Genomic DNA, 53,457 nt, shown 5'->3' with positions numbered 1-53,457 from the left:
CTGGTCGAAGGCATGCGCATCGTCGGCGAGGATTTTCGCGACGGCATCCTGTTCGTGCCGGAAGTGCTGTTGTCGGCCAACGCGATGAAGGCGGGCATGTTCATCCTGCGTCCGCTGCTTGTCGCCACCGGCGCGCCGAAGCAGGGCAAGATGGTGATCGGCACGGTCAAGGGCGACATCCACGACATCGGCAAGAACCTTGTCGGCATGATGATGGAGGGCGCCGGCTTCGACGTCATCGACCTCGGCATCAACAATGCGGTGGAAAAATATCTCGACGCCATCGAACAGCACCAGCCTGACATCATCGGCATGTCGGCGCTGCTGACGACGACCATGCCCTACATGAAGGTCGTCATCGACACGATGAAGGAAAAGGGCATCCGCGACGACTACGTCGTGCTGGTCGGCGGCGCACCGCTCAACGAGGAATTCGGCAAAGCCGTCGGCGCCGACGCCTATTGCCGCGACGCAGCCGTGGCAGTCGAGACCGCCAAGGATTTTATGAAGCGCAAGCACAACGTCCGCGCTTCGGCCTGAACTGACGAGGAGAACACAAGAGCATAACTACGGAGCCCGTACTTATGCTCTTGCAGACGAGGCGCCGCGTAGCGCCGGCATGTCAAGACTTCAACAAGCAACAGCGACCCGCGTAACGGCTTGAAGTGCCTATTCAGACTCTTTCGCCTCTTCCTTTTTCAGGATCGGCGTGTCGGCGGTTGTATTCGCGACGCTTGCGACTTTGGTTTGCTGATGTACGCTTGCAGCTTTGGTTTGCTGATCTACGGAAGCCGTCGTTTTGTTGTGGCCGACACATTCCGCTGCGGCGCCGGATACCGATAGGCCCAGAGCGGCGACAACCAAGAGAGCGGTCTTCATTCTATGCTCCTAGCTTCGTTGTTGAGGTACAGGGAAAGACTACCGGCATGTCCCGCATTGGAAAAGTCAACTTTTTGTGCCTGCCCCAGCGAACCCCCACCTGACGAAACAATTGCAATAGGCGGACACCACTGCCGCTTCGACCTCACTTCGGCGAATTCGGCATGGACCATAAACCGAGCCAAGCCTTGCAACGCGGCTTTGTTGCTCCCATATATTACAAGGGCTTAACGTGCATCGCTTGAACTTCCTCGACAGCGGTGCGCCTTGTTGATATCCGCGGGATCAGGGATTTTGGACCGTATCCTCGACCGCGTTGGCTGTCGATTTGACATCCCTGCCGACACCGCGGACGGTGTTGGCGCAGGCCGAAAGAGCCAGGGCGCAAGCGAGGATGGCGATCGGCGCAATGCGTAGCGGTTTCATGAATGGTATCTCCCTCAACAGATAGATTCGTGGGACAGCAACGAAAATCGGTTAGACTGGTTCCATGAGCATTGCGCGAAAACTACAACCCGATCAAGGTGACAGGCTGCTTGTCATCGCCTGCGGGATGATTGCGCGCGAAGTTCTGGCCGTTAAGGAGCAGCTGGGGCTCGACCATCTCGACCTGACCTGCCTGCCGGCGGAGTTCCATTTCTACCCGGACCGCATCGCGCCGGCCATGGACAAGGCAATCGAGAAGGCCAAGGCGGACGGCTACACCAATATTTTCGTCGGCTATGCCGATTGCGGCACCGGCGGCCTGCTCGACCGCGTCTGCGAGAAGCATGGGGTCGAGCGCATGGCCGGTCCGCATTGCTTTGCCTTCTACCAGGGCATGGAAGCCTATGCGAAAATCGCCGACGACGACATGATGTCGTTCTACATGACCGATTTCCTGTGCCGGCAGTTCGATGCCTTCTTCATGAAGCCGCTCGGCCTCGACAGGCATCCGGAGCTGATCAAGGACTATTTCGGCAATTACGAGAAGCTAGTCTATATCGCCCAGACCGACGATCCTGAACTCGACAAGGTCGCCGAGAAAGCCGCGAAAATGCTCGGCCTCGCCTATGAGCGCCGTTCCACCGGCTATGGCGACCTGACGACGGAGCTGGCCAGCGCCGCGGCACACGGCTGACGTTCGATCAGGCGCGGTCTTCTTCCACTGCAAGCCCGGCAAGCACAGCGGCAAAGCGCGTCTTGCAGACGAAGCCCAGCCTGTCCCGCGCCCGCGACGCGTCGTAGACACGGTCGATCGAGGAAAACATCGTCCAGCCTTTTCGCGCATAAAGCGCCGGAAACTCCGGAAAATAACGCGCCACGACTGGCGGCGCGTCAGCTATCAATGCCTCGCAATCATCAGGCCGGAACGGCGTTGGCGCCGAGATGATGAAGACGTCGAAGCCTAGCTGTGGAGCCTTCTCCAGCGCCGCGACATGGGCCTCGGCGGCATCTTCCACGGTTAGACGACGGAACAACAGCTCATTGGCCTTGGTGTTGGCGTCCGACTGGTCGATCGCATGCGCCATGTCGTCTGCTTCGGGAAAGAACCGGGCGGTGCGCAGCACGATCGCCGGCAGTCCGGACTGGATGTGATAGAGGCGGCAAAGATGTTCGGCCGAGAGCTTGGTTACGCCGTAGATGTTGCGCGGCTCGGGCGAGATCTCTTCCGTCAGCCAGGCGGCCTTGCGCGCACCGCCGGTGAGGCCGGCACGTATGGCTTTCGAGATCATCAGCGAGGTTGTCGACGTGAAGACGAAGCGCTGAACGCCCGATAACACCGCCGCGTCGAGCAGGTTGAGCGTGCCGCGCACATTCGTCTCGATGAAATCCTCATTGCGGTGGTGTTCGATATCAGGCTTGTGCAGTGCGCCGCTGTGGACGATCGCCTCGATGCGGTTCCCCTGACCGTCCGCATCACCAGATCACGGTCGGCGACCGAGCCTATCACCTACGTTTGCGGCGACGGGACCGGATCCAGTCCGATGACGTCATGGCCAAGCGCCCGCAGGCGCGGCGCGAGCGCGCTGCCCAGCCAGCCTGACGACCCCGTAAGCAAGATCCGCATCGGCAAAACCACGAGTTTAAGCTGGCCGCTGTTAAGCACGGATGACAGGCCACCGCGAACGGGTAAGTTGTATGCCAAACGAGAAAACAGGCTGTTCCAGCCGTCGACCGGGAAACGCACCGATGATCGCTCGCCTCTTGATTGCCGCAAGCGTTTTCTGCTTCGCCCTGCCCGCGCTCGCCGATGGCGAGGTGCGGAAGCTGATCACGCCCGCGGACAAGGTGCGGCTGGGCAAATATGATGAGACGCGCAAGGCAGCCCTTGATGAAGCCAAGGCCGGCGAAGCCGCAGAGGTCAAGCAGCTCGACGCCTTGCTGGCAAAACCGCTGGTCGCGTTTTCCAACAAGGACCTGACCGGCAACTGGCAATGCCGTACCATCAAGGCCGGCGGACTGAGCCCGCTCGTCATCTATGGCTGGTTCAAGTGCAAGGTGAGCGACGATGGTTCGGGCTGGATGCTGGAAAAACTCACCGGTTCGCAGCGCACCAGGGGCCGTTTCTTCGACGACGGCGAAAAGCGCGCAATCTATCTCGGCTCCTTCTTTGTCAACAACAATCCCGCAAAGCCCTATGGCAGCGGCCCGCAAAGCGACCAGGTCGGCTATGCCTTTCGCAACAGCGCCAACGAATGGCGCATCGAGTTCCCGGCCCCCTATCACGAATCGAAGCTCGACATCCTTGAGCTCAGGCGCTGAGCCCGCTGTCCTGAGGCCGATCATCAGGGTTAACCCGGCGGTCCAAGCGAACCCACGCGCTGGTGGTGAAGTCCTGACGCTTGGTACCCACGTAGAAGGACGCGAGACGACCCCCTTGCAGCCGTCCACGTCAATCGCGACGAACGGCTCGATTGAGCGGATAACAGACCTCAAGTGTACGTTTGCGGCGCAATCGTAACAATCGACCCGTGTGGACCTTCGTCACGAAAGGCACCAATGTCCGGTTCGGGGTCGCTCGCCCTTCGCCATACGCAACACGAACGTCATGTGGTTGGCCAATTCCAGTCGTACAATTTAGCCTACGAATTGTGAGTACCGCCGACCTAGCGAGGACGGCGATGTCGGATGTGGAGAGGTGCCATGTTGAGGGGCGCGTGCCTGTGCGGCAGTGTCAGCGTCGAGGTCACAGGTCCAATTGAACATCAGCCTGAAGCTTGCCATTGCAGGATGTGTCGGAGGCAATCTGGCCACGTCCTCGCTGCTGTGAATGTCCGGCGCGACGCGCTCTCAGTCGGGGGTGAACAGCACGTCCGATGGTTCCAATCATCCGACAAAGTCGAACGTGGCTTCTGTTCTGAGTGCGGCTCGACGTTGTTCTGGAAGCCGACGATTGAAGGCTACCAGTTCACAGCGGTCGCGATGGGTCTATTCGATGGCCCGACCGGCTTGCATCTCTCCAAACACACATTTGTCGGGGATAAGGGCGACTACTACGAGATCCCAGACGGTCTACCGCAGAGCGACAGCTACTGACCGCGCTTTTTTCTGGGTGAGTGATGGCCGAAATCGGCCGCCTCCGGTCGTTCAATGCCTCCGGTGAACGACCGCTCAGTCCGCACGCCGGTCCTTCGCAAGGCGTTTAGCGGGCGGCAGTTAACCGCCCATCGCTGCGATTCGATTTGGGTATCAGCCGTCAGATTTTCACGACTAGCACTATGTCTTTGCGGGCGCCGCGCCGCGGCCTGCCTTGAAAACAATGGTGCCATCCGACGATCTGGTTCCATCGCTGGACCGGCGCAAAAACCGGCGTCTGGCAACGAGCGCCGATTTACCGGACAGCGCCCTGGCGATAAGCTTGGCACTTATGAGCGAAATCGACCACCGCACCATCATCGCCAGCCTTTCGGTCGAGGATCGTCGCGACCTCACCGCCAAACTGGACAGGCCTGGCATTGTCCGGCTGGCCGTTCACGGCGGGCTTGTTGTCGTGCTGGGTGCGCTGATCGCCGCCCGCATTCCGTTCTGGCCGGTTCTCGTGCTGCCGCAGGGAATCCTGGTCGTCTTTTTCTTCACGCTGTTGCACGAGACGATCCACGAAACCGCCTTCAGGACGCCGTGGCTCAATCGCGCCATCGCCACTGTCACCGGCTTCCTGATCCTGCTGCCGCCGGCATGGTTCCGTTATTTCCATTTCGCGCACCACCGTCACACGCACGATCCGGACAATGACCCCGAACTGATGGCTCCGAAACCGGAGACCATCGGCCAGTATGTGCGCTATCTCTCCGGAATCCCCTATTGGAGCGGCATGGCGCGCGTGATCGTCGTCAACGCCGCCGGCCGCAACCGCGACGGCTTCGTGCCGGACAAGGGCCGCGACAAGGTGATTTCGCAAGCGCGTTGGTTTCTGATCGCCTATGCGATGCTGCTGGCAGCCTCCCTGGCCGTGCAGTCAGCGCTGCTGTTGTGGGTCTGGATTGTGCCGGTGCTCGTCGGTCAGCCGTTTTTGCGGGCCTATCTGCTGGCCGAGCACGCGCTCTGCCCGCATGTCGCCAACATGCTCGAAAACACCCGCACCACCTTTACCACAAGGCTGGTACGCTTCGTGGCGTGGAACATGCCTTACCACTCCGAGCACCATGCTTATCCGGCCGTTCCCTTTCACTGCCTGCCGCGTTTCCACCAAATTGTCGCCGAACATCTGCGCACGACCGAGCGAGGCTATGTCCGCTTCCACAGGAAGCTTGTCGGCAGCTTCGATCGTCGCGCCGGCTGATCAAAACCAGGCCAAGCATCGAATATTTTCGCGTTTCCGTTGCGGCTGCCAATTGCGTCGCTTTTGAATGCGCGCGCGTCGTCCCATAACAAGCAGCCCGACAGCGCTTCCGGCAATGCTCGCACTCACTACAGCGCCGCGCGTCCCATTGGACGCGCAATGGACGCTGTAGCACTTTAAGTCGGCGCATGATCCTTTCCAAAATCGATGCCGATTTTCGGGTCATGCGCGAGGAGTAGGAAATTCATGGCCGATCTGATCGTCGTCTACTGGCGCGACATCCCCGCCCAGGTCATCGTCAAGAAGGGCCGGCAGAACGCCAAGCGCGAACTGCCGCTGCGTTTCACCGAGGCGATCGACATGTGCGCGATGCGCACCGGCGCCGGCGGCACCGACGACTACCTTGCCGAATGGCGCAAGGCCGACCCCGTGTCGGTCAGCGACGATCTTGAAGGCGAGGCGGAAAAAGCCTTTCAGGACATCGACGCGAAATACGACCGCGAGCGGCTGGTCGCTCTGGTCAAGGCGGGCGGAAAAGAAGATGTCTGAAAAGACCCCGGCGATTACCCAGGCCACTCTGGTCAAGAAGGCAGCGCCGAAATCCGACTACAAGCCGGCCGACGTGTCGCCGCAGCGGCGCGTGCAGCGCTCCTTCGCTGTCAGGCTGTGGTCCGTCCGCCACTCGCGACTGCTCGAATGGTTCTACGCCAGGTTCTCCGACATGTTTTTGCTCCTCCATCCGCTGTGGAAGCGCATCGGTTACGGCCGCGTCGAAGGTCCGATCAAATTCGTCGAAAAACGCGTCAAGGGTTTTATGTTCGACTGCCGCATGTGCGGCCAGTGCGTCCTTTCTTCTACCGGCATGTCGTGCCCGATGAATTGCCCCAAGCAATTGCGCAACGGCCCTTGCGGCGGTGTGCGCGCCAACGGCAATTGCGAGGTCGAGCCTGATATGCCGTGCGTCTGGGTCAAGGCCTGGGAAGGTTCACGCAATATGGCGCATGGCGACAAGATCCTCGACGTGCAGAAGCCGGTCGACCAGTCGCTGCGCGAGACCTCGGCATGGCTGCGGGTGACCGCACAGGCCGCCGCCGCCCGCGAAGCCGCGCGCAACGTTCCAAAACCTGGGGCACCGGCATGATCGGCCGCCAGCCCGACGAGAACCCGGCCGGCATCCATCTGCCGCTCGACCCCCTGCCCGGCCACACCTCGCGCGGCCGGCTGGAGCGCGTCCTGAGGCGCGGCGAATTCGCGGTGACCACCGAGCTCAACCCGCCGGACAGCGCCGATCCGGAAGACGTCTACAACCGCGCCAAAATCTTCGACGGCTGGGTCGACGCCATCAACGCCGTCGACGCCTCGGGCGCCAACTGCCACATGTCGTCGGTCGGCATCTGTGCGCTGCTGACCCGTATGGGTTATGCCCCGATCATGCAGATCGCCTGCCGCGACAGGAACCGCATCGCCATCCAGGGCGACGTACTGGGCGGGGCGGCGATGGGCGTCGCCAACATGCTGTGCCTGACCGGCGACGGCGTGCAGGCCGGCGACCAGCCAGGCGCCAAGCCGGTATTCGATCTCGACTGCATGTCACTGCTGGAAACCTGCCGCATCATGCGCGACAATGGCAAGTTCCTGTCCGGCCGCAAGCTGACGACGCCGCCGCAGCTTTTCCTCGGCGCGGCGATCAACCCTTTCGCGCCGCCGATCGATTTCCGCCCCTACCGGCTGGGCAAGAAAATCGCCGCCGGCGCGCAATTCGTGCAGAGCCAGTACTGCTTCGACGTGCCGATGTTCCGCACTTACATGCAGCAGGTCCGCGATCTCGGTTTTACGGAAAAATGCTTCATCCTGTGCGGCGTCGGACCGCTGGCCTCGGCCAAGACCGCCAAATGGATCCGCTCAAACGTGCCGGGCATTCATATCCCCGATTCGATCGTCAAGCGGCTGGAAGGCGCCCAGGACCAGAAGAAGGAAGGCAAGCAGCTCTGCATCGATATCATCAACGAGGTGAAAGAAATTCCCGGCGTCTGCGGCGTCCATGTGATGGCCTATCGCCAGGAGGAATATGTCGCCGAGATCGTCGATGAATCGGGCGTGCTGAAGGGGCGCCAGCCCTGGAAACGCGAAATCCGCCGCGACGATCAGCTTGTCGCCGACCGGCTCGACCACATTTTGCACGACGAGATCACCGAAACGCAGGTCGACATGGTCAAGACCGCGCATTGATGGCGCGGACGCCACCATTCGCTTGATCGAAAACAGAAACGATATAAAGAAGTCTTTATATCACGAGGGAGAGATTGCATGACCCGGACGATCGTCGCCTCGGCGACACGAGAAATCATCATCGGCTTCGACCAGCCCTTCTGCGTGATCGGTGAGCGCATCAATCCAACCGGGCGCAAGAAGCTCGCGGCCGAGATGATCGCAGGCAATTTCGATACCGTCATCAGGGACGCGCTGGAACAGGCCGCCTGCGGCGCGACCATGCTCGACGTCAATGCCGGCGTCACCTCGGTCAACCCGAACGAGACAGAACCCGGCCTGCTGGTGCAGACGCTGGAAATCGTGCAGGGGTTGGTCGACCTGCCGCTGTCGATCGACAGTTCGGTGACCGCGGCGATCGAGGCGGCGCTCAGGGTCGCCAAGGGCCGTCCGCTGGTCAACTCCGTCACTGGCGAGGAAGAAAAGCTCGAAGCCATCCTGCCGCTGGTCAAGAAATACAATGTCCCGGTGGTTGCCATCTCCAACGACGAGACAGGCATTTCGATGGATCCGGATGTGCGCTTCGCCGTCGCCAAGAAGATCGTCGAGCGCTGCGCCGATTTCGGCATTCCGGCGCATGACGTGGTCGTCGACCCGCTGGTCATGCCGATCGGCGCGCTCGGCGACGCCGGCCGCCAGGTCTTTGCCCTGCTGCGCCGGCTGCGTGAAGAGCTCAAGGTCAACACCACCTGCGGCCTGTCAAACATCTCGTTCGGCCTGCCGCACCGCCACGGCATCAATGCTGCCTTCATCCCGATGGTGATCGGCGCCGGCATGACCTCGGCGATCATGAACCCGGTGCGTCCGCAAGAGATGGAAGCGGTGCGCGGCGCCAATGTGCTGAACGGCACCGACGAGAACTGCACCAACTGGATCAGGACCTACAAGGACTACAAGCCGGCCGAGGGCGGCCAGGCGATCGCGGCGCCCACGCAAGTCAATGCGCCGGGCGAAGGCAATGGCAATGGCGGTCGCCGGCGCGGGGGTCGTGAAGCCCGTATGGCCCGAGGATAAGCGCGCAATCGTGAACTCTCCTGCCAACATCACCGATCCACTCGTGCTGTTCATGCCGTCCGGCAAGCGCGGGCGGTTTCCGGTCGGCACGCCGGTGCTCGATGCCGCACGCCAGCTCGGCGTCTATGTCGAGAGCGTGTGCGGTGGACGCGCCACCTGCGGGCGCTGCCAGGTCGAGGTGCAGGAAGGCAATTTCGCCAAGCACAAGATCGTCTCTTCCAACGACCACATCTCGCCCAAGGGCGCCAAGGAGGAACGCTACGAACGCGTGCGCGGCCTTCCCGAACGGCGCCGCCTGTCCTGCTCGGCGCAGATCCTCGGCGATCTCGTCGTGGATGTGCCGCAGGACACGGTCATCAACGCCCAGACCATTCGCAAGGATGCCGACACCAGGGTCATTGCCCGCGATTCGGCAATCCACATGTGCTATGTCGAGATCGAAGAGCCCGACATGCACAATCCTTCAGGCGATCTCGATCGCCTGAAGATCGCGCTGATGAAGGACTGGGGGCTCAACAGCCTCGATTTCGATTTCCATCTGCTGCCCCAGGTGCAAGGCATCCTGCGCAAAGGCAACTGGACCGCGACCGCCGCCATCCACAAGGATGCCGACAGCGAGACCGCGCGGGTCATCTCGTTGTGGCCCGGCCTCAAGAACGAGGCCTACGGGCTTGCCTGCGATATCGGCTCGACCACCATCGCCATGCATCTGGTGTCGCTGCTGTCGGGCCGCGTCGCCGCCTCGTCAGGCACGTCGAACCCGCAGATCCGCTTCGGCGAGGATCTGATGAGCCGCGTTTCCTATGTGATGATGAACCCGGACGGCCGCGAAGGCATGACGGTCGCGGTGCGCGAGGCGATCTCGGGCCTCGTCGACAAGGTTTGCGCGGAAGGCAACGTCCAGCGCAACGACATCCTGGATTGCGTCTTCGTCGGCAATCCGATCATGCACCATCTGTTCCTCGGCATCGACCCGACCGAACTCGGCGGCGCGCCCTTCGCGCTGGCTGTCTCGGGCGCCGTGCACATCAAGGCGTCGGATATCGGCCTGAAGCTCAACCAGGGGGCCAGGCTCTACATGCTGCCTTGCATCGCCGGCCATGTCGGCGCCGACGCGGCTGCGGTGACGCTGTCGGAAGGCCCGCACCGCCAGGACGAGATGATGCTGATCGTCGATGTCGGCACCAATGCCGAGATCGTGCTCGGCAATCGCCAGCGGGTCGTGGCGGCCTCGTCGCCCACCGGTCCGGCCTTCGAGGGCGCGGAAATCTCCGGCGGCCAGCGCGCTGCGCCCGGCGCCATCGAGCGCGTCCGCATCGATCCCGACACGCTGGAGCCGAAATACCGCGTCATCGGCTCGGAACTGTGGTCCGACGAGCCCGGCTTCCTCGACAGCGTCCAGGCAACCGGCGTCACCGGCATCTGCGGCTCCGGCATCATCGAGGTGGTCGCCGAGATGTACCTGGCCGGCATCATCTCCGAGGACGGCGTCGTCGACGGTGGGCTCTGCGCCCGCTCGCCGCGCGTCACCGCCAATGGCCGCACCTTCTCCTACGTGCTGAAGGAAGGCGAGCCGAGGATCACCATCACCCAGACCGACGTGCGCGCCATCCAACTCGCCAAGGCGGCCCTCTACGCCGGCACCAAGCTGTTGATGGAAAAGCAGCACACCGATCATGTCGACCGCATCCACTTCGCCGGTGCCTTCGGCTCCTTTATCGATCCGAAATACGCCATGGTGCTGGGACTGATTCCCGACTGCGATCTCGACAAGGTCTCGGCCGTCGGCAACGCCGCCGGTGCCGGTGCGCGCATGGCGCTGCTCAATCGCGGCTATCGCCGCGAGATCGAGGAAACAGTGAGCCGGATCGAGAAGATCGAGACCGCGCTGGAGCCGAGATTCCAGGAGCATTTCGTCTATGCCATGGCGCTGCCGAACAAGATCGACCCGTTCCCGAAACTATCGGCGGCGGTGAAGCTGCCACCGCGCAAGACCGTGAGCGAGGACGGCATTGCCGGCGATGCCGCCCCACGGCGTCGTTCGCGCGAAGGCCACGCCGCCCGGCGCGGCCGGGGGTAGCATCCCGCTGCTAAAAGCTGCACTCACCCTCATTCTCATTTGCATGCATATGTTTCCGGATCAGCCCAAACAGAAACAAGGCGCTGTTATCAGCGAAATCCACCCGATACACACGCGGCGCATTTAACCGGCATCGAACGGCAGGCAGGAAATAACTTTCAGCCGCCGCAGCACTCCAAGGGAGATGAAGATGTCGATGTTCGAAAGCCTCGGCCGCTTTGGTACGGCCATCAAGCATGCGCACAACAGGAACAGGTCGGTCCGGGCCATGAACAGCCTGCCGCCCGAAATTCAGAAGGATATCGGCTGGCCCGTGTCGCCGCGCAACGACCCGCAGGTCACCTTCTCGGCCCGACATCTGGGTTCGGCGCGCTGATGACCTTCGCCGACAAATGCAAGCTGCTGGCCAAGCGCCGGAACCGTCATACGGCTCCGGCAGCAAGCGACCGTCGGCTGCGCGCCGTACTGCTGCCCAGGCGCTGAGCGATGCTGCGCTGGCCTTGATTGCCAGCCAGATCACAGGGCCGTGTTGAGACCGCGCAAATCTTGACATTCTGGGCGAAGGCACGATCTTCGATTGCGAGGGGTTCTCTTAGTCGGCTCAGCCGAAGTCCGTGTGTCCGCATGCCCAGTATCAAAAGCCACGTCGTTTCCTTCGTGCTCAGGTATAGCCGCAAGAAAGCCTTTTCCAGCCCGGAAAACCTGCAGCGCTGGATCGCCTATGCCCGCAAGACGGAGAACCATCAGCCGCCCGCATCGCTGCATCAGCGTTTCGAGATCGCGACGCGCAGCGTGGACGGCTTTCCCGTGTACGAGATCGCGCCGAAGACCGGCGAGCGAAAGCGGATCCTCTACCTGCATGGCGGCGCCTATGTCTTTCAAATCACGTCCTACCACTGGGGACTGATCGCCGATATGGCCGATCGGCTGGGCTTCGGCATCACCGTGCCGATCTACCCCATTGCTCCCGAACACGATTTCCACGCCATGTTCGGCATGGTCGGCGAGGTCTACCGTCAGATGCTCGACGAAACGGAAGCGCAGGACATCGTCTTCATTGGTGATTCCGCCGGCGGCAACATGGCCGTGGTGCTGACCATGATGGCCGCGGAAGCCGACCTGCCATTGCCGTCGCGCCATGTGCTGATTTCGCCCGGGCTCGATCTGTCGCTCGCCAACCCCGAAGTGTTCGAGGCGGAACGCTACGATCCGTGGCTGGGAATTCCTGGCGGGCTGGAGGCAGTCCGGCTCTACAGTGCCGGCATAGATCCCAGCGACTGGCGCATCAGTCCGCTTTACGGTGACCTCTCGGTGTTGCCGAAAACGCTGCTTCTGACCGGTTCGCGCGACATGCTGACCCCCGACAATCTGATCTTCGCGCAAAAGGCCCGTGCCGCCGGTGTCGCGATAGAGGTTGTGCACGAGCAAGGCATGTTCCATGCCTGGCCGCTGATCGACATGCCAGAAGCGCGGCGCGCGCGGGACAGCATCGTGACGTTTTTAGCCAGCGACACCGAAAGCTATCATGCCAAGGCCGGCGAATTGGCACTGCAAAGGACAGGTCGTGAAGTCTCCACTCACAACCTGTCTGCGCCGTCGAAGTCCTGAATCAAAACTTTCCGGTTTCTTTGAACACTTCGAAGGTCGCGCGGATGTGATCGGCAACGGCGTTCACTGGCGCGCTGGCGTCCGGCGCCACGACCATGGCCAGATTGTAGGTGCCGATGTCGGGCATGCCGTCCTTCGGGCAAAGCTCGACCATGTCGCTGCCGAGGAACGATTTCGGCAGCGGCGCCACCGCGAGGTCGGACATGATTGCGGCGCGCTGGCCGGCGGTGTGCGCACTCATATAGGCGACGCGGTAGTTGCGGCCCTCACGCCCAAGCGCCTCGAGGGCGCCTGCCCGCCAGGCGCAGCCCTCTTCCCACAATGACACCGGCAGCGGTTCGCGCAGATGCGCGCAGCCGCCCTTGGCGCCGGCCCAGACGATCGGTTCGGTGAGCAGCACTTCGGCGCCGAGCGCGCTGGTCTTGTAGGAATTGGTGAGAAGCGTGATGTCGAGCGCCCGGTCGTCCATGCGCCGACGCAGATTGACGCTCTGGTCGATGGTCACGTCGACGGCGATCGAAGGATGCGACTGTGCAAAACGCTTCAGCACGTGCGGCAGCACGCGCTCTCCATAATCGTCGGGCGAGCCGAGCCGCACCACCCCGACAATGTCGGGGATGATGAACTTCGACACCACCTCGCGGTTGATCGACAACAGCCGGCGGGCGTAGCCGAGCAGCATCTCGCCATCCGTGGTCAGCGTCACCGAGCGCGCGTCGCGCGCAAACACCGAGCGGCCGAGAATGTCCTCCAGCTTTTTGATCTGCATGGAGACGGCCGACGGCGTGCGGAAGACAGCACTGGCAGCGGTGGTGAAACTGCCGGTTTCGGCGATCGCCACGAAGGTGCGCAAGACGTCGAGATCGAGCAGCGGCAACGGATGATTGAGTGGGGCGTTCATCGGGATCGACCTTCAATTTTTCTGATGCAAACTATCATTCCATTTCGTTTGATTGAACATCACTTTGGGAGGATAGTCAACTCCATCGAAGGCAGACGGCGATGACACTGATCTGCAATCGACACGAAATGAAGCTGAAACAAACCGGATGTAGCGCTTGGTCCGCCGAGCGACCGGCACCCGACCCAACCCTAAAGGAGAATTAAAATGTCCATCCTGTCATCCATCGGCCGCATCGCGACCGAATTTAGCGCGGCCCGCGCCCGCTACCAGACCGAACGCGCCATCCGCTCTCTGCCGATCGAACTGCAGAAGGATATCGGCTGGCCTGAAGCCGCCGACACCAAGACCGGCACTCGCCACGGCGTTGGATCCTGGGCTGGCGGAGCAAAATAGATCGTGTGTATCAAAAGCTGAAGGCCTGCCGCACAGACCATGTCCGGCAGGCCTTTTTATTTGCAGCCATTTCCGAGCCATGCCGTCGTTGCATGGTGCCTATGACCGGGCCGCATAGCAGCTAAAATTTTGAACTAACGCCTTGTAAGTGATCATTAATCTGGCGGAATGCCCAAATACGTCGCATGCCGTGTCGCTTTTCCTATCAAGTGCTTCGCTTTTGCGATTTAGTTTCCCTTCACGTAAGCCTATATCAGCGCCAGCCAACGAGCTGCCCCACTCCATCACGCGAAGGCGACCCGTCTGAGCAACCGAATGGAGATGATGATGAAGCTTTTTGCCCGCCTTTTTGCTCGCCGCGAAATGAGCCTGACGACCGCGCTCGAGCGCCAGCGCCTTGCCAACACCATGCCGGGCCAGACCGGCGCCGTGGCCGCCGCGCGCCTCGGCTTCGTCGCCTGATCTGCCAAGCTCGCAAGCGGCGCTCGCTGCTGCTGCTTTGAAGTTGATCACAACGCCGCTTCGGTTTGCCGAGACGGCGTGCTTGGTCATGCCCCGACCTCATGCGAAATGCGCTCAATCCGCCAGCAGGTTGGGTCGTCATCGCCTAGCGATTGCCCATTTGCGACCCATGTCGCAAATAAAGTGTATCCGCTGCCGCCTAGCCGATTGACAGGAAAAGTTTTTCCTGATGTCGCTATGCTGATCGCGACATCCTGTTCGCGCCATTGCAGCGTGAGGGTTACCCTGTGAACGTCGTAAATCATCCGATCAGGCGATCGTTTGTATTCTTCCTGGTCCCCGATTTCACCATGATCGCCTTTGCAACGGCGCTCGATCCGTTGCGCTCGGCCAACCGGATGCTCGGCTATGAGGCCTACCGCTGGCGGCTCGCCAGCATCGACGGCAAGCCGGTGCGCGCCTCGAACGGCGTCGAATGCGCCGTCGACACCTCGCTGGAGGACGAACGCAAGAAGATGTCCGGCCCCGAACGGCCGAACATGGCGGTCGTTTGCAGCGGCATCAATGTCGAGCGCTATCAGAACAAATCGGCCTTCGCCTGGCTGCGCGAGGAGTACAATCGCGGCGTCGCCATCGGCGGCCTGTGCACTGGCGCTCATATACTGGCCGCCGCCGGCCTGTTGTCCAACAAGCGCTGCGCCATTCATTGGGAGAACCTGCCGGGCTTTTCCGAAGCGTTCCCGAAGGCCAATGTCTTTGCCGACCTCTTCGAGATCGACCAGAACATCTACACCTGCGCCGGCGGCACCGCAGCGCTCGATATGATGCTGAAGCTGATCGGCGACGATTTCGACGACAATCTGGTTAACCGGGTCTGCGAGCAAGTCTTGACTGACCGCGTGCGCAGCCCGACCGATCGCCAGCGCCTGCCGCTGCGCGCACGCCTTGGCGTGCAGAACTCCAAGGTGTTGACCATCATCGAATTGATGGAAGCAAACCTGTCCGAGCCGCTGTCGTTGATCGAGATCGCCGACCATGTCGACCTGTCACGCCGGCAGATCGAGCGCCTATTCCGCACCGAGATGGGACGATCCCCTGCCCGCTACTATCTGGAGATCCGCCTCGACCGGGCCCGGCACTTGCTGATCCAATCATCGCTGCCGGTGGTCGAAGTGGCGGTCGCTTGCGGCTTCGTCTCCGCCTCGCATTTCTCCAAATGCTATCGCGAGCTCTATGCGCGCTCGCCGCAGCAGGAGCGCGTCGATCGCAAGCAGTTGCTGGCCGCGTAGACAAGACAATATCTTGCACGCGTACCTCTGGCGGACGGCGATTGAAGTCTAGCGGGTGTCGAACATCCAGCTTCGGTCGCGCCACATCTTCTCGCCGACCTGGCAGTCGGTGGCCGGCTTGTCCTGCGCCAGCACCACCGACGGATGCGCTGCTTCTTCCGCCGCCCATTGCGGTGAGGCAGGCCCGGCAAGCTCAAGCACCAGCTTGCGGCGGATCGCTTCGGGAAACTGCGTCCACTCATTGACCGGGATCATGAACGCCCCGGGCCCGCCGATGACGCAGTCGGTGTAATAGCGGTCGAGATAGTTGACGTCGTAGACGCTGGTGAAGCCGCCCCGGGTCATCAGCGGCAGGCCGTTGATGGTAATGCCTTGCCTGACCAGTTCGTCACGGATGATGTCGACGGGAGCACCTTGGTTGTTGGGGCCATCGCCTGAAATGTCGATGACGCGCTTGACGCCCTGGAAGCCGCTCTCGGCGAAGAGATCGCTGCTGAATTGCAAGGCTCCGGAAATCGAGGTGCGCCGCGCGCTGTTGGGCGCATGGGCGGAGAGCTGGTCGACCACCCGCTCGGCGTCGGCACGATTGGCGATCACCGTCCACGGCACGATGATGTGCTGCCAGGTCGTGCCGGCCCATTCGACATAGGTGACGGCAATCTTGCCGTAGGCGCCGTCGGCGATGGCCTGCAGGACCGTGTCATGTGTCAGTGCCGCGACATAGCCGCGACGCTGGATTTCGAGTTCGGCCGGCGACATCGACAGCGAAACGTCGACCGCCAGCACCAGTTCGACGTCGACGGGATCGGCAGCGCGGGAGTCCGGCGCCTGGACGAGCATCAGCACCAGCGCGGCGGCGCCTGAGAGGAGATGTCCTGCGCGGGGAAAAGCAGACATGCCGCAAGGTAAGCGAAAATCGTCACGCCACAAAGCGAAAAGCCCAGCGCCGGGCTAATGCATGTCGTCCAAAAGCATGCCCTCGGGCTTGAACCAAGGGTGCGCAGCGGGTTTGGGCAACGACTTGCATAAAAACGAGAACTTAAGGCGCTGCGCATGACTCCCCACGAAACGTGACGCGCCTTAAGTCCTTGCGCTCACATTTTGCGAGTCCGCCTCTCACCCTCTATTGTGGGAGGCTCAGCTGCGTGGCTTGAGGTTGTCAGGGTCGTAAAGCGGCCTGTAGCCGACGGCGGCCACTTCGACCGGGTATGTCTCGCCGAAATATTCGACATCCAGCTTGCGGCCCTGCTGGCAATACGCCCACGGCAGATAGGCAAGCGCGATGTTCTTGCCGATGGTCGGGCCGTAGGCGACTGAGGTCGTAAAGGATCGGCGGCCGAGTTCGTCGACCAGCGTTTCACCCGTTTGCGGGTCCATCACCGGCATCGTGCCGACGGGATAGCGGGCCACGCCGTTGGAATCGACGTTATCCGTCATGACAAGCGTGCAGAGCATGGCCGGCTGATGCGCGCGGGCGCGATAGTCCAGATGCTTTGCCTTGCCGCTGAAATCGGCCTCCTTGACCTTTGGGCGGGCAAGATCGGCCTCCAGCAGATTGTACTCGGTCAAAAGATCCGCATTCTGCAGGCGCAGGCTCTTCTCCATGCGGCGGCTGTTGGCATAGGTCTCGACGCCAAAAGCCATCACGCCGGTCGAACGCAAAGCATCCCATACGGCCAGGCCGTCTTCGTATCGCATGTGCAGTTCCCAGCCCTGCTCGCCGACATAGGAGATCCGGAAAGCGGTCACGTCCTTGCCGGCGATCCTGACAGGCTTGATCGCCGCAAAGGCGAAATTCTCCGGCGTCAGGCCGTCCGGGTCCTCGACGACCTTCTGCAAGGTCGAGCGCGCGTTCGGACCCCAGATGCCGACGGTCACGTATTTTTCGCTCACGTCGGTGATGGCGACATCGAACCCTTTGTCTTGGGCCGTCCGCCGCATGTAGTGGAAGTCGCGCGGGCCGGCATCGGCGCCGTCGATGACGCGGCAGCGGTCGGCCATGCGGATGACGGTCAGGTCGGCGCGCACCATGCCCTCGTCGTCGAGGAAATGGGTGTAGATGCCTTTGCCGATATTGCCGTCGCCGCCGATCCTGGCCGCGCACAGCCACTCCATCAGCGCGACATGATCCGGGCCTTCCACGTCGTACATCGCGAAATGCGACAGGTTGACGATGCCGCAATCCTCGCTCATGGCGAGATGCTCGGCATTGGAGACGCGCCAGAAATGGCGGTTGTCCCACTCGTTTTCGCGCACCGGCACCCGGTTGCCGTATTTCTCGAGCAGGTGCTCGTTGGCGGCATAGCCATGGGCGCGCTCCCAGCCGCCGAGTTCCATGAAATAGCCGCCGAGTTCTTTCTCGCGCTCCCAGAAGGGCGAGCGGCGCACGTCGCGAGCCTTGGAGAAGGGCTCGCGCGGATGGACGGCCGGATTGTAGACCTTCATCGCCGTTTCGGTGCAGCGGTCCCAGATGAACTGCTCTTGCGTCTGGTGCGGATAGAAGCGCGCATAGTCGATGGCGTGGTGGTCGATCGACGTCCTCCCGTCCGTCATCCAGTCGGCGATGAGCTTGCCCATGCCGGGGCCGTCCTTGACCCAGATCGCGACGGCATACCAGAGGCCCCGCACCTTCTGGCTCTCACCCATGGAGGGGCCGCCGTCTGCCGTCACCTGCAGAAGCCCGTTGAAGGAATGGCTCTCATTGTAGCCCAGTTCGCCCAGGATCGGCGTCAGTTCCATGGCGCGCTCGAGCGGCGCCAGGATCTGTTCCATGTCGAGGTCGCGCTGCGAGGGCGAAAGGCGGGCCTGGTCCTTCTCCAGAAGGTCGCGCGGATGGCAAAGGCGCGGATTGGTCTCTTCGTAATAGCCCCACTCGATCTGTCCGCCTTCGGCGGTCTTGGGATCGCCGGTGTCGCGCATGTAAGCCGAGTTGCCCTGGTCACGCAGCAGCGGCCAGCCGATCTCCTTGCCGGTGCCGGCGAACTCGGTATAGGGCCCGAAGAAGGTGAGCGGATGGTCGATCGGCATGACCGGCAGGTCCTCGCCGACCATTTCCGCGATCAACCGGCCCCAGATACCGGCGCAAACGATGACGTAGTCGGCTTCGATGGTGCCGCGATCGGTCACCACGCCCTTGATGCGACCGTTCTCGACGACAAGCGACCGGGCCGGCGTGTTGGCGAAGGATTTAAGTTTTCCGGAGGCTTCCGCCTGGTCGACCAGCTTGCCGGCGACCGTTTGCGAGCGCGGGATGACGAGACCGGCATCGGGATCCCACAGGCCGCCCTGCACCATCTCTTCTTCGATCAGCGGGAATTTCTGCTTGATCTCGGCCGGCTCGATCAGCCGGGCACGCGTTCCGAAAGCCTTTGCCGAGGCGATCTTGCGCTTGATCTCCGCCATGCGCTCGTCGTCGCCGACGCGGGCAACCTCGAGGCCGCCGATACGGGCGTAGTGACCCATCTTTTCATAAAAATCGATGGAGTAGAGCGTCGTCCAGCAGGACAGGAAATCATGGCTGGTGGTGTAGCAGAAGTCGGAGGCGTGCGCTGTCGAGCCGATATCGGTCGGGATCCCTGACTTGTCGATGCCGACGATGTCGTCCCATCCGCGCTCGATCAGGTGATGGGCGATCGATGCGCCGACAATACCGCCCAGCCCGACGATGACGACCTTCGCCTTTTCCGGAAACCCTGCCATTGCCCGCGACTCCAAGGTGGTAAAGCGGGCACCCGCGCCCGTTTGATCGGCGCACAATATGCAGGCGCCAGCCGCCATGCTACCGCCTGTTTGCGACACGCTGCAGATGCGACGCGACCCCGGCGGACAACGCCGAAAAATCGGATTCGATTCTTGTGGGGATCATGCGCAGAAAGAAGGTCTATAGCGTTGTTGCGCATCCAAGAGGACGCGCGGCACCGCAGTTGAGACCAGCCGTTTCAAGGGAAAATGATTCGCGCCAGGCTGAAGACGGAACTCATGGCTTATCGACCGGAATGACGTGCAGCACTGCGGCGCGATGTCCTTTGATGCTCGCCCAAAGCGCCATGAAGGGGCCCGCGAGCAGCAGGAACGGCGGGATCAGATTGGGAAAATAGATGCGGGTGTCGTGGATCGGGAAGACCGTGAATTTGGCCAATACGCCGAGCACCAATGCCGCAAACAGAATGCCGGCGCGGCGGTCGAGCTTGAAGCCGGCACGGCTTGAGGCATACCACCCCGCCAGCGCCAGCACCGAGACGCCGACCCAGTTGTTCAGGCTGACGGCACGGATCAGGGAGACGGCAAAAGCCCGGAGGTAGGCGACAGCCGAGAACGGCGGATCGAAGCCGGCCATATTGTAGTGCTGCTCGATCGAGGAGAACCACAGATGCGGCCACCAGCCGGGATGCTGCGCCCAGTGCGAGATGGCGAAATAGGCGACGAGCGAGGCGGCAAAGCCGGCCAGCGCGCCCCACGCCTTCTGCCGGAAGACCAACAGCAGCACGGCAAAAATAGCAAGGAAAACAATATTGTCGGGCCGAGCCATGAAAGCCAGGAAGAGCAGGACCGCAGTGGCCACTTCACGACCGCGCCGATAGGCAAAGAGCCCGCCGAGGAACAGCGCCGAGCACAGCAGATCAGGCGTCAACGCCCGCGCCGCGTCGCCGAAATCGGCCATGATCAGCACCGCGCCGAGAACCGGCGCCAGCGCCAGCGCGCCCTCAGAGCGCAGCCAGAGCAGCGCGATCGCGCCGAACAGCAGTACCGAGAACACCTGCAGCAGCCGCATCGCCGCGACCGGCGACATCGCCGAGCTCATCGTCGACAGAATCTCGGCGTAAAGGAACTTGATCCGGTACATGCCGAGCAGCGAATGGAAATCGGCGGCATTCCCGGCCATATGACTGCGGAAGCCGCCGCCATCATCGGTCAGCGCCTTGTAGTCGCTCGCCGACAGGCCGTCCCTGACCGTGCCATAGGCATAATCGTGCAGCGCCTGCACATCGCGATAGGTGCCCTCCTCGGCGATCGCAAGGTAGGGCAGCATGTCCCAATTGGCGTCAGGCATGAACCATGCCGTCGCCGCGGTCAGCAGGATGTAGAGCGCGAAGGCAGCCGCGCCGATCGGTGCGGCAAGACGCGCATAGGTGCCCTCGCCCCATGCCAGACCGGCCTTGGTCAGCCGGTCGAGCAGGTTTGTCGGAGCCGGAGACTTGCTCAGCATGGTCTCGCTCGGCGCACCTGGCTAACGAACCTGGCTTTTGACGAAATCCTTCACGATTGACACGATGCCGCGCGACAACAGGCTGTCGAGCGCCTCGACGAAGCGGTCGACATGTTCGCGCTGGCAGATCAGCGGCGGTTCGAGACGGATGACGTTGCGGTTGTATTCGGTGAAGGCAACGAGCACGTCGTAGTCACGCAGCAGCAAAGCACCAACAAAACCGGACAAGGATCCCTTCAGCTTGTCGTCAAGCACGCTGACCACAGGCCGCAGCACCATCGGCAAGGTCTGCGAAAAGTCGTGGAATTCCAGCCCGACCATAAGGCCTTTGCCGCGGACCTCCTTGATGATCTTCGGGTATTTTTCCTGCAACGCCTGCAGGCGTTGCAGCAGATAGTCGCCGGTGACCGCGGCGTTGTCGATCAGCCCCTCGTCGTAAAGCACGTTGAGCGCCTCGATCGATGTGACGCAGGCCTCGCCCATGCCGCCGAAGGTGGCCATGGCGTGGATCATCGCCGTCTTCGGCGTGCCATAGGCCTTCAAATAGACCTCGCGCCTGGCGATCATCGCGCCGACCGCCGCCTTGCCGCCACCGAGCGACTTTGCCAGCGCCGTCACGTCCGGAACGACGCCGTAGTGCTCGAAGGCATAGAAGCGGCCGGAGCGGCCATAGCCGCACTGCACCTCGTCGGCGACCCACAGAACACCGTATTGGTCGCATAGTGCACGCAGCTTCCGCCAGTATTCGGCAGGCGCCTGGATGATGCCGCCACCGCCCTGGATGGTTTCGAGCACGATGACGCCGACCTCGGGATCAGAACGGAACGTGCGCTCGACCGCTTCGATGTCGGCAAACGGAATGCGCATGACATTGTCGGCCATCTTGAAGTCGGCGCGATACAGCGAGCCGTCGGTGATCGCCAGCACGCCCTTGGTCTTGCCGTGGAAGGAATTCTCGGCATAGACGATTTTCGGCCGCTTCGGGCCGGCGGCGCGCTCGGCGAGCTTCACCGCCGCCTCCATGGCTTCGGAGCCGGAAGAGCCCAGAAACACCATGTCGAGGTCGCCGGGCGAGCATATGGCGAGATTGTGCGCCAGCGCCGCCGCATATTGCGACATGAAGGCGATGGCGATCTCCTGCCGCTTCTCCTCCTGGAACTTTTTGCGCGCCTCGAGAAGGCGCGGATGATTGTGGCCGAAGGCCAGCGAGCCGAAGCCGCCGAAGAAATCGAGGATCTTGCGGCCGTTCTGGTCGATGTAGAACATGCCTTCGGCGCGCTCGACCTTGATCTTGTGGAAGCCGAGCAGCTTCATGAAATGCAGCTGGCCGGGGTTGAGATGCGCCTTGAACAGGTCGGTCATGCGCGCGACGTCCATCGCCTTGGCCTGCTCGACGCTGATCAGATCGGGCTTGGCGGTGGTGGCGGGCGAAAGCGCCCGCGCGCTGACCGTGGCGCGCGCAGTCGTGTGGTCTGGCTTGGTCGTGACGGTCATCTCAAGAGTCTCCTGCTGGCCCTTCACTCGGCGGGCACATGTTTGGCGGCGACGGCATGGCCGTCTTTCTTGGCGCGATATTCGCTGTAGGCAGCGATCAGCATGTCCTCGTCGCGATATTGCGGCACCCAGCCGAGCTGGCGTTCCGCCTTGGACACGTCGAGCACGCAGTCCTCGTCGGCGATCAGATACTGCTCCGGATCCATGATCGGCATGTTCAAGAGGTCGAGCAGGTCGAGCGTTCGCTTGACTGCCCAGCCCGGGGTCGGGATCAGGATCGATTTCGAGCCGGCATGCCTGATCAGGTCGCCGAGCAATTTCCGGACCGGCGGCGGGTTGAGCGAGCCGAGATTATAAGCCTCATCAGGCACGCCGGCCTTCCACGCAGCGCGCGCCGCCTCGGCGCAGTCGAACACCGAGATGAACTGATACGGGTTCTTGCCCGAGCCGATCGTCGGCACCGGAAGGTTCCAGTCGATCAGCTTGAACAGCTTTTCGAGGATGCCAAGGCGGCCGGGACCGATGATCAGGCGCGGCCGAAACAGCGAGATCGACATGCCGCGCTTGCGCCATTCGACGGCCAGTTCCTCGGTCTTCTGCTTCGACCAGCCATATTCGCCGAGCGGCGCGACCGGGTGCTCCTCGGTCATCGGCTGCGTGACCGTGTGGCCGTAGATCATGTCGGTCGTGTAATGGACGAGTTTGGGCGCGCCGGCTCTGTCCATCGCCTGCATGATGTGCTCGGTGCCGTGGAAATTCACCGGGAAGAAGAATTCGTGGCGCTTGGCGCGCACCTGGATCGGCGACAGCATTTTCGCCGACAGATTATAGACCATGTCGTCGGCCTTCAGCCCGACCGAAGCGACCGAGGCCGGATCGGTGACGTCGCACCTGACATATTGGGCGGAGCGGTAATGCGGCAGGTCGCTTTTGGCGATATCGGCGACGACCACCTCCTCGCCATCGGCCAGGAGTTTTGGGGCAAGGTGGCGGCCGACGAAACCGTCGCCGCCGAAGATCACATGTCTCATCGAACGATCCCACTTTGAATCTTGTCGGACGAAAAGGAGGCCGTTTCCTCGTCATGCCCGCGACCACCCAAATCCCGGCTATCCAAATCCCGGCCACCCAGATCCCTGCCACTTTGGGCGATCAGCACCGTGCCGACGCAGATGAAAGCGATGCCGGCGATACGCCAGCCATTGAGGTCTTCGCGGAAGATGAAATAGGCGAAGATCGCAACGGCGACATAGGCGAGGCTGAGGAACGGATAGGCGAAGCTGAGCTCTACCTTGGACAGCACATAGATGTGCGCCGCCATCGAGATGACGAAGGTGCACAGGCCGAAGAAAACCCATGGGCTGAAGACGATCTGCAACAGCTTCAGCAACGGATTGCTGCCCTCGAAGGAAATCGGACCGAGTGACATCATGCCCTGCTTAAGCATGAGTTGCGCGGCGGCGTTGGTCATGACCGTGAACAGAATTGAGACGATGTATTTCATGTTTTTCTCATCAACCTTTTTCGTTCTACTGAAAACTTCCAAACATTTCGTGAAGCACAAAAAAGTTCGAGGAAAGCTTGAATTATCGATCTGTTTACCACGAACTATTCGAATGTTATCTATTCCGCGGCTTCGGCGGCTCCGTGTCGCGCCTCGAGCCTTTTCGCCGTTCGCGCCCAGAAACTCGACATGAAGGCGGGATCGCGGATCGCTTCGAGGCGTTGCCATTCCGGAAAGGAGGCTGCGAAAACGTCGTCGCCCATGCGGGCATCCTTGTAGGGATTGACCGCACCACCGGCCTCGACCGTGATTTGGTCGAGCTCCTTCAGCAGCGCCAGCGTCGCCCTGCCACGGTTGGGGAAATCCAGCGTCAACGTGAAACCCGGCCGCGGGAACGACAGCAGTGCCGGCGAGCGGACCCCGCCGAAGCGCTTCAGGACTGTGAGGAACGAGCCCTGCCCGGCCCGTTTTGCCGCCGCAAGCAACGCCGGCACCACTCGGCGCGCGACGTCTTGCGGCATCACGCTCTGGTGCTGGAAAAGCCCATTCGGTCCATAGAGACGGTTCCAGTTGCCGACGCCGTCGAGCGGAAAGAAGAAACCCTGGTAGCCGACCTGACGCGCCTCCGTCGACCGGCCTTTCTTCCACCGGTAGGCGGCATTGAAGGCAGTCAGGAACGGCCGGTTGAGCACGTTGAACGGCGGCTGGAACGGCACCGAAAGATTTCCACCGGCACGCAAGGCCACATGGGAGCCATGCTCGGCGTGATTGCCGGTGAACAGCAGCCCGCGCCCGCGACTGTGGCCGCCGGCAAGCTGGTCGATCCAGGCGACGACGTATTCGTTGGCCTGATCGGCCGCTTCTGCAAGTTCGAAGAACTCGCCGAGATCACGGAACGGCGTCACCTTCTCGATGATGTCGAGCGATGGCACCCGCATCAGCCGGATCGATGCGGACAGTATCAGGCCAGTCAGCCCCATGCCGCCGATCGTCGCCGCGAACTGGCGTTCATTCTCGGTGGCCGAGCTGTAATGGGCCTGTCCGTCCGATCTGAGCAGCGTCAAGGATTCGACGTGGCAGCCGAAGGTGCCGCGCCGGTGATGGTTCTTGCCGTGAACGTCGTTGGCGATGGCGCCGCCGAGCGTGACGAACTGCGTGCCCGGAACGACGGCGGGAAAGAAGCCGTATGGCGCTGCATGGGCGATGATGTCGGACAGAAGCACGCCGGCCTCGGCCTCGATCACGCCGGTCTCGGCATTGAAGGCGCGGATCCTGTTCAGCGGCCGCATATCGATGATCGTGCCGGCCCCATTCTGGCAGGAATCGCCATAGGAGCGGCCGTTGCCGTAGGCGAGCAAAGCGTTTCTTGTCGCCTTGCCGCTCTTCAGCAACGCTACAGCGTCGTCCGCCGGGATCACATCGAGTGCCGGTGGCGTGGCAAGACCGAAGCTCTGGAACCGCTCCTGCCCCACGCCTACCAGCCTCCGACGACCAGGAACACGGCGCCGATGAGCACGACGATCTGGCTGCGCCAGTCGCGGATGATGAAGACGACCGGATCGTCATGCATCTGGTCGCGGCGGGCGAGAATCCAGACGCGCATAGTCAGGTAAAGCACGATCGGCGCCAGCGGCCAGACCAGCCAAGGATGCGGATAAAGTTCGCGCACCGCAGCGCTGTCCATATAGAGCGCCAGCACCAGCGCCGAGGAAAAGGCCGACGCCATGCCCGCCTGGGCGACGATCTCCTGGTCTTCGGTGCGGTAGCCGCGGCCGGCAATGCGCTCGCCGGCCGGAATGGCGGTCGTGCGCAGCTCGACAAACCGCTTCACCAGCGCCAGCGACAGGAAAAAGAAGATCGAGAAGGCCAGCAGCCAGAAAGAGACGTCGACGCCGGTTGCCGCGGCGCCCGCCAGAACGCGGATGGTGTAGAGACCGGCCAATGTCAGCACGTCGATCAGAAGCATGCGCTTGAACGACAGCGAATAGCCGGTGGTGATGACCATGTAGCCACCGAGCACGCCGAGGAATTCGATCGGCAGCAGAAACCCTGCAGCGACGCCTGTTGCGAGCAGCACCATCATTGAACCGAGGCCGAACGGGATCGACAGCGCGCCGCTGGCGAATGGCCGGTTGCGCTTGGTCGGGTGTTTGCGGTCGAGCGCGAGATCGAAGAAATCATTGAGGATGTAGATGGCGGAGGCGACTGCGCTGAACGAGACGAATGCCAGCAGGCATTCCCAGATCATGTCGGCGTTGAAGTATTCGTGCGACAGCACCATCGGCACTGCGATCAGCGAGTTTTTCAGCCACTGATGAACGCGCAGCATCTTGACGATGGTTCTGAATGTCGGTTTCGGCGCCGGCATGATTTCAGCACTGTGCGCGGCCTGCCAGCGCGCAGCATGACGGTCGGGCGCGACGACGATTGCCGTGCGCGCGGCGTCGAATACCTTAAGGTCGTGCCGACTGTTGCCGGCATAGTCGAAGCCGCCATCGCCATAGGCTGCGACAAGCGAGGCGCGCTTTCTGCCTGACGTCATGTTGTGGGCGCCGTCAGTCGCCAGGACGCGATCGAATATCCCGAGATGTGCGGCGATCGCCTCGGCGAATTTACGCGGCGTCCCGGTCGCCAGCACGATCTTGCGGCCTTCGCCATGTTCGGCGCGAAGGCGCTGAAGCAGCGCCTCGCGGTAGGGCAGCGACGCAGGATCGATGTCGATGCGTTGAGCGATGGCCTGCTTCAACCGCGCCGGCCCGCCGACGAGCCAGACCGGCACCAGGAAAACATAGAGCGGATTCTTCTTGAGAAGGATGAACAGACCTTCCCACAACAGGTCCGTCGCGATCAGCGTGCCGTCGAGATCGACAGCAAGCGGGATTGCGTTCCTGTCCGACCGCGCATCCATTCTTCGTCGCCCTGCCTAAAAGCGCATGATTCCGAAAGCCGATCTTTCGGAAAGGATCAGGCGCCGATCCAAAACCCCATGCTTCGGCGTCTTCGGGCCCGATATAGCGGGCAACAGCGCAGCGATCGTTAAAGCGTCCGGCCCGGCCTGGCTTGCGTGACGGTATTTTCCCTTTCATCGTTAAGTTTCGATAACCCGAAACGATCAAAGGCCGGGCATTTGCCCGGCCTTCTAAAAACTAGTCAACGTTTTTTGACGCGATTACTTGATGCGGGCGACGCCGCCAGAGATTTCGATTGTTTCCGAACCGGTCAGCGCTTCGAGGTCGCCATTCGGCATGGTAACGAAACAGCCGGTCGGGCAGAATTCAGCGGTTTCGCCGGCGGCCAGCGCCAGCTCCGTCTTGCCACCGCCTTCGGTCACGACGAGTGTGCGGGTCTCGGCGTCCTTGTTGGTGGCGCTGGCGGCAAGGGCTGAACCGCCCACGGCAAGAAAAGCGATGGCGGCGACGAGAGACTTCCACATTTGCAGTATCGGTGTTGCCACCGCCTCTGTTGCATTTCGCAAGGCATTCCCGCCGTTTGCATGTGAGCTTATATGAGATGCCAGCTGAACGGCAACTGAATGCCGCATTCATGCCGCAATTGCTTTGGCTGCGTCAGAAGCGCAGGTATCAGCCGTTCGCAGGCCGGCTGAATATCAATTTACCCTAATCGGGATCCGGCTTGCGGGTCTTGCGCCCGGATCTGGCCAGTCGTTTCGTCTCGGCCACGGCTTCCGCCTTTGCTTGCTCCTGTTCGGCAAAATCGACTTCGATCTTGTCGTCATCGATCGGCCACGCCTCATGCTTCTTGGTCTCGACGACGGCGCGCGGCGCCGACGGAATTTCGATATGCTGATCGGCGAACTCATCGAGGACGGCAAACCGAATGTCGTTCTGCACGATGTTGCCGTTCATCACGTCGGCCAGGAACACACGGATTTCGAATTCGAGAGCGGCCGCCCCGAAATTGGTGAACAGCACGAAGGGTTCCGGATTTTTCAGCACCAGCGGATGGCCGCGCGCAATCTCCAACAGCACAGCATGGGCCTGCTTGACGTCGCTGCCGTAGGCGACGCCGACCTTGATGTCGATGCGACCGAGCTTGTTGCGGTGCGTCCAGTTGCCGACCGCATTGTTGATCAGGTTTGAATTGGGCAGGATCACCGACTGCCGCTGGAACGTCTCGATCTCGGTAGCGCGCACGCTGATCTTCTTGACCGTGCCGCTGATCTCACCGGCGACGATCCAGTCGCCGACCTTGAACGGCCGCTCGGCCAAGAGGATCAGGCCGGAGACGAAGTTGGAGACGACATTCTGCAGGCCAAAGCCGATACCGAGCGACAGGGCGCCGGCGACAAGCGCCAGGTTGGAGAGATCGATGCCCGCCGCCGAGACGCCGACGAGGGCTGCGAGCGCGACGCCGGCATAGCCGACCGCCAGCCGGATCGAGTTGCGCACGCCGGTATCGACCTTGCCGCGCGCCATCACCGAGCCGTCGAGCCAGCCCTGGAACCAGCGCGTCAGGAAATAGCCGATGATGAAGACGACGATGCCGGTGAGGATGCCGGTCACCGAGATCGTCACCGAGCCGACGGTGAGGCCCGTCGCCAGCTTGTAGGCCCAGGCCTCGATGTCGCCGGGCTGGAAGCCCCACATCAACAGGATCAGCGGCAGGAACACCAGCACGATCATCAGGTTGATGGCGACGCTGACGACCAGGCCGAGCTGGTCGAGCGCGGACTCCTCATAACTGGAATTGGTCGATAGCCAGCGCCCGATCGACGTGTTGGCAAAGCCACCTTCCTCGCTGATCGCCCGCGCTGACAGGAAGCCGATATAGGCGGTCACCAGAATGGTACCGGTGACCACGACCTGCAGCGAGACGAAGATGGCAAGGCCGATATAGCCGAACAGCGCCGTGGCAATGGTGAAAAGGCCGATCGCGACTGCCGTGTAGCGCAGCCACGCCGGCCAGGGGCGCCAGCTTCCGTCGGTGGCCTTGAAGGGCTTCAGCAGCCCCATCAGGATCAGGATGATGCCGACGATGATGGTGGCGACAAAACTTCTGGCGATGGTCAGCGACAGCGGTGAGCCCATCGTGTCGTTGACGACCGACAGGAAATAGTTGACGCCGATCACCACCGCCGTGGCGGTCGTCAGCCGCACCAGCCAGCGTGCCGGGCCGGATTCAACGGGGATGAGCCGCCAGTTCGGCAGCCGCGGCTCCAGCGTCGCATTGGCCAGTCGGTTGACGCAGAACACCACCGCGATGACCCCGACCAGCGCATTCAGGAAAACGCCAATGTCGCCGCGCAACACATTGTAGTAGTTGAAAAAGAACACGGTCGAGACCAGGAAGACGCCGACCGCCAGCGTCGGCAGCAATGTCGACCAGAACGCCACCGACAACCGGCTGAGATAGGACGGATCTTCGACCGAAGGGTCCGCTTCGAAGACACGCCCGAACAAACGCCGCCCACCGACAAAAAGCACCGCCGCCAGGGAAAGCGCCGTCAAGGTCGCGGCCAGCACGGCCTGGAACTTGAACTTGAAGACGAAGCTCAGCCACGACGACACTGCCTTGTTGAAGCCGGTAAATTCACCATTGGCATCGGAAATGACCTCAGGGCTCAACGCGTCGGACAGCACGTAGCGCTTGGTGAGCAGATTGCGAAACAGCTCGCTGCGCATATTGGCGATCTTGGCGATGAGGCCGCTGATGCGGATCGACAGGTTTTGCGCCGCGGCGATGACAGCATTGATCTCGGCCTTTTCGGACGCCAGCGCCTGGCGTTCGCTGGTCACGATGTCGGGTTCGGGTGGCTGGCCCGCGGCCGGCGGCGCCCCGAGCTGATCGAGCCTTGCGTTGATCTCCGAAAGGCGCGGGCGGAAGGCAAGCGCGCTGTCCAGCGCACCTCGCGACATTTCCTCGAGCTGCAGGCGGATGTCGACAAGGCTGGCGTCGTCGTCACCGTCCTCCTGGATTTTCTTTTCGAGATTGTCGGTCCTCGTCGTCAGGTCCTGCAGGATTTTCTGCTGGTCGGCGACCACTCCGGAGGCAGCCTGGTCAAGCCCCTGCGCCGCCGCATCAATCGACAGCGGCGCGGAGGCGACGGTCGCCAGGACCAGTACGAAGCGGAGCAGTCGGAAAAGCATGATCGTTTGGCGACTCACAGGCGGTAAGGCGTTCTAAAGCTTGCCCTTGATAAAGACGCTGATACCGGGGAGCAAGCCGTCCCGCCCTGCCCGCCCTTCGGAGTCGGCCAGTCGAAAAGCGATGGCGCAATATTGGCTTTGCGGCAGCGGCCTGCTCTATAATGTGCCGCATCGCCCAAAACGGCTGACGAAAAGCCAGAACGGACAACAAAAAGAATGGCGGAATATTCGGCCTTCTCGCTTCTCAAAAATGCGCTGACCGGCAACAAGGACTGGAAACCGGCCTGGCGCAAGCCGGACCCGAAGGCGTCCTACGACGTGATCGTCATCGGCGGTGGCGGCCATGGCCTGTCGACCGCCTATTATCTCGCCAAGGAGCACGGCATCACCAACGTGGCGGTGCTGGAAAAGGGGTGGCTCGGCTCCGGCAACGTCGGCCGCAACACGACAGCCGTCCGCTCCAACTACCTGCTGCCGGCCAACACGCGCTTCTACGAGCATTCGATGAAGCTGTGGGAGAACCTGTCGCACGATCTCAACTACAACGTCATGTTCTCGCAGCGCGGCTGCCTCAACCTCGCGCACACGCCGGCCCAGCTCGACGATTTTGCCCGCCGCGGCAACGCCATGCGCCATCTCGGCGTCGACGCCGGACTGATGACCACGGCCGAGATCGCGCGCCTGGTGCCGGCGCTGGACGTCTCCGCCACGGCGCGCTTCCCAATCGTCGGCGGGCTGATGCAGCGGCGCGCCGGCACCGCCCGCCACGATGCCGTCGCCTGGGGCTATGCGCGCGGCGCCGACCGCCGCGGTGTCGACATCATCGAGAATTGCGAGGTCACCGGCTTCCTGCGCGACGGCGACCGCATATCAGGCGTCTCGACGTCGCGCGGAGATATCCGCGCCAGGAAGGTGGCGGTCGCGGTGGCCGGCAGCACCGGGCAAGTCATGCGGCTCGCCGGCATCGATACGATGCCGATCGAGAGCCACGTGCTGCAGGCTTTTGTGACGGAATCGCTGAAGCCGTTCATCAACACAGTCCTGACTTTCGGCATGGGCCATTTCTACATGTCGCAGTCGGACAAGGGCGGCCTTGTCTATGGCGGCGATCTCGACGGCTACAACAGCTACGCCCAGCGCGGCAGTCTGCCTGTTGTCGATGAGGTGATGAGCGAGATGCTGGCGCTGTTTCCGGGTCTCGCCCGGGTTCGCATGCTGCGTTCCTGGGGCGGCGTCTGCGACATGTCGATGGACGGTTCTCCGATCATCACCACCGGCCCGCTGCCGGGCATGTATCTCAACTGCGGCTGGTGCTACGGCGGCTTCAAGGCGACGCCGGCCTCCGGCTGGTGCTTTGCCTGGACCATCGCCAAGGATGAACCGCACGACTTCAACGCGCCCTTCACGCTGGATCGCTTCCATCGCGGACTGGTGATCGACGACAAGGGCCAGGGCGCGACGCCGCGGCTGCATTAGACCATGATCCCGAACCGCAGGTCGGCGTAACAAAGAGTGGAAACCGGTTTTCGGCCAAGATCATGGTCAAACGAGAAGATACAATCGCATGCTGATTACCTGCCCCTATTGCGGCCCGCGCGACGTCATCGAGTTCACCTATCAGGGTGACGGCAACCGCGAGCGCCCTCAGCCTGCCTCGCAGGACCTCGATGCCTGGAACGCCTATGTCTATGACCGATTGAACCCGGCGGGTGACCACAACGAGATCTGGCAGCATTCCGGCAGCTGCCGTGCCCATCTCAGGGTCGTGCGCAACACGCTGACACACGAGATCTCCAGCGTCGCGTTCACGCGCGGCGACCACAAAGTGGCTGCCCGGCACAAGGCGGAGGGCAAGTCATGAGCCCGCGCCGCACCGATGCCGGTGGCCGGATCGACCGGCTGCGAACCATCCGGTTCACCTTCGACGGCGCGCCTTACACCGGCCATGCCGGCGACACGCTTGCCTCAGCGCTGCTGGCCAATGGCGTCACCCTGTTCGGACGCTCGTTCAAATATCACCGTCCTCGCGGGGTGCTGACGGCAGGCGTCGAGGAACCGAACGCCCTGGTGACGGTGTTGCGGGGCGAGGTTCGCGAGCCCAACATCGCCGCGACCATGGTCGAGATCTATGATGGGCTGACCGCCGTCAGCCAGAACCGCTTTCCATCGCTGGCCTGGGATGTCAGCGCCGCCAACCAGCTCGGCGGCAAGCTTCTGTCCGCCGGCTTCTATTACAAGACCTTCATGGGCCCCGCGATCGGCCCGCTGAAGAGCACGCGTTTCTGGATGTTCTGCGAGCATTTCATCCGCCGCGCCGCCGGTCTCGGCCGCGCCGGGACGGCTGCCGACTCGGGGCGTTACGAGCGGATGAACGCCTTCTGCGATGTGCTGGTGATCGGTTCCGGTCCGGCCGGACTGATGGCCGCCAGGGCAGCCGCCGATCAGGGCGCGCGTGTCATCCTCAGCGAGCTCGAACCGCATTACGGCGGCTCGGCCAACTGGTCGGGCGAGACGATCGACGGGATGCCCGGGGCCGACTGGGCAGCGCGAGCCGCCGGCCAGCTCGAAGGCTACGACAATGTCCGCCTGCTGCCACGCACCACGGTCTGGGGCTATTACGACGGCAACACGCTCGCCGCGCTTGAACGGGTTGCCGACCACAAGGAGAGGCCCGGCAAGGGCGAACCACGCCATCGCTACTGGATCATTCGCGCCAAGTCGGTGGTGCTGGCCACCGGCTCCTTCGAGCGGCCGCTGGTGTTTCCGGGCAACGATCGGCCGGGAGTGATGCTGGCGCATGCCGCCGAGCGCTACGCCAACGAGTACGGCGTGCTGGCGGGCAACAGGATCGCACTGTTCACCAACAATGACAGCGCCTATCGCTCCGGCCTGGCGCTGAAGAAGGCCGGTGCGGCGATTGTCGCCATCGTCGACGTGCGGCCGGAGCTTTCGAGCGAGATGCGCGAGCTCGCCGATGAAGCGGAAGCCAAGATCCTTTTCGGTCACGCCGTGGTCGCCACCGAAGGCGGCAAGGCGCTGTCCGGCGTCAAGGTGCAGCGCTTCGATATGGTCAACGGCGCGCTTGCCGGCGAGGCGCGCAGCATTCAAGCCGACTGCCTGCTGATGTCGGGAGGCTGGTCGCCGACCATCCATCTGGCCAGCCAGGCCGGCGCCAAGGCGGAATGGAATGCTGCTCGACAAGCCTTCCTGCCACCGAAGCCAACCCAGCGATGGCCAAGTCAGAGATGGATTGGCGCCGGCGCTTTCACCGGCAGCTTTTCAACCGCCGAGGCAATCGCCGAAGGCCGCGCCGCCGGGCTTTCGGCGGCAGGTGGAACAGGCGTGCCTACGGCCCTGCCGGTCGTCGAAGCCGCACCCGGCGGTCCCGACCCGGCGCCGGTGTTCGAGATCAGGGCCAATGGAAAAAGCTTCGTCGATTTCCAGCACGACGTGACCGCGGAGGACGTACGGCTTGCACATCGCGAAGGCTTCGTCTCGGTCGAGCATCTGAAGCGCTACACCACGCTCGGCATGGCGACCGACCAGGGCAAGAGCTCCAACATACCCGGCCTCGCCATCATGGCCGAGGCGCTGGGCAAGCCGATTCCCGAAGTCGGCACGACACGCTTTCGCCCACCTTTTTCGGCCGTGTCGATCGGCTCACTCGCCGCCGAGCGTTTCGGCGACCTGAGGCCCCAACGGTTGACGCCGATGCATGACTGGCACGTCGCCAACGGCGCGACCATGTATTCGGCCGGCCTCTGGTATCGCCCGATGATCTATGGCCATCCCGGCGAGACGATCGAGCAGGCCTATGTGCGCGAAGCCAGGGCGACGCGCGAGAGCGCCGGCATCGTCGATGTCTCGACGCTGGGCAAGATCGCCGTGCAGGGCCCGGACGCGGCGGAATTCCTCGACCAGGTTTACACCAACATGTTCTCGACATTGGCCGTCGGCAAGGCCCGCTACGGGCTGATGCTGCGCGAGGACGGCCTCGCCTTCGACGACGGCACGACGTGGCGGCTCGGCGAACAGGACTTCCTGATGACCACCACGACCGCCAATGCCGGCAAGGTGATGCAGCAACTGGAGTATTTCCTCGACGTCATCTGGCCGGGGCTTAAGGTCCATGTCACCTCGGTGACCGACGAATGGGCGGGTGCGGCGATCGGCGGGCCTAGGGCGAGAGAGATCCTTGCTGCTTGCGTCACCGGCACCGCCGTCGACAACGCAACCCTGCCTTTCATGGGCATCGTGCACGGCAAGATATCAGGCGTGCCGGTGATTATCTGCCGGCTTTCCTTCTCCGGCGAAATGGCCTTCGAAGTCTACTCCGGCGCCGGCCACGGCGCCCATGTCTGGGAAGCCTTGATCGAAGCCGGCAAGCCGTTCGGACTGGTGACCTACGGGCTTGAGGCGCTTGGCACGTTGCGCATCGAGAAAGGCCACGTCACCGGCGCCGAGATCGACGGCCGCACCACCGCACGCGACCTGCATCTCGACTGGATGCTGTCCAGGAAGAAGCCCTTCATCGGCTCGGCGATGATGGATCGCGAGGGCCTGATCGCGCCCGGCCGCCTGGAACTCGTCGGCCTGATTTCGCTGGACAACCAGCCGCTCAACGGCGGCGCCCACATCGTCGAAGCGCTCGACGAAGCCAATCCGCACGATTCCATCGGCCACATCACCGCTTGCTGTTATTCGCCGGCGCTCGGCAAGTACATCGCGCTCGCTTTGGTCAAGGACGGCAAGGCACGGCGCGGCACGCGCGCCCATATCTCCGATCCCCTGCGCAACCGGTTCGGCCCGGTCGAGATCGTCTCCAATCACTTCTTTGATCCGGACGGGAGCCGCATGCATGGTTGAGCGCCAATCCCCGCTTGAACTGGAGCTGCGCACCGGCTCGCATGGCGATTTCGAACACGGCATCGAGGTCATCCTCTCCGAAACCAGGCCGGGATCGATCCTGCAGCTCGCTGCCTGGCCGGGCCAGGAGAAGGCGTTGATAGCAGGCATTCGCACCGTTACCGGCCTTGCGCTGCCCGACGGCGCCGGCGCCGGCAGCACCGACGGCGTGAGGTCGGTGTTCGGATTTGCACCGGGAAAATTCACCGTGGTCGACGAGGCCGAGGGACTGGCATCGGCCTTTGCCAATGTCGTCACCCCTGATATCGGCACGGTGACCGACCTGTCGCACGGCCGCACCGCGATCCGCATCGCCGGACCGAAGGCCGAATGGGTGCTGGCAAAGTTCTTCGCCATCGACTTCGCGCTGCCGGCCTTCCCGGTCGATGCCGGCCGCTCGACCATGCATCATGATGTCTTCGCCCAGATCCAGCGCACCGGCACCGACCAGTTCGACATCTATGTGTTCCGCTCGTTTGCGCGCTCGTTCTGGAAGGCGCTCTGTCACGCCAGCGAGGAAGTCGGCTACGAAGTGCAGTAGACCGACGCGGCGCGTCGTCACCTCACGTGGCGAACGTCACCCACTCTTCCAGCGGCGCGCGGTCGGTGCGGAACGCGTTTTCGGGCTTGGATGTGTCCTCACGGCCAAGCGCCATGCCACAGACGACGATCTCCTCGTCGGGAATGTTGAGCACCGGCCTGATCTGCTTGTGATAGGGTGCAAAGGCCGCCTGCGGGCAGGTGTGCAGACCCCTGCCCCGCGCCGCCACCATGATGTTCTGCAGGAACATGCCGTAATCGATCCACGAGCCCTTGTTCAGCCGCCGGTCAACGGTGAAGATCATGCCGACCGGCGCGTCGAAGAAGACGAAGTTGCGGTCGTGCTGCGCGCGCATCCTGTCGACCTCACGCCGGCCGATGCCGAGCACGCTGTAGAGGCCGAAGCCGTTGGCCCGCCGCCGGGTCAGATAGGGCTCGAAGAACTGGTCGGGATAGTAGCGATACTCGTCCCACTCGGCCTTTTCGGCACGGATGCCGGAGTTGAGGATGGCGTCGGTGATCCGCTGCTTGACCTCGCCCCTGGTCACGTAGACCCGCCAGGGCTGCATGTTGGTGCCCGAAGGCGCACGCGCGGCAACGGCGAGTATGGCGCGGATCGTCTCGTCGTCGACCATGTCGGGCAGGAACGCCCGCACCGAACGGCGCGACGTGATCGCCTCGTCGACGATCGCCGCGCCATCCGTAATCTTAGTCCTGTTTTCCAGCATGGGCGTCCCTTTGCGCGTGCCCCGGAAACCGGAATCGATTCCGGAAAGGATACATGCGCCGTCTAGAAATGAGAGAGCACCATTGCGGTCCAATTTGACGCATGGCGCTCTAACGCAAGCCTCGACCGGACGCCCTCACTCGCCGTTCGTGGCCGAGCCTTTGCCTGAACCGTCAAAACGGCGCAAGCAAATCTTGTGGCCTTCATGAAAATTCTCTTGATTTTTTCACGAACCTGACCCCTGATGAAATTTGCCCTCAATTTTTCACCAAGGGGGACTTTTCACCAGACAGATTTTCACCGAAAAAAAAGCTTTGACCTCAACCGCCGTCAGATCGGAGCAGGAAAACCGCGAACGGCTGCTGGCCGGCGATATCAGGGCGCTGCGCAGGGCGCGCGGGCTGACGCTTGCCGAGACCGGCCTGAAGCTCGGCCGCTCGGTCGGCTGGGTCAGTCAGGTCGAGCGCGGCCTGTCGATACCGTCGCTTAGCGATCTCAGAGGCTTCGCGGAATTGTTCGGCGTGCCGGTCAGCCTGTTCTTCAGCCACGATGTGCCCGTCGAGAACGAGCGCGGCGTGGTCGTCCGCGCCGGCGGCCGCCGCACGCTTGGCACAAGCGATTCCGGACTGGTGGAGGAGCTTCTGTCACCCGATCTCGGCGGTCGCTTCGAGATGCTGCGTTCGGTCTTCGCGCCGGGTGCTGAACTGAAGACCGAAGCCCGCCGGCCGACGGAGGAAGCCGGATATGTCGCTTCCGGCAGCTTCGACATCGAGATATCAGGCGTCTGGCACCGGCTTGGTGAGGGTGACTCGTTTCGCTTCGACGGCAAGCCGTTCCGCTGGCGCAATCCCGGTGCGGAGCCGGCGGTGGTCATCTGGGTGGTTTCGCCACCTGTCTACTAGAGGTCTGGAGAAGAGTATGGCCGGTTTGCCGACTACGGCACGTGTGGTGATCATCGGAGGCGGTGTCGTCGGTGCGTCGGCGCTCTACCATCTCGCCAAGGCGGGCTGGACCGACTGCGTGCTCCTGGAAAAGAACGAGCTCACCTCCGGCTCGACCTGGCATGCGGCCGGCAACGTGCCGACCTTCTCCTCGTCATGGTCGCTGATGAACATGCAGCGCTATTCGACCGAACTCTATCGCGGGCTGGCCGATGCAGTCGGCTACCCCATGAACTACCACGTCACCGGCTCGCTCAGGCTGGCCCATACGGCAGAGCGCATGCAGGAGTTCCAACGTGCCAAGGGCATGGGCCGCTACCAGGGCATGGACATCGATGTGGTCGGCCTCGACGAGATCAAGCGCCGCTACCCGTTCATCGAAACGCATGAATTGAAGGGCGCGCTCTACGATCCGAGCGACGGCGACATCGACCCGGCGCAGTTGACCCAGGCGCTGGCCAAGGGCGCCCGCGACCTGGGTGCGAAGATCATTCGCTTCTGTCCGGTCACCGGCGTGCGCCGCGACAAGGACGAGTGGGTGGTCGAGACCGCTCAGAGCGAGATCCGCTGCGAGATCGTCGTCAACGCGGCCGGCTACCGTGCGGCCGAAGTCGGCAGGATGTTCGGCCGCGACGTGCCGATGATGGTGATGAGCCATCAATATATCCTGTTCGAGGAAATCCCCGAACTGGCCGCGTGGTCGAAGGAGCAGGGCAAGAAACTGCCGCTGCTGCGCGACGTCGACACCTCCTATTATCTGCGCCAGGAAAAGAACGGCATGAATCTCGGCCCCTATGAGCGCAATTGCCGTGCCCATTGGGTCGGCCACAACGATCCGATGCCCGACGATTTCTCGTTCCAGCTATTCCCCGACGATCTCGACCGGCTCGAGGACTATCTGGCCGATGCCGTCGCCCGCGTGCCGATTCTCGGCACCGCCGGCCTGTCCAAGGTCATCAACGGTCCGATCCCCTACGCGCCGGACGGCAACCCGCTGATCGGCCCGATGCCCGGCGTGCCGAACGCCTTCGAGGCCTGCGTCTTCACCTTCGGCATCGCCCAGGGCGGCGGCGCCGGCAAGGTGCTGGCCGAATGGGTGACTGAGGGCCAGACCGAATGGGACATGTGGTCGTGCGATCCGCGGCGCTTCACCAGCTTTGCCTCGGCCCCGGATTACTGCGTCGCCAAGGGCGTAGAAATCTACGGCAACGAATATGCCATCCAGTTCCCGCGCCATGCCTGGCCAGCTGGGCGCGACCGCAAACTGTCGCCGATCCACGATCGCATCAAGGCGCTCGGCGCTTGCTTCGACGCCTATAATGGCTGGGAGCGCGCCACCTGGTACGCGCAGACCGGCGACGACGTCTCGGAAACCGCGACGCTGACCTTCCGCCGCGATGGGCCGTGGCAGCATCGCGTGCGCGAAGAATGCCTCGCCGTGCGCGACGCCGCAGGCATTTTGGACCTGCCTGGGTTTTCCCGCTTCAATCTCGACGGTCCCGGCGCGGCCGACTGGTTGAGCCAACAGATCACCGGCCTGGTGCCGAAACCCGGCCGCATCGGCCTCGTCTATTTTGCCGACGACAAGGGCCGCATCGTCACCGAAATGTCTGCCGTTCGCCACGACGAGAATTTGATGACACTGATCACCGCCGCGGTGGCGCAATGGCACGATTTTGAATGGCTGAAATGGCGCATGCCGAAGGACGCCTCGTTCAGGCTGGTCGACCGGACCGAGGAATACGCCACGCAGATCCTCGCCGGGCCCAATTCGCGAAAAATCCTCGCCGATGTCTGCGCCGCCGACCTTGCCCTGCCCTGGCTGACCCACCAGGAGACGACAATTGCCGGCCGTTGGGCAAGGCTGTTGCGTGTGTCCTTCGCCGGCGAACTCGGCTGGGAAATCCACACCAGGATCGACGACACCGCCGCCATCTTCGACGCCGTCTGGGCGACCGGGCAGAAGCACGGCCTGAAACCGTTCGGCATGTACGCGCTGGATTCATTGCGGCTTGAAAAATCCTATCGCGCCTGGAAAGGCGACCTGTCGACCGACTATTCGATCCTGCAGGGTGGGCTGGAGCGTTTCGTGAAATGGGACAAGCCGGATTTCCGTGGCAAGGCGGCGCTGCAAAATGAGAAGCAGCAGGGCGTGAAGAAGCGCTTTGTCACGCTGGTCGTCGAAAACCCCGGCGACTGCGACGCGCCAACCATGTCGACGCTGTGGCATGACGGCCGGATCGTCGGCGAGACGACGTCCGGCGGCTGGGGTCATCGCATCGACAAGTCGATCGCGCTCGGCATGCTGCGCGCCGACCTGACTGAGCCGGGAACTGCGGTCGAGGTCGAGATCTTCGGCGAACGCTTCAAGGCGGTCGTGCAGAAGGACGAACCGCTGTGGGATCCAAACAACGAGAGGTTGCGCGCATGAATTCAGTCATTCTCACCGACGGCGGCATGGGCCAGGAACTGGTCCGCCGCAGCAGCTCCGATCCCACCCCGCTATGGTCGGCCAGGGTGCTGATCGACGAACCGGACCTGGTGCGCGACCTGCATGCGGAGTTCATTCGGGCCGGCGCCCGCGTCATCACCATCAACACCTATTCCGCAACCCCCGAGCGGCTGGCGCGCGAGGGCGCGGAAGAGCTGTTCAAGCCGCTGCAGCAGCGCGGCATAGAACTGGCAAGGCAAGCGCGCGACCAGGCCGGCGACGCGGCAATCGCCGGCTGCCTGTCGCCGCTGTTTGGCAGCTACGCACCGGCCTTGACGATATCCTTCGAGGATACGCTCGACATCTACCGCCGCATCGTTGCCGAGCAGACCGACGGCGTCGATCTGTTCCTGTGCGAGACCATGGCGTCGGCCGAAGAAGCGCGCGCGGCTGTCACCGCCGCGTCGGAAAGCGGCAAGCCGGTGTGGGTGTCGTGGACGCTCGCCGATCACGGCACACCACGGCTGCGCAGCGGCGAAACCATAGCGGCGGCAGCAAGAGCTCTCGACGGCCTGCGGATCGCAGCTAGACTGATCAATTGCTGCCGGCCCGAAGCGATCGCTGCAGCGCTGCCCGAAATGATCGGCCTCGGCGGGCCGGTTGGCGCCTATGCCAACGGCTTCACCTCGGTCGAGGCGCTCAAGCATGGCGGCACGGTGGAAGTGCTGCACGCCCGCCACGACCTCGATCCGGATGCCTATGCCGACCAGGCGGTCGGCTGGGTCGAGGCCGGCGCCGACATCGTCGGCGGCTGCTGCGAAGTCGGGCCGCCTCATATCGCGGCCCTGCGTGACCGGCTCGAACAGGCCGGCTACAAAATTTCGGGAGTAGCATAATGCCCAGACCGTCATCGCGCATTTCCGGCATCGTGCCTTCCGGCAAGGACGGCTGGGAGGTCCATTTCGCCGCCTGGACGCGCAAGCAGGCCGGCGAGGACATCATCATGCTGTCGGTCGGCGACCATGATTTCGACACGCCGGCGCAGACGATCGAAGCCTGCGTGACCGCGGTTCGCGCCAGCAACCACCACTACACCCCGCTTGCCGGTATTCCGCGCCTGCGCAAGGCAATGGCGGCCGCCTCGACCGCCTGCACCGGCGTTGCGACCAACCCCGACCAGGTCATCGCTACGCCGGGAGGGCAGGCGGCACTTTATGCGGCGGTGCAGGCCGTTCTCGACCAGGGCGACCATGCCATTGTGGTGGCGCCCTATTACGCGACCTACCCCAACACCTTCAGTGCGGCGGGCGCCGATTTCACCGTGGTCGAGACACCGGCCGAGGATGGTTTCCAGCCGCGCGCCGCCGACATTCGCGCAGCACTTCGGCCGAACACCCGCGCCATCCTCATCAACACGCCGAACAACCCGACGGGTGCCGTCTATTCGCGCCAGCGGCTGGAAGAGCTGGCGCAGACCTGCCGGGAACATGACCTCTGGCTGCTGTCGGACGAGGTCTATTGGACGCTGGGCGGCGGCGAGCACGTCTCGCCGCGTTCGCTGCCCGGCATGGCGGAACGCACGCTGGTCATCAATTCCATGTCGAAGAGCCACGGCATGACCGGCTGGCGGATGGGCTGGCTGAGCGGGCCCGAACAGATGATCTCGCTGCTGACCAACCTCAATCTGGTGACCACCTACGGCCTGCCGGCCTTCATCAGCCTCGCTTGCGCCGAGGCGCTGGAAAACGGCTACGGCGTCAAGGAGATCGCCGAACGCTATGCCGCACGGCGCAGCGTCGTCCTCGATGCCATGCGCGGCATGAACAACATCACCGTGCGCGGCTCCGAAGGCGGCATGTATGTCATGCTCGATATCTCGGCTCTCGAGCCGGACGACGAGAAATTCGCCTGGGCTCTGCTCGACAAGGAAAAGGTCGGTGTGATGCCCGGCTCGAGCTTCGGCGATGCCGCCGCCGGCCATATTCGCGTCAGCCTCTGCCAGCCCGAGGCGGTGCTTCTGGAAGCAACTCTTCGCTTGCGTCGCTTTGCTTCCAGCTATCGCCGTGAGGCCGCATGACCGTCCCGTCTCCCAAAACCATTCCTCCCAAGGCGAGGGCCGTCATCATCGGCGGCGGTGTTTCAGGCTGCTCGGTCGCCTATCATCTGGCCAAGCTCGGCTGGACCGACATCGTTCTTTTGGAACGCAAGCAGCTGACATCGGGCACGACATGGCATGCCGCCGGCCTGATCGGCCAGTTGCGCGGCTCGCAGAACATGACGCGGCTGGCGAAATATTCGGCCGACCTCTACGTCAGGCTGGATGCCGAGACCGATGTCGGCACCGGCATGCGCCAGGTCGGTTCGATCACCGTGGCGCTGACCGAGGAACGCAAGCACGAGATTTACAGGCAGGCGTCGCTCGCCCGCGCGTTCGATATCGACGTGCGCGAGATTTCGCCAAACGAAGTCAAGCAGATGTACCCGCATCTTAATGTTTCCGATGTGGTCGGCGCCGTGCATCTGCCGCTCGACGGCCAATGCGACCCGGCCAACATCGCCATGGCGCTGGCCAAGGGTGCGCGCCAGCGCGGTGCGACGATCGTCGAGAATGTGAAGGTCACTAAGGTTCACATCAGGGATGGCCGCGTCACCAGCGTTTCCTGGACGCAGGGCGACGAGCAAGGCATGATCGAGGCCGACATCGTCGTCAATTGCGCCGGCATGTGGGCACGCGAGCTTGGCGCCCAGAACGGCGTCAGCATCCCGCTGCATGCCTGCGAGCATTTTTATCTCGTCACCGAACCGATTCCCGGCCTGACCCGGCTGCCGGTGCTGCGCGTGCCGGACGAGTGCGCCTACTACAAGGAAGATGCCGGCAAGATGATGCTCGGCGCCTTCGAGCCGGTGGCCAAGCCCTGGGGCATGGACGGCATAAGCGAAGATTTCTGCTTCGACCAGTTGCCCGAGGATTTCGAACATTTCGAGCCGATCCTCGAAATGGGCGTCAACCGCATGCCGATGCTGGCCAGCGCCGGCATCCACACTTTCTTCAACGGCCCCGAGAGTTTTACGCCTGATGATCGCTATTATCTCGGCGAAGCGCCGGAGTTGTCCGGCTACTGGATGGCGACCGGCTACAACTCCATCGGCATCGTCTCCTCAGGCGGTGCCGGCATGGCGCTGGCGCAATGGATCAACGATGGCGAAGCACCCTTCGATCTGTGGGAGGTCGACATCCGCCGCGCCCAGCCGTTCCAAAAAAACCGCCGCTATCTCAGAGAGCGCGTCTCCGAGACGCTCGGACTGCTCTATGCCGACCATTTTCCCTACCGGCAGATGACGACCTCTCGGAACGTCAGGCGCTCCCCGCTCCATGAACATCTGAAGGCACGCGGCGCGGTGTTCGGCGAGGTTGCCGGCTGGGAGCGGGCCAACTGGTTCGCGCATGAGGGCCAGGAGCGCGAGTACTGCTATTCCTGGAAACGGCAGAACTGGTTTGACAACCAGCGCGATGAACATCTGGCGGTCCGCAACGGCGTCGGCCTGTTCGACATGACCTCGTTCGGCAAGATCCGTGTCGAGGGCCGCGATGCCTGCGCCTTCCTGCAGAGGCTTTGCGCCAACGACATGGACGTGGCGCCAGGCAAGATCGTCTACACCCAGATGCTCAACCAGCGCGGCGGCATCGAGAGCGATCTCACCGTCTCGCGGCTGTCTGAAACCACCTTTTTCCTCGTCGTACCGGGCGCCACGCTGCAGCGTGATCTCGCCTGGCTGAAAAAGCATCTCGCCGATGAATTCGTCGTCATCACCGATGTCACCGCGGCCGAAGCCGTGCTCTGCCTGATGGGCCCGGATTCGAGGAAGCTCATTCAAAAGCTGAGCCCGAACGATTTCTCCAACGAAACCAATCCGTTCGGAACGTTTCAGGAGATAGAAATCGGCATGGGGCTGGCCCGCGCCCATCGCGTGACCTATGTCGGCGAGCTGGGCTGGGAGCTTTATGTCTCGACCGACCAGGCCGCACACGTGTTCGAGGCGATCGAGGCGGCCGGCGCCGATGTCGGCCTGAAGCTTTGCGGCCTGCACACGCTGGATTCCTGCCGCATCGAAAAGGCCTTCCGGCATTTCGGCCACGACATCACCGACGAGGACAATGTGCTGGAGGCAGGCCTTGGATTCGCAGTGAAGACTGCCAAGGGCGATTTTCTTGGCCGCGATGCCGTGCTGAGGAAGAAGGAAACCGGATTGAACCGGCGGCTGGTGCAATTCCGCCTGAAAGACACGCAACCCTTGCTCTTCCACAACGAAGCGATCCTGCGCGACGGCAAGATTGTCGGCCCGGTCACCTCGGGCAATTACGGCCATCATCTCGGCGGCGCCGTCGGCCTCGGCTACGTGCCTTGCCAGGGCGAGAGCGAGGCGGATGTGCTGTCGTCTTCCTACGAGATCGAGATCGCCGGCGAGCGCTTCGCCGCGGAAGTGTCGCTGAAGCCGATGTATGATCCGAAAGCGGAACGGGTGCGGATGTAGTGCACTCTTTCCTTCTCCCCTTGTGGGAGAAGGTGGCCTCGCGAAGCGAGGTCGGATGAGGGGTGCTGGACGGATCGCGACTTTGAAGAGGTAAACGCTTTAAATCCTTCGATATTTTCGGCGCCTCGTTTCTTCCAGCACCCCTCATCCGTCTCGGCGCTGCGCGCCGATCCACCTTCTCCCACAGGGGGAGAAGGAGATCTCCGCTGGCTCAAAACCGCTCCAGCTTCGTTCGCACTTTCTCCAGAAACGCCGCCCTCGTCTTCGCTGTCGACGCATCCATCAAATAGTGCGCCAGAAAGAACGTCCTGCAGCGGGTGGCGCAGAGCGCCCGCATGCCGCGCAGGATTGTCTTGCGTCCCGGCTGGCCGACGACGACGCTCCACCAGGTCGGTGCGCCGCAGGTCGTGATCACCCCGATCTTCGTCACATGCCTCATCAGCGACTGGATCCGTCCCTTGCCGGCCGGCAGTCGGAAGGCGACGTCGGTCGCCCAGACCCGGTCGAGCCAGCCCTTCAGCATTGCCGGCAACCCGTACCACCATGTCGGATAGATGAAGAGGATTGCCTGGGCCCAGTTGAGATTTTCGAAATGCGGCTTGAGCGCTGGATCCTGCGGGGCGTGCTCGTTATAGAAGCGTCGCTCGTCGCAGCCCATGACCGGATCGAAATTTTCCGCATAGAGGTCGAGCAGCCGCACCTCCCAGCCTCTCGCCTTCAGCACCTCGATGGCACTATCCCGGATCGCGGCGCAAAAGCTTTCCGGAACCGGATGGCAATAAACCACCAGGACCCGCATCAGAAGGCATCCATGCTGGCTGCGACTTTCGCCGTAAATCTCTTCCGCGTTTCATCGGTCGACAGGTTCATCGAATAATGCGCGAGATACGACACCGAGGCGCCTGGCTTGACCGTCGCGCGCAACACACGCTTGACCAGCTTGCGCGGCGGGTCGCCCATCAGCATGGCGTGGAGCCGGCTGCCACCATAGGTGGTGACCGCCGCCAGCTTGCGGATGTTGTGCAGCGAAGGCTGCACCTTGCCATTGACCAGCTTGAACGACACGCCGGGCAGGAAGACGCGGTCGAAAAAGCCTTTCAGGATCGCCGGATAGCCGTAGTTCCACACCGGAAACGACAGCACCAGCGCCTCTGCCCGCAGCAGGCGCTCGACATAGGGCGCTGCCGGATCACCGGCGCCGCGCTCGTCGTGATAACCGAGCCGCTCGGCCCGTGTCAGCCGCGGGTCGAAATCCTCGGCATAGAGATCGCAATCGTCGACGGCGTGGCCGGCGGCCGTCAGCCGCTCGACGATCGTCCGGTGCAGACCGGCGTTGAAGCTGGTTTCGACCGGGTGGGCGTAGAGCACGAGGATGTTCACCGAAGTCCTCGCAGGTCGGCGCGACAGCGCCACACGCTCGTCATCGTTCACCCCGCCTTCTGCAATCCCTTGAACAGGAACGACTTGCCCGAGCGATAGTCGTAGTCCGGGTTTTCCCAGGCGATCATCTTGCCGGGATTGAGCAGCCCTTGCGGATCGGTCTCGCGCTTGAAGGCGAGCTGCACCTCGTCCGTCTGCTTCATGCCGCCCTCTTCCAGCGTGTAGCGGTGCGGATTGAAGACCCAGCAGCCATTGTCTTCATGGATGCGGATGATCTCGTCGAGCCGCTCGGCCGTGGTGAAGCGGACCAGCGGCAGTCCAGCGACGCCGATCGCGCCGTCGAAGCGGATGAATTCGAGATGAACCGGCACCTCGTCGCCGAAGCGGTCGATCATCGCCTTGACGTAAGCGAGGTGATCCGGCGAGGGATAGCGGGTCTGCAGATAGGTAATATCAGGGTCGACCCTGATGGCGCGCAGCGTCGTGTGGTTCCAGGTCAGCTCATAGGCCGGCGGCAAGCCCTTGAGATCGGCCTCCTTGTCGGCGCGGAAGACGATCTCGCCCTTGCTGCGCGCCGTGAGGGCGACAAAGGCGTCCATCGCCTGCGGGGCGATCATGCAGACGACGATGCTTTGCTCGCGCCGGAAGAATTTCTGGTGCCGCTTGAAATAGTCATAAGGGATCGGCGCGGCGATCGGCGTGATCAGCTTCGCCAGGATGCCGTCCTGAATGGCGAGATCGTTGCCGAAGCCGGCCGCATCCATGAAATCGTCGAAGCCGACGATGACGTCGATCCAGTCGTAGGATGCGGTCAACGGCATCTCGACCTCGGTGATGATGCCGTTGGTGCCGTAGGCATGCATCACCTTCAGCACCTCCTCGCCGGCAAGATCCATGATGCGAGGCTCCGCCTCCATCGTCACGGTCCTGAGCCGGATGACGTTGCCGAGGTCGCGCAGCCCGCCCCAGCGGATCGAGCCGATGCCGCCCGAGCCGCCGGCAACGAAGCCGCCGATCGAAGCGGTGTTATAGGTCGACGGCGACATCCGAAGCTCCTGGCCGGAATGGGCGCGCGTCGCCCTGTCGATGTCGGCGAGGACGGCACCGGGACCGGTCACGACGCGACCAGGCGCGATCGCCTTGATTGCGTTCATCTCGGCGAGATTGAGCACGACGCCGCCGGACAAGGGCATCGCCTGACCGTAATTGCCGGTACCGCTGCCGCGCGGCGTCACCGGAATGCCATGCCGGTGGCACGCGGCAAGCACGCGGATCACCTCGTCCTCGGTCTTTGGCGTCACGATCAGGTCGCCGGTCACATGGTCGAGCTGTTGCTTCAGCACCGGGCTGTACCAGTAAAAATCGCGGCTCTTCTGCTGGACGATCGCCGGATGGTCGTCGATCTTCAGACCGTCGAGATCGCGTTTGAGCGCAGCCAGGTCCATCATCGCACCATCAGATCGTCGAGTTCGGCATAGTCGGGCAATTGGCGCTCGATGGCGCGGCCGTCCCGCACCACGATGCGATCCGATTCGGGCCGCGACAGCAATTCCGTCCAGTTCCGCCCCCTGAAGACGACGAAGTCGGCGCCACCGCCTGCGGCAAGGGTGCCGAACCCGTCGAGCCGCATCACTCTGGCCGGCGTCGAAGTCACCGCTTGCGGCCAGTCGCCGACCGGGTGATCGAAATGCAGGATACGTGTCGCCATGCGATAGACCTCCAGCATGTCGAGATCGCCATAGGCGTAGAACGGATCGCGGGTGTTGTCGGAGGCGACGGCGACGGGAATGCCGCGCGCCTTCATCTCGTGCAGCAGCGTCACGCCGCGCCAGCGCGGCGTGGTGTTGTCGCCGCGCCGATCCTGCAGATAGAGATTGCACATCGGCAGCGACACCACGGCGAGCCCCGCCTTCGCCATCTTGTCCAGCGTGTCGAGCACATCGAGATCGGGCTGGCGTGCCAGCGAGCAGCAGTGGCCGACGAGGATGTTTCCCTCAAAACCGTTCCACAGCGCCGCCTCGGCGATCTTCTTCAGCGAGATCGCCGAGATGTCGTCGGTCTCGTCGGCATGGAAATCGAGGTCGAGGCCATGCTTGATCGCCTGCGCGAAAACCCGATCGAGAAGCTCTTCCAGGTCCGGCAGCATATAGGTGACGACGCCAAGCACGCCATTGGCCGCGGCGACGCGTTTGGCCAGGCTTTCGAACCATTTCTTGTCGCGCACGCCTTCGATGCCGAGCAGGCAGGCGGCCTGCAGCTCGATGCGGCCACGCCATTTCTCCCGTACCGTCTCGAACACCGGCCAGGAGATCTCCTCCTGCGGTGCGACGCTGTCGAGATGGGTGCGCAAAGCCCTTGTGCCGTGCGCGTAGGCGCAGCGCAGCGAAAAATCCATGCGGCGAGCGACGTCCTCGGCGCTCCAGCGGGCAGCACGGTCGGCGCCAGTGGCGTTCAGCGCACCCATGAAGGTGCCGTCCGGATTGGGTTTTCGAGGCCAGATATGGCCTTTGTCGATATGGGTGTGGCCGTCGACGAAGCACGGCATGACGATACGGCCGCCGAGGTCGAGGGCGCCTGCAGGTGTATTGGGCCGGCGATTCGCGATGATGCTGGAGATTTTACCGTCAGCGACGGTGATGTCGGCGAGCGCAAAGCCGTCTGCATCGAAGGCTGCGGAGAGTCCCGGCGTCAAGGAGGCATGAAGCCGGACGTTGGAAAGTACGAATTGGCCGGTTTCGGGGATCATTTCTGAGGTCATCGCTGCCCCTCATCTGCCTGCCGGCATCTTCTCCCCGTGAACGGGGAGAAGGGGGCTGACGGCAGCCTTGGCGCTCGTTCTGCAACGCTGGTGGTTGGCGAAACCGTCGATGAAGGAGGCGCCCTTCTCCCCGTCTCTATACGGGGAGAAGGGCCCGGCAGGGCGATTAGGGGCAGCGCCAACGCCGAAAAGGACGCCAGGCAGTTGCCTTGAACACGCCCCACCATCATCGCTCCTGCTTCAGCGCACTCTCGTGCCAGCGTCGCAGGATCAGGTGCGAGATCAGCGACAGCACCAGGAAAATCAGAATGCCGGTGAACGAGATCAGGATCAGCGCCGCGAACAGCCGCGGTGCGTTGAGCCGGTAACCGGCCTCGATGATGCGCGAAGCCAGCCCCGACGACTGTCCCTGGGCCCCGGCGACGAACTCCGCCACCACCGCGCCGATTAGCGACAGGCCGCCGGCGATCTTCAGCCCGCCGAGGAAATACGGCATCGCCGCCGGCAGGCGGAGATAGCGCAATTGCTGCCAGCGGGTCGCGCCGTTGAGCTTGAACATGTCGCGCAGGTTGCGGTCGACCGAGTTGAGGCCGAGCGTCGTGTTGGACAGGATCGGGAAGAAGGCGACAATCCAGGCACACAGCAGAAGCTTGGTCGTCTGGTTGTCGACATAGATGTTGATCAGCGGGAAGATCGCGACGATCGGCGTCACCTGCAACACGATGGCAAACGGGAAGAACGACATCTCCACCCATTTCGATTGCGTAAACAGCACCGCCAGCCCGACACCGCCGATGACCGCCAGAAGCAGGCTGAGAAAGGTGATCCTGAGCGTCACCAGCAGCGAGGAGAACAGCAGCCCGGCATCGCCGAACAGCGTTTGCAGCACCACGCCGGGGCGCGGCAGGATATATTTCGGGATGTCGTTCCAGACGCAGATGCGATCCCACAGCCAGATCGCCAGGACCATGATCGCCAGCGGCAGCAGCCAGCGGCCGATCCGCTCGAGCCGCTCCTGGCGCACGCGACGCGCCTCCTCTGGATCCAGGGTTACGGCAGTATGATCAATGGCCGTCATGATGCGGTCCGGCGGTTGAGTTGATGGCGCCGATCAGCACATCGGACGTCTGGCGGCAGAGCGCGGCATAGGCGGGCGAGGTGCGGAAGACTTCGTTGCGCGGATAGGACGCATCGATGGCGAGTTCTTTGAAGACCCTACCCGGCCGCGCCGCCATGACGACGACGCGGCTGGAGAGGAAAACGCTTTCGAAGACGCTGTGGGTGACGAAGACGACGGTAAAACGCTCGTCCTGCCACAGTTCCAGAAGATCGTCGTTGAGCTTGAAGCGGGTGATCTCGTCCAATGCCGCAAATGGCTCGTCCATCAAAAGCACGCGCGGCTTGGTCACCATGGCGCGGGCGATCGAGACGCGCATCTTCATGCCGCCGGACAATTCGCGCGGCACGGCTTTCTCGAAGCCGGTCAGATGAACCCGCGCCAGCATCTCCATTACGACAGGCGCAGCCTTGGCCCGCGACACGCCCTTCAGCCTGAGCGGCAGCCAGACATTGTCGAAGACGTCGGCCCACGGCAGCAGCGTCGGTTCCTGGAAGACGAAGCCGATGTCAGAGCGATCGGCAGCGCTGCTGCCGCGCCAGTCGAGCAGGCCGGAGGTCGGCGTTGCAAGACCGGCGATGAGGCGCAAGGCCGTTGACTTGCCACAGCCGGACGGGCCGAGAAGGCTGAGGAAGTCGCCTTCCCGGATCGTCAGGTCGACGTCGCTGAGGGCTGTCACGCCGTTGGAAAAGACTTTGCCGACGCCGCGCAGCGCCAGCAGCATCGGACCTTTGCCCGATGTGCTTGCCGGCGCTTGCGCCACTTTCTCCTGCATCATGCCCGGGTGCTATTTCTTCAGGTCGATCCCGACGCCCTTGTTGACGAAGGCCAGTGTGTAGGACTTTTTGATGTCGACGTCGGCCGGCACGACCTTGGCCTTGACCATCTTGTCGTAGAAGCTCTGGATGCGCGCGTCGGTCATCGCGCCGATGCCGAGTTTTTCCGTATCGCCGGAATCGACGATGCCGAATTTCTTCATCTGCTCGATCGAGAACGCGATCTGCTCGTCGCTGATGTCGGGGTTGTCCTTCTTGATCGCCGCGTTGGCGGCAGCGTTGTCGCCGTAGAGATAGTTGTACCAGCCCTTGGCCGAGCCATCGACGAAGCATTGAACCACCTCCGGCCGCTTGTCGATCGTCGCCTGCATGGTCTCGATCGTCGTCGCATAGGTGTCGAAGCCGTAGTCGGCGAGCAGGAACAGATTGGGCTGGAAGCCGCCTTCCTTGGCGACGGCGAAGGGCTCCGAGGTCACGTAACCCTGCTGGATCGACTTCGGATTGGCGATGAAAGGTGCGGGGTTGAACGTATAGGGCACGCGCTTGGCCGGATCGAAGCCGAACTCCGTGATCATCCACTGGAAGTAGCTCTGTGCACCTTCGTCGCCGATAATGTATTGGTCCGCGTTCTTCAGATCCTCCCACCTGTCGAGCCCCTGACCCGGATGGCTCATGATCACCTGCGGCTCTTTCTGGAACGAGGCGGCGACGACACGAAGCGGAATCTCCTGCTGTACGGCGTCGAAGGCCTGCAGCATGTTGCCGCCCATGTAGAAGTCGATCTTGCCGGCAAGCAGCAGCGGCCGGCCACTGACCTGCGGGCCACCTTGCATGATCGTCACGTCGAGCCCGCACGCGGCATAGGTGCCATCAGCCACCGCCTGATAATAGCCGCCATGCTCGGCCTGGGCGAGCCAGTTGGTGCCGAAGGTGATCTTCTCGTTTGCTGCCGCGTTCAGCGTGCTTGCGGCAAGCAGCACGATCGCGCCAGCCGAAATCTTGAGTTTTCCGTCCATCCACACCACCCTCAGTTGGCTCTGGCGCGCCGCGCGCCGAGCTCGACACCATCGATCGAAGAAGCAAGACACATGCCATCGCCCGGACCGCCCGCCTTGCGCAACAGTGGCGCGCGAAAGCCGGACCGGTCATGCCGTACCGGGGGCATCGTGCCTATTTTTTGAACGCCTGTCCACAATCGCCCTGATAGTATGCACTGCATCTTGAGGGCTCGCCCAATCCGGCTTTACGCTGGCAGCAGACTGGAGATTTTCATGTTCAAATTCCTGACGCCGAAGTCGATCAAGCCGCCCTTTGCCCGCTACAGCCATGGCGTCGAGGTGCCGCCCGGCAAGCGGCTGGTGCTGTGTTCTGGCCAGGTCGCCATCACGCCGGACGATAAGATCCCGGAGGATGCCGGCGCGCAGGCCGAGCTCTGTTTTCAAAGCATCGCAGCGATTCTCGGCGACGCCGGGCTTGGACTTTCCGACATCGTGCGCATCAACGCCTATGTCACCGATCGCGCCTACCTGAAACCCTATATGGACGTTCGCGATCGCCTGTTCACCAGCCCGGCGCCGGCTTCGACGCTGATGATCGTGTCCGGTTTCGCGCGGCCGGAATTCAAGGTCGAGATCGAGGTCGTCGCAGCAGGGTGAGGAGCCGGCTGGAATCGACAGGCCGTTGATCTCCAGTTACACGACAAAGGCTGGTGCTGCCCCTCATCCGCCTGCCGGCACCTTCTCCCCGTATAGTGACGGGGAGAAGGGAAGCGCTCCAACGCTGGCGACCCCCTCTCCCCGTCTCTATACGGGGAGAGGGTACGGGTGAGGGGCAGCGCCAACGCCGCCAGTTTGCTCGAGGTTCAAAATGACCGTTGCAACGAAACGCGTGTGGTGGGGCGACTACCGGACCACAGAATACGCCACCATCGACCCGGAGGCGACGATCGCCGTTCTGCCGGTGGCGGCGATCGAACAGCACGGGCCGCATCTGCCGGTTTCGACCGACACCTCGATCATGAACGGCATGCTCGAAACGGTGATCGCGCGCCTGCCTGGCGATCTCGACATCCGCATCTTGCCGGTCCAGGCGGTGGGCAAGTCGAACGAGCACCTGCATGCGCCGGGAACCCTTACATTGCCGGCGGCGACCTTGATCGAGGCCTGGACCGAGCTTGGCCTGTCGGTCGCACGGGCCGGGTTAAGGAAGCTGATCGTCGTCAACTCGCATGGCGGCAACGAGGAGATCATGGGCATCATGACGCGAGAATTGCGCGTGCGGGCAAAGATGCTGGGTGTGAAGACGAGCTGGCAGCGCTTTGGCCGGCCGGCCGGCTTGTACACCGAGCTTGAGGATAGCCACGGCATCCATGGCGGCGATGTCGAGACCTCGCTGATGCTGCATTTCCGGCCGGATCTCGTCGACATGGCAAAGGCCGACAATTTCGTGTCCAACGTCGCCCGCGCCGAAAAGCAATTTTCGCTGCTACGCCACACCGGAACGCACGCCTTCGCCTGGATCGCCACCGATCTCAACCCGAACGGCGTGGTCGGCGACGCCAGCATTGCAACGGCCGAAAAGGGCCGGCTGACCGCCAACCATCAAGCCGACGGTTTCATCAGCCTGTTGAAGGACGTGCGCAAGGCCAAGCTTGCAGATTGGCTGGCCTAGGAGGCTTTTCGCCAGCGCCGCGCCGCCCCTCACCTGCCTGCTGGCATCCTCTCCCCGTAAACGGGGCGAGGGGCGCCCTCATCAATGTTTTCGCCAATCGCCGGCATTGCAAAAAAAGGCGCCAGCGCTGCGGCCAGCCCCTTCTCCTCAAGACTAGGATCAGCCGTCGATCTTCAGCTCGAAAGGCGTGCCCTCGAAGGCCTCGGCGCCGCGCCCGATCGCCTCGATCGCACCGGTCATGCGGCCGTTGCGATCGAGCAGCGCGTCGGCGACCGCGATCAGCCGCGGATTGGGTGTCGCCGTCGGCGACAGTGCACGCAGCGTCTCAGCCAACTCGACCTCGCAGCGCTGCGGCGCCAGTGCCGCCGCGATGATGTAGGCCGAGGCCGTCGACCGGCTGATACCGGCATAGCAATGCACGACCAGCGGCCTTGCGCGATCCCATCGGCGCGCGAAATCGAGCAGGTTGCGAACATGCGCCTCGCCCGGCATGGTCATGCCCTCCTGCGCCACCGCGATATCGTGCATAACTAGATGCAGATGGTTTTCCTGGGCGATCGACGCCGGCCGCGTCACCTCGGTGCCGGCGGCCAGCAGCGAAAGCAACCGCTCGGCCCCGGTCTTCGCGACGGTTTCCTCGACTTTTGAAAGCGAACAGACATGGATCATTGCTGGACCTCGCTGGTGTTATCGTCGCGCTGTTGCGACC

The 53,457-nt window shown here is 62.8% G+C and carries 51 protein-coding genes (1 of these 51 running past the window's edge); 25 read left to right on the top strand and 26 right to left on the bottom strand.

Features of this window, described 5'->3' with window-relative positions; all coding sequences use genetic code 11:
• Nucleotides 1-540: corrinoid protein (locus BLT09_RS15795; protein WP_091594463.1), on the top strand; the 540-nt coding region annotated here is incomplete at its 5' end.
• A 129-nt stretch (nucleotides 541-669) separates the two neighbouring features.
• Here BLT09_RS15795 and BLT09_RS15790 read toward each other — a convergent pair.
• Together BLT09_RS15790 and BLT09_RS15785 are read right to left on the bottom strand one after the other, a co-directional pair.
• Entirely contained in the window at nucleotides 670-879 is a 210-nt protein-coding gene (locus BLT09_RS15790) for a hypothetical protein (RefSeq protein WP_091594461.1), read from the bottom strand.
• A 285-nt stretch (nucleotides 880-1,164) separates the two neighbouring features.
• Nucleotides 1,165-1,305, bottom strand: a complete 141-nt coding sequence (locus BLT09_RS15785) for an entericidin A/B family lipoprotein (protein WP_036263015.1) — start codon at nucleotides 1,303-1,305, stop codon at nucleotides 1,165-1,167.
• Between the two features lie 64 nt (nucleotides 1,306-1,369).
• Here BLT09_RS15785 and BLT09_RS15780 point away from each other — a divergent pair, with 64 nt between their 5' ends.
• On the top strand, nucleotides 1,370-1,999 hold the full coding sequence (locus BLT09_RS15780; RefSeq protein WP_027154496.1) for a DUF1638 domain-containing protein: 630 nt from the start codon (nucleotides 1,370-1,372) through the stop codon (nucleotides 1,997-1,999).
• Between the two features lie 7 nt (nucleotides 2,000-2,006).
• Here the strand turns inward: BLT09_RS15780 and BLT09_RS15775 are convergent, their stop codons facing one another.
• On the bottom strand, nucleotides 2,007-2,714 hold the full coding sequence (locus BLT09_RS15775) for an NAD-dependent epimerase/dehydratase family protein (RefSeq protein WP_329608811.1): 708 nt from the start codon (nucleotides 2,712-2,714) through the stop codon (nucleotides 2,007-2,009).
• 98 nt (nucleotides 2,715-2,812) lie between these two features.
• Nucleotides 2,813-3,049: an NAD-dependent epimerase/dehydratase family protein gene (locus BLT09_RS35675; protein ID WP_329608808.1), complete on the bottom strand. Its 237-nt coding sequence runs from the start codon at nucleotides 3,047-3,049 to the stop codon at nucleotides 2,813-2,815.
• A 2-nt stretch (nucleotides 3,050-3,051) separates the two neighbouring features.
• On the opposite strand from BLT09_RS35675, the gene BLT09_RS15770 reads away from it, so the two are divergent.
• From BLT09_RS15770 to BLT09_RS15725, 10 genes are all read left to right on the top strand, one after another.
• The gene (locus BLT09_RS15770; RefSeq protein ID WP_091594459.1) at nucleotides 3,052-3,624 is read left to right on the top strand and encodes a DUF4893 domain-containing protein; all 573 of its coding nucleotides are present in this window, start codon (nucleotides 3,052-3,054) and stop codon (nucleotides 3,622-3,624) included.
• Between the two features lie 366 nt (nucleotides 3,625-3,990).
• Nucleotides 3,991-4,398 carry a GFA family protein gene (locus BLT09_RS15765; protein ID WP_329608807.1) on the top strand — a complete coding sequence of 136 codons (408 nt, stop codon included), beginning with the start codon at nucleotides 3,991-3,993 and terminating at the stop codon, nucleotides 4,396-4,398.
• A gap of 331 nt (nucleotides 4,399-4,729) precedes the next feature.
• Nucleotides 4,730-5,641 (top strand): fatty acid desaturase, encoded by a 912-nt coding sequence (locus BLT09_RS15760; protein ID WP_236473680.1) that lies wholly within the window; start codon nucleotides 4,730-4,732, stop codon nucleotides 5,639-5,641.
• 246 nt (nucleotides 5,642-5,887) lie between these two features.
• Nucleotides 5,888-6,190: a virulence factor gene (locus BLT09_RS15755; protein WP_091594457.1), complete on the top strand. Its 303-nt coding sequence runs from the start codon at nucleotides 5,888-5,890 to the stop codon at nucleotides 6,188-6,190.
• Complete coding sequence (locus BLT09_RS15750) at nucleotides 6,183-6,782, top strand: methylenetetrahydrofolate reductase C-terminal domain-containing protein (RefSeq protein ID WP_091594455.1); 600 nt, start codon at nucleotides 6,183-6,185, stop codon at nucleotides 6,780-6,782. Before BLT09_RS15755 ends, BLT09_RS15750 begins: the two co-directional genes overlap by 8 nt.
• Complete coding sequence (locus tag BLT09_RS15745; RefSeq protein ID WP_027154501.1) at nucleotides 6,779-7,870, top strand: methylenetetrahydrofolate reductase; 1,092 nt, start codon at nucleotides 6,779-6,781, stop codon at nucleotides 7,868-7,870. Before BLT09_RS15750 ends, BLT09_RS15745 begins: the two co-directional genes overlap by 4 nt.
• A 78-nt stretch (nucleotides 7,871-7,948) precedes the next feature.
• On the top strand, nucleotides 7,949-8,923 hold the full coding sequence (locus BLT09_RS15740; protein ID WP_023798928.1) for a methyltetrahydrofolate cobalamin methyltransferase: 975 nt from the start codon (nucleotides 7,949-7,951) through the stop codon (nucleotides 8,921-8,923).
• Nucleotides 8,874-11,003 (top strand): ASKHA domain-containing protein, encoded by a 2,130-nt coding sequence (locus BLT09_RS15735; protein WP_091594530.1) that lies wholly within the window; start codon nucleotides 8,874-8,876, stop codon nucleotides 11,001-11,003. Before BLT09_RS15740 ends, BLT09_RS15735 begins: the two co-directional genes overlap by 50 nt.
• A 190-nt stretch (nucleotides 11,004-11,193) precedes the next feature.
• Complete coding sequence (locus BLT09_RS15730; RefSeq protein ID WP_091594529.1) at nucleotides 11,194-11,379, top strand: hypothetical protein; 186 nt, start codon at nucleotides 11,194-11,196, stop codon at nucleotides 11,377-11,379.
• Between the two features lie 248 nt (nucleotides 11,380-11,627).
• On the top strand, nucleotides 11,628-12,611 hold the full coding sequence (locus BLT09_RS15725) for an alpha/beta hydrolase (protein WP_091594452.1): 984 nt from the start codon (nucleotides 11,628-11,630) through the stop codon (nucleotides 12,609-12,611).
• Between the two features lies 1 nt (nucleotide 12,612).
• Here BLT09_RS15725 and BLT09_RS15720 read toward each other — a convergent pair whose 3' ends face one another.
• Complete coding sequence (locus BLT09_RS15720; protein WP_091594450.1) at nucleotides 12,613-13,512, bottom strand: LysR substrate-binding domain-containing protein; 900 nt, start codon at nucleotides 13,510-13,512, stop codon at nucleotides 12,613-12,615.
• A gap of 207 nt (nucleotides 13,513-13,719) precedes the next feature.
• Between BLT09_RS15720 and BLT09_RS15715 the strand changes: the two genes are divergently transcribed.
• Nucleotides 13,720-13,908, top strand: coding sequence for a hypothetical protein (locus BLT09_RS15715; protein WP_077383673.1), 189 nt, complete (start codon nucleotides 13,720-13,722; stop codon nucleotides 13,906-13,908).
• Between the two features lie 99 nt (nucleotides 13,909-14,007).
• Here BLT09_RS15715 and BLT09_RS34310 read toward each other — a convergent pair whose 3' ends face one another.
• The gene (locus BLT09_RS34310) at nucleotides 14,008-14,460 is read right to left on the bottom strand and encodes a hypothetical protein (RefSeq protein ID WP_167366437.1); all 453 of its coding nucleotides are present in this window, start codon (nucleotides 14,458-14,460) and stop codon (nucleotides 14,008-14,010) included.
• 260 nt (nucleotides 14,461-14,720) lie between these two features.
• Between BLT09_RS34310 and BLT09_RS15705 the strand changes: the two genes are divergently transcribed.
• A complete protein-coding gene (locus BLT09_RS15705) occupies nucleotides 14,721-15,659 on the top strand; it encodes a GlxA family transcriptional regulator (protein WP_268931533.1) in 939 nt (312 codons plus the stop codon).
• Between the two features lie 48 nt (nucleotides 15,660-15,707).
• Here BLT09_RS15705 and BLT09_RS15700 read toward each other — a convergent pair whose 3' ends face one another.
• The 10 genes from BLT09_RS15700 to BLT09_RS15655 form a co-directional block, all read right to left on the bottom strand.
• Nucleotides 15,708-16,556, bottom strand: a complete 849-nt coding sequence (locus BLT09_RS15700) for a DUF1194 domain-containing protein (RefSeq protein WP_091594445.1) — start codon at nucleotides 16,554-16,556, stop codon at nucleotides 15,708-15,710.
• A 240-nt stretch (nucleotides 16,557-16,796) separates the two neighbouring features.
• Nucleotides 16,797-19,358, bottom strand: a complete 2,562-nt coding sequence (locus tag BLT09_RS15695; protein ID WP_091594443.1) for a GcvT family protein — start codon at nucleotides 19,356-19,358, stop codon at nucleotides 16,797-16,799.
• Nucleotides 19,359-19,635: 277 nt separating this feature from the next.
• Nucleotides 19,636-20,865, bottom strand: coding sequence for a hypothetical protein (locus BLT09_RS15690; protein WP_091594441.1), 1,230 nt, complete (start codon nucleotides 20,863-20,865; stop codon nucleotides 19,636-19,638).
• Between the two features lie 21 nt (nucleotides 20,866-20,886).
• On the bottom strand, nucleotides 20,887-22,359 hold the full coding sequence (locus tag BLT09_RS15685; protein WP_091594527.1) for an aspartate aminotransferase family protein: 1,473 nt from the start codon (nucleotides 22,357-22,359) through the stop codon (nucleotides 20,887-20,889).
• Between the two features lie 23 nt (nucleotides 22,360-22,382).
• Nucleotides 22,383-23,390, bottom strand: a complete 1,008-nt coding sequence (locus tag BLT09_RS15680) for an NAD-dependent epimerase/dehydratase family protein (RefSeq protein WP_091594439.1) — start codon at nucleotides 23,388-23,390, stop codon at nucleotides 22,383-22,385.
• The gene (locus BLT09_RS15675; RefSeq protein WP_091594437.1) at nucleotides 23,387-23,863 is read right to left on the bottom strand and encodes an EamA family transporter; all 477 of its coding nucleotides are present in this window, start codon (nucleotides 23,861-23,863) and stop codon (nucleotides 23,387-23,389) included. The genes BLT09_RS15680 and BLT09_RS15675 overlap by 4 nt, the downstream gene beginning before the upstream one ends.
• 119 nt (nucleotides 23,864-23,982) lie before the next feature.
• Nucleotides 23,983-25,335 carry an FAD-binding oxidoreductase gene (locus BLT09_RS15670; RefSeq protein ID WP_091594435.1) on the bottom strand — a complete coding sequence of 451 codons (1,353 nt, stop codon included), beginning with the start codon at nucleotides 25,333-25,335 and terminating at the stop codon, nucleotides 23,983-23,985.
• Between the two features lie 2 nt (nucleotides 25,336-25,337).
• The gene (locus tag BLT09_RS15665; RefSeq protein ID WP_091594433.1) at nucleotides 25,338-26,771 is read right to left on the bottom strand and encodes a UbiA family prenyltransferase; all 1,434 of its coding nucleotides are present in this window, start codon (nucleotides 26,769-26,771) and stop codon (nucleotides 25,338-25,340) included.
• Nucleotides 26,772-27,032: 261 nt separating this feature from the next.
• Nucleotides 27,033-27,296, bottom strand: a complete 264-nt coding sequence (locus BLT09_RS15660; RefSeq protein WP_091594431.1) for a hypothetical protein — start codon at nucleotides 27,294-27,296, stop codon at nucleotides 27,033-27,035.
• A gap of 184 nt (nucleotides 27,297-27,480) precedes the next feature.
• Entirely contained in the window at nucleotides 27,481-29,970 is a 2,490-nt protein-coding gene (locus BLT09_RS15655; RefSeq protein WP_091594429.1) for a mechanosensitive ion channel family protein, read from the bottom strand.
• Between the two features lie 216 nt (nucleotides 29,971-30,186).
• Between BLT09_RS15655 and BLT09_RS15650 the strand changes: the two genes are divergently transcribed.
• From BLT09_RS15650 to BLT09_RS15635, 4 genes are all read left to right on the top strand, one after another.
• A complete protein-coding gene (locus BLT09_RS15650; protein ID WP_091594426.1) occupies nucleotides 30,187-31,446 on the top strand; it encodes a sarcosine oxidase subunit beta in 1,260 nt (419 codons plus the stop codon).
• 88 nt (nucleotides 31,447-31,534) lie between these two features.
• On the top strand, nucleotides 31,535-31,831 hold the full coding sequence (locus tag BLT09_RS15645; protein WP_091594424.1) for a sarcosine oxidase subunit delta: 297 nt from the start codon (nucleotides 31,535-31,537) through the stop codon (nucleotides 31,829-31,831).
• A complete protein-coding gene (locus BLT09_RS15640; protein ID WP_091594422.1) occupies nucleotides 31,828-34,836 on the top strand; it encodes a sarcosine oxidase subunit alpha in 3,009 nt (1,002 codons plus the stop codon). The genes BLT09_RS15645 and BLT09_RS15640 overlap by 4 nt, the downstream gene beginning before the upstream one ends.
• Nucleotides 34,829-35,416, top strand: a complete 588-nt coding sequence (locus tag BLT09_RS15635) for a sarcosine oxidase subunit gamma (protein WP_091594420.1) — start codon at nucleotides 34,829-34,831, stop codon at nucleotides 35,414-35,416. The genes BLT09_RS15640 and BLT09_RS15635 overlap by 8 nt, the downstream gene beginning before the upstream one ends.
• Before the next feature lie 22 nt (nucleotides 35,417-35,438).
• On the opposite strand, the gene BLT09_RS15630 is transcribed toward BLT09_RS15635, so the two are convergent.
• Nucleotides 35,439-36,143, bottom strand: a complete 705-nt coding sequence (locus BLT09_RS15630) for a nitroreductase (protein ID WP_091594418.1) — start codon at nucleotides 36,141-36,143, stop codon at nucleotides 35,439-35,441.
• A 313-nt stretch (nucleotides 36,144-36,456) separates the two neighbouring features.
• Between BLT09_RS15630 and BLT09_RS15625 the strand changes: the two genes are divergently transcribed.
• The 5 genes from BLT09_RS15625 to BLT09_RS15605 are packed head-to-tail and all read left to right on the top strand — an operon-like array spanning nucleotide 36,457 to nucleotide 44,047.
• A complete protein-coding gene (locus BLT09_RS15625) occupies nucleotides 36,457-37,044 on the top strand; it encodes a helix-turn-helix domain-containing protein (protein WP_091594416.1) in 588 nt (195 codons plus the stop codon).
• Nucleotides 37,045-37,060: 16 nt separating this feature from the next.
• Entirely contained in the window at nucleotides 37,061-39,514 is a 2,454-nt protein-coding gene (locus BLT09_RS15620; protein WP_091594414.1) for a GcvT family protein, read from the top strand.
• Complete coding sequence (locus BLT09_RS15615; protein WP_091594412.1) at nucleotides 39,511-40,410, top strand: homocysteine S-methyltransferase family protein; 900 nt, start codon at nucleotides 39,511-39,513, stop codon at nucleotides 40,408-40,410. The genes BLT09_RS15620 and BLT09_RS15615 overlap by 4 nt, the downstream gene beginning before the upstream one ends.
• Nucleotides 40,410-41,591 (top strand): pyridoxal phosphate-dependent aminotransferase, encoded by a 1,182-nt coding sequence (locus BLT09_RS15610; RefSeq protein WP_091594410.1) that lies wholly within the window; start codon nucleotides 40,410-40,412, stop codon nucleotides 41,589-41,591. The genes BLT09_RS15615 and BLT09_RS15610 overlap by 1 nt, the downstream gene beginning before the upstream one ends.
• Nucleotides 41,588-44,047 (top strand): GcvT family protein, encoded by a 2,460-nt coding sequence (locus tag BLT09_RS15605; RefSeq protein WP_091594407.1) that lies wholly within the window; start codon nucleotides 41,588-41,590, stop codon nucleotides 44,045-44,047. Before BLT09_RS15610 ends, BLT09_RS15605 begins: the two co-directional genes overlap by 4 nt.
• 211 nt (nucleotides 44,048-44,258) lie before the next feature.
• On the opposite strand, the gene BLT09_RS15600 is transcribed toward BLT09_RS15605, so the two are convergent.
• The 7 genes from BLT09_RS15600 to BLT09_RS15565 all read right to left on the bottom strand — a co-directional run bounded on the left by BLT09_RS15600 (nucleotide 44,259) and on the right by BLT09_RS15565 (nucleotide 51,094).
• Nucleotides 44,259-44,846 carry an NAD(P)H-dependent oxidoreductase gene (locus BLT09_RS15600; RefSeq protein WP_091594405.1) on the bottom strand — a complete coding sequence of 196 codons (588 nt, stop codon included), beginning with the start codon at nucleotides 44,844-44,846 and terminating at the stop codon, nucleotides 44,259-44,261.
• The gene (locus BLT09_RS15595; protein WP_091594525.1) at nucleotides 44,846-45,427 is read right to left on the bottom strand and encodes an NAD(P)H-dependent oxidoreductase; all 582 of its coding nucleotides are present in this window, start codon (nucleotides 45,425-45,427) and stop codon (nucleotides 44,846-44,848) included. The genes BLT09_RS15600 and BLT09_RS15595 overlap by 1 nt, the downstream gene beginning before the upstream one ends.
• A 47-nt stretch (nucleotides 45,428-45,474) precedes the next feature.
• On the bottom strand, nucleotides 45,475-46,875 hold the full coding sequence (locus tag BLT09_RS15590; RefSeq protein WP_413468429.1) for an FAD-binding oxidoreductase: 1,401 nt from the start codon (nucleotides 46,873-46,875) through the stop codon (nucleotides 45,475-45,477).
• Complete coding sequence (locus BLT09_RS15585) at nucleotides 46,872-48,173, bottom strand: cytosine deaminase (protein WP_091594403.1); 1,302 nt, start codon at nucleotides 48,171-48,173, stop codon at nucleotides 46,872-46,874. Before BLT09_RS15585 ends, BLT09_RS15590 begins: the two co-directional genes overlap by 4 nt.
• A gap of 238 nt (nucleotides 48,174-48,411) precedes the next feature.
• Nucleotides 48,412-49,263: an ABC transporter permease gene (locus BLT09_RS15575; protein WP_091594401.1), complete on the bottom strand. Its 852-nt coding sequence runs from the start codon at nucleotides 49,261-49,263 to the stop codon at nucleotides 48,412-48,414.
• Entirely contained in the window at nucleotides 49,250-50,080 is an 831-nt protein-coding gene (locus tag BLT09_RS15570; protein WP_091594399.1) for an ABC transporter ATP-binding protein, read from the bottom strand. Before BLT09_RS15570 ends, BLT09_RS15575 begins: the two co-directional genes overlap by 14 nt.
• A gap of 9 nt (nucleotides 50,081-50,089) precedes the next feature.
• Nucleotides 50,090-51,094, bottom strand: coding sequence for an ABC transporter substrate-binding protein (locus BLT09_RS15565; RefSeq protein WP_023798892.1), 1,005 nt, complete (start codon nucleotides 51,092-51,094; stop codon nucleotides 50,090-50,092).
• Between the two features lie 255 nt (nucleotides 51,095-51,349).
• Between BLT09_RS15565 and BLT09_RS15560 the strand changes: the two genes are divergently transcribed.
• Nucleotides 51,350-51,733 carry a RidA family protein gene (locus BLT09_RS15560; protein ID WP_091594397.1) on the top strand — a complete coding sequence of 128 codons (384 nt, stop codon included), beginning with the start codon at nucleotides 51,350-51,352 and terminating at the stop codon, nucleotides 51,731-51,733.
• Between the two features lie 211 nt (nucleotides 51,734-51,944).
• Entirely contained in the window at nucleotides 51,945-52,748 is an 804-nt protein-coding gene (locus BLT09_RS15555) for a creatininase family protein (RefSeq protein WP_091594395.1), read from the top strand.
• 159 nt (nucleotides 52,749-52,907) lie between these two features.
• Here the strand turns inward: BLT09_RS15555 and BLT09_RS15550 are convergent, their stop codons facing one another.
• On the bottom strand, nucleotides 52,908-53,417 hold the full coding sequence (locus tag BLT09_RS15550; RefSeq protein WP_091594393.1) for a tyrosine phosphatase family protein: 510 nt from the start codon (nucleotides 53,415-53,417) through the stop codon (nucleotides 52,908-52,910).
• Nucleotides 53,414-53,457, bottom strand: partial view of a threonine-phosphate decarboxylase CobD gene (gene cobD / locus BLT09_RS15545; RefSeq protein ID WP_091594391.1) — the 3' portion only. It continues 1,012 nt past the right edge of the window; only the last 44 of its 1,056 coding nucleotides appear in the window; its start codon lies off the right edge, out of view; its stop codon occupies nucleotides 53,414-53,416. The genes BLT09_RS15550 and cobD overlap by 4 nt, the downstream gene beginning before the upstream one ends.

The organism is Mesorhizobium muleiense, assembly GCF_900099905.1.
Taxonomy (GTDB): domain Bacteria; phylum Pseudomonadota; class Alphaproteobacteria; order Rhizobiales; family Rhizobiaceae; genus Mesorhizobium; species Mesorhizobium muleiense.
The sequence above is the reverse complement of the archived record's forward strand: the minus strand, read 5'-3'. Positions and strand labels throughout refer to the sequence as shown.

What these genes read in the sequence shown, in the direction of transcription:
- BLT09_RS15750 (WP_091594455.1), top strand. Translation starts at nt 6,183, where the DNA reads ATGTCTGAAAAGACCCCGGCGATTACCCAGGCCACTCTGGTCAAGAAG.
- BLT09_RS15725 (WP_091594452.1), top strand. Translation starts at nt 11,628, where the DNA reads ATGCCCAGTATCAAAAGCCACGTCGTTTCCTTCGTGCTCAGGTATAGC.
- BLT09_RS15635 (WP_091594420.1), top strand. Translation starts at nt 34,829, where the DNA reads ATGGTTGAGCGCCAATCCCCGCTTGAACTGGAGCTGCGCACCGGCTCG.
- BLT09_RS34310 (WP_167366437.1), bottom strand. Translation starts at nt 14,460, where the DNA reads ATGACCAAGCACGCCGTCTCGGCAAACCGAAGCGGCGTTGTGATCAAC.
- BLT09_RS15660 (WP_091594431.1), bottom strand. Translation starts at nt 27,296, where the DNA reads ATGTGGAAGTCTCTCGTCGCCGCCATCGCTTTTCTTGCCGTGGGCGGT.
- BLT09_RS15730 (WP_091594529.1), top strand. Translation starts at nt 11,194, where the DNA reads ATGTCGATGTTCGAAAGCCTCGGCCGCTTTGGTACGGCCATCAAGCAT.
- BLT09_RS15760 (WP_236473680.1), top strand. Translation starts at nt 4,730, where the DNA reads ATGAGCGAAATCGACCACCGCACCATCATCGCCAGCCTTTCGGTCGAG.
- BLT09_RS15715 (WP_077383673.1), top strand. Translation starts at nt 13,720, where the DNA reads ATGTCCATCCTGTCATCCATCGGCCGCATCGCGACCGAATTTAGCGCG.
- BLT09_RS15630 (WP_091594418.1), bottom strand. Translation starts at nt 36,143, where the DNA reads ATGCTGGAAAACAGGACTAAGATTACGGATGGCGCGGCGATCGTCGAC.
- BLT09_RS15745 (WP_027154501.1), top strand. Translation starts at nt 6,779, where the DNA reads ATGATCGGCCGCCAGCCCGACGAGAACCCGGCCGGCATCCATCTGCCG.
- BLT09_RS15550 (WP_091594393.1), bottom strand. Translation starts at nt 53,417, where the DNA reads ATGATCCATGTCTGTTCGCTTTCAAAAGTCGAGGAAACCGTCGCGAAG.
- BLT09_RS15600 (WP_091594405.1), bottom strand. Translation starts at nt 44,846, where the DNA reads ATGCGGGTCCTGGTGGTTTATTGCCATCCGGTTCCGGAAAGCTTTTGC.
- BLT09_RS15555 (WP_091594395.1), top strand. Translation starts at nt 51,945, where the DNA reads ATGACCGTTGCAACGAAACGCGTGTGGTGGGGCGACTACCGGACCACA.
- BLT09_RS15755 (WP_091594457.1), top strand. Translation starts at nt 5,888, where the DNA reads ATGGCCGATCTGATCGTCGTCTACTGGCGCGACATCCCCGCCCAGGTC.
- BLT09_RS15740 (WP_023798928.1), top strand. Translation starts at nt 7,949, where the DNA reads ATGACCCGGACGATCGTCGCCTCGGCGACACGAGAAATCATCATCGGC.
- BLT09_RS15735 (WP_091594530.1), top strand. Translation starts at nt 8,874, where the DNA reads ATGGCGGTCGCCGGCGCGGGGGTCGTGAAGCCCGTATGGCCCGAGGAT.
- BLT09_RS15605 (WP_091594407.1), top strand. Translation starts at nt 41,588, where the DNA reads ATGACCGTCCCGTCTCCCAAAACCATTCCTCCCAAGGCGAGGGCCGTC.
- BLT09_RS15575 (WP_091594401.1), bottom strand. Translation starts at nt 49,263, where the DNA reads ATGACGGCCATTGATCATACTGCCGTAACCCTGGATCCAGAGGAGGCG.
- BLT09_RS15690 (WP_091594441.1), bottom strand. Translation starts at nt 20,865, where the DNA reads ATGCTGAGCAAGTCTCCGGCTCCGACAAACCTGCTCGACCGGCTGACC.
- BLT09_RS15590 (WP_413468429.1), bottom strand. Translation starts at nt 46,875, where the DNA reads ATGATGGACCTGGCTGCGCTCAAACGCGATCTCGACGGTCTGAAGATC.
- BLT09_RS15780 (WP_027154496.1), top strand. Translation starts at nt 1,370, where the DNA reads ATGAGCATTGCGCGAAAACTACAACCCGATCAAGGTGACAGGCTGCTT.
- BLT09_RS15560 (WP_091594397.1), top strand. Translation starts at nt 51,350, where the DNA reads ATGTTCAAATTCCTGACGCCGAAGTCGATCAAGCCGCCCTTTGCCCGC.
- BLT09_RS15770 (WP_091594459.1), top strand. Translation starts at nt 3,052, where the DNA reads ATGATCGCTCGCCTCTTGATTGCCGCAAGCGTTTTCTGCTTCGCCCTG.
- BLT09_RS15765 (WP_329608807.1), top strand. Translation starts at nt 3,991, where the DNA reads ATGTGGAGAGGTGCCATGTTGAGGGGCGCGTGCCTGTGCGGCAGTGTC.
- BLT09_RS15640 (WP_091594422.1), top strand. Translation starts at nt 31,828, where the DNA reads ATGAGCCCGCGCCGCACCGATGCCGGTGGCCGGATCGACCGGCTGCGA.
- BLT09_RS15720 (WP_091594450.1), bottom strand. Translation starts at nt 13,512, where the DNA reads ATGAACGCCCCACTCAATCATCCGTTGCCGCTGCTCGATCTCGACGTC.
- BLT09_RS15695 (WP_091594443.1), bottom strand. Translation starts at nt 19,358, where the DNA reads ATGGCAGGGTTTCCGGAAAAGGCGAAGGTCGTCATCGTCGGGCTGGGC.
- BLT09_RS15785 (WP_036263015.1), bottom strand. Translation starts at nt 1,305, where the DNA reads ATGAAACCGCTACGCATTGCGCCGATCGCCATCCTCGCTTGCGCCCTG.
- BLT09_RS15610 (WP_091594410.1), top strand. Translation starts at nt 40,410, where the DNA reads ATGCCCAGACCGTCATCGCGCATTTCCGGCATCGTGCCTTCCGGCAAG.
- BLT09_RS15665 (WP_091594433.1), bottom strand. Translation starts at nt 26,771, where the DNA reads ATGGATGCGCGGTCGGACAGGAACGCAATCCCGCTTGCTGTCGATCTC.
- BLT09_RS15620 (WP_091594414.1), top strand. Translation starts at nt 37,061, where the DNA reads ATGGCCGGTTTGCCGACTACGGCACGTGTGGTGATCATCGGAGGCGGT.
- BLT09_RS15615 (WP_091594412.1), top strand. Translation starts at nt 39,511, where the DNA reads ATGAATTCAGTCATTCTCACCGACGGCGGCATGGGCCAGGAACTGGTC.
- BLT09_RS15685 (WP_091594527.1), bottom strand. Translation starts at nt 22,359, where the DNA reads ATGACCGTCACGACCAAGCCAGACCACACGACTGCGCGCGCCACGGTC.
- BLT09_RS15675 (WP_091594437.1), bottom strand. Translation starts at nt 23,863, where the DNA reads ATGAAATACATCGTCTCAATTCTGTTCACGGTCATGACCAACGCCGCC.
- BLT09_RS15645 (WP_091594424.1), top strand. Translation starts at nt 31,535, where the DNA reads ATGCTGATTACCTGCCCCTATTGCGGCCCGCGCGACGTCATCGAGTTC.
- BLT09_RS15790 (WP_091594461.1), bottom strand. Translation starts at nt 879, where the DNA reads ATGAAGACCGCTCTCTTGGTTGTCGCCGCTCTGGGCCTATCGGTATCC.
- BLT09_RS15565 (WP_023798892.1), bottom strand. Translation starts at nt 51,094, where the DNA reads ATGGACGGAAAACTCAAGATTTCGGCTGGCGCGATCGTGCTGCTTGCC.
- BLT09_RS15655 (WP_091594429.1), bottom strand. Translation starts at nt 29,970, where the DNA reads ATGCTTTTCCGACTGCTCCGCTTCGTACTGGTCCTGGCGACCGTCGCC.
- BLT09_RS15700 (WP_091594445.1), bottom strand. Translation starts at nt 16,556, where the DNA reads ATGTCTGCTTTTCCCCGCGCAGGACATCTCCTCTCAGGCGCCGCCGCG.
- BLT09_RS15680 (WP_091594439.1), bottom strand. Translation starts at nt 23,390, where the DNA reads ATGAGACATGTGATCTTCGGCGGCGACGGTTTCGTCGGCCGCCACCTT.
- BLT09_RS15705 (WP_268931533.1), top strand. Translation starts at nt 14,721, where the DNA reads ATGATCGCCTTTGCAACGGCGCTCGATCCGTTGCGCTCGGCCAACCGG.
- BLT09_RS15650 (WP_091594426.1), top strand. Translation starts at nt 30,187, where the DNA reads ATGGCGGAATATTCGGCCTTCTCGCTTCTCAAAAATGCGCTGACCGGC.
- BLT09_RS15585 (WP_091594403.1), bottom strand. Translation starts at nt 48,173, where the DNA reads ATGATCCCCGAAACCGGCCAATTCGTACTTTCCAACGTCCGGCTTCAT.
- BLT09_RS15570 (WP_091594399.1), bottom strand. Translation starts at nt 50,080, where the DNA reads ATGATGCAGGAGAAAGTGGCGCAAGCGCCGGCAAGCACATCGGGCAAA.